The sequence below is a fragment of the uncultured Psychrobacillus sp. genome (assembly GCF_938022135.1).
Taxonomy (GTDB): domain Bacteria; phylum Bacillota; class Bacilli; order Bacillales_A; family Planococcaceae; genus Psychrobacillus.
The window spans coordinates 1-57,671 of sequence record NZ_CALIED010000054.1 but is presented as its reverse complement, the minus strand read 5'-3'; the positions used below and the strand labels follow the sequence as shown (position 1 = coordinate 57,671).

53 protein-coding genes, 1 riboswitch and 1 other annotated feature (1 of these 55 running past the window's edge) are annotated in these 57,671 nt (G+C 37.7%); of the genes, 26 read left to right on the top strand and 27 right to left on the bottom strand.

What is annotated here, in order from left to right; translation table 11 throughout:
- A protein-coding gene (locus Q0371_RS10760; RefSeq protein WP_298470994.1) for a zinc-dependent alcohol dehydrogenase crosses the window boundary here: on the top strand, positions 1-947 show its 3' portion. It extends 193 nt beyond the left edge of the window; the window shows 947 of its 1,140 coding nt (coding positions 194-1,140); the start codon falls outside the window, past its left edge; it ends in the stop codon at positions 945-947.
- 255 nt (positions 948-1,202) lie between these two features.
- On the opposite strand, the gene Q0371_RS10755 is transcribed toward Q0371_RS10760, so the two are convergent.
- Complete coding sequence (locus tag Q0371_RS10755; RefSeq protein WP_298470992.1) at positions 1,203-2,111, bottom strand: EamA family transporter; 909 nt, start codon at positions 2,109-2,111, stop codon at positions 1,203-1,205.
- A 165-nt stretch (positions 2,112-2,276) separates the two neighbouring features.
- Positions 2,277-3,452 carry an MFS transporter gene (locus Q0371_RS10750; protein WP_169360780.1) on the bottom strand — a complete coding sequence of 392 codons (1,176 nt, stop codon included), beginning with the start codon at positions 3,450-3,452 and terminating at the stop codon, positions 2,277-2,279.
- 374 nt (positions 3,453-3,826) lie between these two features.
- Here Q0371_RS10750 and Q0371_RS10745 point away from each other — a divergent pair, with 374 nt between their 5' ends.
- From Q0371_RS10745 to Q0371_RS10735, 3 genes are all read left to right on the top strand, one after another.
- Entirely contained in the window at positions 3,827-4,012 is a 186-nt protein-coding gene (locus tag Q0371_RS10745) for an SE1561 family protein (RefSeq protein ID WP_169360745.1), read from the top strand.
- Between the two features lie 117 nt (positions 4,013-4,129).
- Complete coding sequence (locus Q0371_RS10740; protein WP_298470990.1) at positions 4,130-5,659, top strand: fumarate hydratase; 1,530 nt, start codon at positions 4,130-4,132, stop codon at positions 5,657-5,659.
- Positions 5,660-5,810: 151 nt separating this feature from the next.
- Complete coding sequence (locus tag Q0371_RS10735; protein ID WP_298470989.1) at positions 5,811-7,712, top strand: heavy metal translocating P-type ATPase; 1,902 nt, start codon at positions 5,811-5,813, stop codon at positions 7,710-7,712.
- A gap of 492 nt (positions 7,713-8,204) precedes the next feature.
- On the opposite strand, the gene Q0371_RS10730 is transcribed toward Q0371_RS10735, so the two are convergent.
- Both Q0371_RS10730 and Q0371_RS10725 read right to left on the bottom strand, forming a co-directional pair.
- Positions 8,205-9,170, bottom strand: coding sequence for a YihY/virulence factor BrkB family protein (locus Q0371_RS10730; protein ID WP_298470986.1), 966 nt, complete (start codon positions 9,168-9,170; stop codon positions 8,205-8,207).
- 21 nt (positions 9,171-9,191) lie between these two features.
- Complete coding sequence (locus tag Q0371_RS10725; RefSeq protein WP_298470984.1) at positions 9,192-9,581, bottom strand: YtxH domain-containing protein; 390 nt, start codon at positions 9,579-9,581, stop codon at positions 9,192-9,194.
- Between the two features lie 205 nt (positions 9,582-9,786).
- On the opposite strand from Q0371_RS10725, the gene Q0371_RS10720 reads away from it, so the two are divergent.
- Together Q0371_RS10720 and Q0371_RS10715 are read left to right on the top strand one after the other, a co-directional pair.
- Complete coding sequence (locus tag Q0371_RS10720) at positions 9,787-11,142, top strand: sodium:alanine symporter family protein (protein ID WP_298470982.1); 1,356 nt, start codon at positions 9,787-9,789, stop codon at positions 11,140-11,142.
- A 68-nt stretch (positions 11,143-11,210) separates the two neighbouring features.
- On the top strand, positions 11,211-11,432 hold the full coding sequence (locus Q0371_RS10715; protein ID WP_169361471.1) for a DUF1128 domain-containing protein: 222 nt from the start codon (positions 11,211-11,213) through the stop codon (positions 11,430-11,432).
- 71 nt (positions 11,433-11,503) lie between these two features.
- Here Q0371_RS10715 and Q0371_RS10710 read toward each other — a convergent pair whose 3' ends face one another.
- The 5 genes from Q0371_RS10710 to motA all read right to left on the bottom strand — a co-directional run bounded on the left by Q0371_RS10710 (position 11,504) and on the right by motA (position 15,981).
- A complete protein-coding gene (locus Q0371_RS10710; RefSeq protein WP_298470980.1) occupies positions 11,504-12,127 on the bottom strand; it encodes an FMN-binding negative transcriptional regulator in 624 nt (207 codons plus the stop codon).
- Positions 12,128-12,311: 184 nt separating this feature from the next.
- Positions 12,312-13,229, bottom strand: coding sequence for a pseudouridine-5'-phosphate glycosidase (locus tag Q0371_RS10705; protein WP_298470978.1), 918 nt, complete (start codon positions 13,227-13,229; stop codon positions 12,312-12,314).
- Positions 13,226-14,326, bottom strand: a complete 1,101-nt coding sequence (locus tag Q0371_RS10700) for a carbohydrate kinase (RefSeq protein ID WP_169361474.1) — start codon at positions 14,324-14,326, stop codon at positions 13,226-13,228. The genes Q0371_RS10705 and Q0371_RS10700 overlap by 4 nt, the downstream gene beginning before the upstream one ends.
- Before the next feature lie 103 nt (positions 14,327-14,429).
- On the bottom strand, positions 14,430-15,194 hold the full coding sequence (gene motB / locus Q0371_RS10695) for a flagellar motor protein MotB (protein ID WP_251557032.1): 765 nt from the start codon (positions 15,192-15,194) through the stop codon (positions 14,430-14,432).
- On the bottom strand, positions 15,178-15,981 hold the full coding sequence (gene motA, locus Q0371_RS10690) for a flagellar motor stator protein MotA (RefSeq protein WP_169361476.1): 804 nt from the start codon (positions 15,979-15,981) through the stop codon (positions 15,178-15,180). Before motA ends, motB begins: the two co-directional genes overlap by 17 nt.
- Before the next feature lie 190 nt (positions 15,982-16,171).
- Here motA and Q0371_RS10685 point away from each other — a divergent pair, with 190 nt between their 5' ends.
- From Q0371_RS10685 to Q0371_RS10670, 4 genes are all read left to right on the top strand, one after another.
- A complete protein-coding gene (locus Q0371_RS10685; protein WP_169361477.1) occupies positions 16,172-17,404 on the top strand; it encodes an aminopeptidase in 1,233 nt (410 codons plus the stop codon).
- 92 nt (positions 17,405-17,496) lie between these two features.
- Positions 17,497-17,637: a hypothetical protein gene (locus Q0371_RS10680; protein WP_169361478.1), complete on the top strand. Its 141-nt coding sequence runs from the start codon at positions 17,497-17,499 to the stop codon at positions 17,635-17,637.
- Positions 17,638-18,423: 786 nt separating this feature from the next.
- Positions 18,424-19,431, top strand: a complete 1,008-nt coding sequence (mreBH, locus tag Q0371_RS10675; RefSeq protein WP_169360739.1) for a rod-share determining protein MreBH — start codon at positions 18,424-18,426, stop codon at positions 19,429-19,431.
- A 69-nt stretch (positions 19,432-19,500) separates the two neighbouring features.
- Complete coding sequence (locus Q0371_RS10670; RefSeq protein WP_169360738.1) at positions 19,501-20,070, top strand: carbonic anhydrase; 570 nt, start codon at positions 19,501-19,503, stop codon at positions 20,068-20,070.
- Positions 20,071-20,244: 174 nt separating this feature from the next.
- On the opposite strand, the gene Q0371_RS10665 is transcribed toward Q0371_RS10670, so the two are convergent.
- Positions 20,245-20,787: a GNAT family protein gene (locus tag Q0371_RS10665; protein ID WP_251557027.1), complete on the bottom strand. Its 543-nt coding sequence runs from the start codon at positions 20,785-20,787 to the stop codon at positions 20,245-20,247.
- Between the two features lie 6 nt (positions 20,788-20,793).
- Complete coding sequence (locus Q0371_RS10660) at positions 20,794-22,596, bottom strand: M3 family oligoendopeptidase (RefSeq protein ID WP_298470972.1); 1,803 nt, start codon at positions 22,594-22,596, stop codon at positions 20,794-20,796.
- A 158-nt stretch (positions 22,597-22,754) separates the two neighbouring features.
- Here Q0371_RS10660 and Q0371_RS10655 point away from each other — a divergent pair, with 158 nt between their 5' ends.
- Complete coding sequence (locus tag Q0371_RS10655; protein WP_169360735.1) at positions 22,755-23,483, top strand: tryptophan-rich sensory protein; 729 nt, start codon at positions 22,755-22,757, stop codon at positions 23,481-23,483.
- A gap of 20 nt (positions 23,484-23,503) precedes the next feature.
- Here the strand turns inward: Q0371_RS10655 and map are convergent, their stop codons facing one another.
- Both map and thiT read right to left on the bottom strand, forming a co-directional pair.
- Positions 23,504-24,253, bottom strand: a complete 750-nt coding sequence (gene map, locus Q0371_RS10650; protein ID WP_169360734.1) for a type I methionyl aminopeptidase — start codon at positions 24,251-24,253, stop codon at positions 23,504-23,506.
- Positions 24,254-24,304: 51 nt separating this feature from the next.
- On the bottom strand, positions 24,305-24,883 hold the full coding sequence (gene thiT, locus Q0371_RS10645; protein ID WP_251557023.1) for an energy-coupled thiamine transporter ThiT: 579 nt from the start codon (positions 24,881-24,883) through the stop codon (positions 24,305-24,307).
- Between the two features lie 62 nt (positions 24,884-24,945).
- A riboswitch (TPP riboswitch) is annotated at positions 24,946-25,039 on the bottom strand.
- Positions 25,040-25,139: 100 nt separating this feature from the next.
- Between thiT and Q0371_RS10640 the strand changes: the two genes are divergently transcribed.
- Both Q0371_RS10640 and Q0371_RS10635 read left to right on the top strand, forming a co-directional pair.
- Positions 25,140-26,204, top strand: a complete 1,065-nt coding sequence (locus tag Q0371_RS10640; protein WP_298470968.1) for an ArgE/DapE family deacylase — start codon at positions 25,140-25,142, stop codon at positions 26,202-26,204.
- 36 nt (positions 26,205-26,240) lie between these two features.
- A complete protein-coding gene (locus Q0371_RS10635) occupies positions 26,241-26,582 on the top strand; it encodes a DUF4870 domain-containing protein (protein ID WP_298470967.1) in 342 nt (113 codons plus the stop codon).
- A 585-nt stretch (positions 26,583-27,167) separates the two neighbouring features.
- Here Q0371_RS10635 and Q0371_RS10625 read toward each other — a convergent pair.
- The 6 genes from Q0371_RS10625 to Q0371_RS10600 form a co-directional block, all read right to left on the bottom strand.
- Positions 27,168-28,064 carry an SGNH/GDSL hydrolase family protein gene (locus Q0371_RS10625; RefSeq protein WP_298470964.1) on the bottom strand — a complete coding sequence of 299 codons (897 nt, stop codon included), beginning with the start codon at positions 28,062-28,064 and terminating at the stop codon, positions 27,168-27,170.
- A gap of 14 nt (positions 28,065-28,078) precedes the next feature.
- Positions 28,079-29,308: an aminopeptidase gene (locus Q0371_RS10620; RefSeq protein ID WP_298470962.1), complete on the bottom strand. Its 1,230-nt coding sequence runs from the start codon at positions 29,306-29,308 to the stop codon at positions 28,079-28,081.
- Positions 29,309-29,311: 3 nt separating this feature from the next.
- Positions 29,312-30,463 carry a DEAD/DEAH box helicase gene (locus Q0371_RS10615; protein ID WP_298470960.1) on the bottom strand — a complete coding sequence of 384 codons (1,152 nt, stop codon included), beginning with the start codon at positions 30,461-30,463 and terminating at the stop codon, positions 29,312-29,314.
- Positions 30,464-30,573: 110 nt separating this feature from the next.
- Positions 30,574-30,735, bottom strand: a complete 162-nt coding sequence (locus Q0371_RS10610) for a Fur-regulated basic protein FbpA (protein ID WP_169360728.1) — start codon at positions 30,733-30,735, stop codon at positions 30,574-30,576.
- Between the two features lie 57 nt (positions 30,736-30,792).
- Positions 30,793-31,374 carry a VanZ family protein gene (locus Q0371_RS10605; protein WP_298470958.1) on the bottom strand — a complete coding sequence of 194 codons (582 nt, stop codon included), beginning with the start codon at positions 31,372-31,374 and terminating at the stop codon, positions 30,793-30,795.
- Entirely contained in the window at positions 31,375-32,091 is a 717-nt protein-coding gene (locus tag Q0371_RS10600) for an AAA family ATPase (RefSeq protein WP_298470956.1), read from the bottom strand.
- 53 nt (positions 32,092-32,144) lie between these two features.
- Here Q0371_RS10600 and Q0371_RS10595 point away from each other — a divergent pair, with 53 nt between their 5' ends.
- The 4 genes from Q0371_RS10595 (at position 32,145) to Q0371_RS10580 (ending at position 34,658) form a co-directional block, all read left to right on the top strand.
- Positions 32,145-32,753, top strand: a complete 609-nt coding sequence (locus Q0371_RS10595) for a DUF3298 and DUF4163 domain-containing protein (protein ID WP_298470954.1) — start codon at positions 32,145-32,147, stop codon at positions 32,751-32,753.
- Positions 32,754-32,822: 69 nt separating this feature from the next.
- Positions 32,823-33,608, top strand: a complete 786-nt coding sequence (locus Q0371_RS10590) for an HAD family hydrolase (RefSeq protein WP_298470952.1) — start codon at positions 32,823-32,825, stop codon at positions 33,606-33,608.
- A gap of 206 nt (positions 33,609-33,814) precedes the next feature.
- Complete coding sequence (locus tag Q0371_RS10585; protein WP_298470951.1) at positions 33,815-34,312, top strand: hypothetical protein; 498 nt, start codon at positions 33,815-33,817, stop codon at positions 34,310-34,312.
- 73 nt (positions 34,313-34,385) lie between these two features.
- Positions 34,386-34,658: a YesK family protein gene (locus Q0371_RS10580; protein WP_298470949.1), complete on the top strand. Its 273-nt coding sequence runs from the start codon at positions 34,386-34,388 to the stop codon at positions 34,656-34,658.
- Between the two features lie 135 nt (positions 34,659-34,793).
- Here the strand turns inward: Q0371_RS10580 and Q0371_RS10575 are convergent, their stop codons facing one another.
- The 3 genes from Q0371_RS10575 to Q0371_RS10565 form a co-directional block, all read right to left on the bottom strand.
- Positions 34,794-35,894 (bottom strand): metallophosphoesterase, encoded by a 1,101-nt coding sequence (locus Q0371_RS10575; RefSeq protein WP_298470947.1) that lies wholly within the window; start codon positions 35,892-35,894, stop codon positions 34,794-34,796.
- A 230-nt stretch (positions 35,895-36,124) separates the two neighbouring features.
- Positions 36,125-37,711, bottom strand: coding sequence for a phosphoglycerate dehydrogenase (serA, locus tag Q0371_RS10570; protein WP_251557036.1), 1,587 nt, complete (start codon positions 37,709-37,711; stop codon positions 36,125-36,127).
- Positions 37,712-37,742: 31 nt separating this feature from the next.
- Complete coding sequence (locus Q0371_RS10565) at positions 37,743-38,888, bottom strand: alanine--glyoxylate aminotransferase family protein (protein ID WP_298470945.1); 1,146 nt, start codon at positions 38,886-38,888, stop codon at positions 37,743-37,745.
- Between the two features lie 56 nt (positions 38,889-38,944).
- Positions 38,945-39,171, bottom strand: a binding site (T-box leader).
- A 368-nt stretch (positions 39,172-39,539) separates the two neighbouring features.
- On the opposite strand from Q0371_RS10565, the gene Q0371_RS10560 reads away from it, so the two are divergent.
- The 5 genes from Q0371_RS10560 (at position 39,540) to Q0371_RS10540 (ending at position 45,409) form a co-directional block, all read left to right on the top strand.
- On the top strand, positions 39,540-40,904 hold the full coding sequence (locus tag Q0371_RS10560; protein ID WP_298470943.1) for an aspartate kinase: 1,365 nt from the start codon (positions 39,540-39,542) through the stop codon (positions 40,902-40,904).
- Between the two features lie 222 nt (positions 40,905-41,126).
- A complete protein-coding gene (locus Q0371_RS10555; protein WP_298470941.1) occupies positions 41,127-41,615 on the top strand; it encodes a DinB family protein in 489 nt (162 codons plus the stop codon).
- A gap of 803 nt (positions 41,616-42,418) precedes the next feature.
- A complete protein-coding gene (locus tag Q0371_RS10550; protein ID WP_298470939.1) occupies positions 42,419-43,267 on the top strand; it encodes a general stress protein in 849 nt (282 codons plus the stop codon).
- A gap of 93 nt (positions 43,268-43,360) precedes the next feature.
- A complete protein-coding gene (locus tag Q0371_RS10545) occupies positions 43,361-44,275 on the top strand; it encodes an exonuclease domain-containing protein (RefSeq protein WP_169359072.1) in 915 nt (304 codons plus the stop codon).
- Between the two features lie 282 nt (positions 44,276-44,557).
- Positions 44,558-45,409, top strand: a complete 852-nt coding sequence (locus tag Q0371_RS10540; RefSeq protein ID WP_298470935.1) for an MBL fold metallo-hydrolase — start codon at positions 44,558-44,560, stop codon at positions 45,407-45,409.
- 56 nt (positions 45,410-45,465) lie between these two features.
- Here Q0371_RS10540 and Q0371_RS10535 read toward each other — a convergent pair whose 3' ends face one another.
- The 3 genes from Q0371_RS10535 to Q0371_RS10525 all read right to left on the bottom strand — a co-directional run bounded on the left by Q0371_RS10535 (position 45,466) and on the right by Q0371_RS10525 (position 50,223).
- Entirely contained in the window at positions 45,466-48,762 is a 3,297-nt protein-coding gene (locus Q0371_RS10535; protein ID WP_298470933.1) for a DUF6359 domain-containing protein, read from the bottom strand.
- A gap of 424 nt (positions 48,763-49,186) precedes the next feature.
- A complete protein-coding gene (locus Q0371_RS10530; protein WP_298470931.1) occupies positions 49,187-49,627 on the bottom strand; it encodes a hypothetical protein in 441 nt (146 codons plus the stop codon).
- A 98-nt stretch (positions 49,628-49,725) separates the two neighbouring features.
- Positions 49,726-50,223 (bottom strand): TspO/MBR family protein, encoded by a 498-nt coding sequence (locus Q0371_RS10525; RefSeq protein ID WP_251553554.1) that lies wholly within the window; start codon positions 50,221-50,223, stop codon positions 49,726-49,728.
- Positions 50,224-50,362: 139 nt separating this feature from the next.
- Here Q0371_RS10525 and Q0371_RS10520 point away from each other — a divergent pair, with 139 nt between their 5' ends.
- Both Q0371_RS10520 and Q0371_RS10515 read left to right on the top strand, forming a co-directional pair.
- Positions 50,363-51,754 carry a 5'-nucleotidase C-terminal domain-containing protein gene (locus Q0371_RS10520; RefSeq protein ID WP_298470928.1) on the top strand — a complete coding sequence of 464 codons (1,392 nt, stop codon included), beginning with the start codon at positions 50,363-50,365 and terminating at the stop codon, positions 51,752-51,754.
- 12 nt (positions 51,755-51,766) lie between these two features.
- A complete protein-coding gene (locus Q0371_RS10515) occupies positions 51,767-52,813 on the top strand; it encodes a P1 family peptidase (RefSeq protein ID WP_251553625.1) in 1,047 nt (348 codons plus the stop codon).
- A gap of 70 nt (positions 52,814-52,883) precedes the next feature.
- Here Q0371_RS10515 and Q0371_RS10510 read toward each other — a convergent pair whose 3' ends face one another.
- Positions 52,884-55,025: a type IA DNA topoisomerase gene (locus Q0371_RS10510; RefSeq protein WP_298470926.1), complete on the bottom strand. Its 2,142-nt coding sequence runs from the start codon at positions 55,023-55,025 to the stop codon at positions 52,884-52,886.
- 282 nt (positions 55,026-55,307) lie between these two features.
- On the opposite strand from Q0371_RS10510, the gene Q0371_RS10505 reads away from it, so the two are divergent.
- The gene (locus Q0371_RS10505) at positions 55,308-56,525 is read left to right on the top strand and encodes an MFS transporter (RefSeq protein WP_298470924.1); all 1,218 of its coding nucleotides are present in this window, start codon (positions 55,308-55,310) and stop codon (positions 56,523-56,525) included.
- A 20-nt stretch (positions 56,526-56,545) separates the two neighbouring features.
- On the opposite strand, the gene Q0371_RS10500 is transcribed toward Q0371_RS10505, so the two are convergent.
- Entirely contained in the window at positions 56,546-56,872 is a 327-nt protein-coding gene (locus Q0371_RS10500; RefSeq protein WP_169359058.1) for a general stress protein, read from the bottom strand.
- Positions 56,873-57,008: 136 nt separating this feature from the next.
- Between Q0371_RS10500 and Q0371_RS10495 the strand changes: the two genes are divergently transcribed.
- The gene (locus Q0371_RS10495; RefSeq protein ID WP_169359057.1) at positions 57,009-57,506 is read left to right on the top strand and encodes a flavin reductase family protein; all 498 of its coding nucleotides are present in this window, start codon (positions 57,009-57,011) and stop codon (positions 57,504-57,506) included.
- The last annotated feature ends 165 nt before the right edge of the window (positions 57,507-57,671 follow it).

Genomic DNA, 57,671 nt, shown 5'->3' with positions numbered 1-57,671 from the left:
TTGAAGAAGTTGGCCCCTCTGTTACAAAAGTTAAAAAGGGTGACCGCGTTGTGATTCCTTTTAACATTTCCTGTGGTGAATGTTTTTATTGCCAAAATGAAATGGAAAGTCAGTGTGACAATTCCAATGAAAATCCGGCAATAGATTCCGGAGCATACTTTGGATTTACAGAACGATACGGTGACTATCCTGGAGGTCAAGCAGAGTATTTACGTGTACCATACGGAAATTATTTACCATTTAAAATACCTGAGTCTTGTGAGCTAGAGGATGAATCATTATTATTTCTCTCAGATGTTCTACCTACAGCTTACTGGAGCGTAGAGCATTCAGGTATGAAAGAAGGCGATACGGTCGCTGTTTTAGGATCAGGACCTATCGGATTAATGGTACAGAAGTTTGCTTGGATGAAAGGTGCTAAGCGTGTTATAGCTGTCGATCATTTACCATATCGTTTGAATCATGCTGTAAAGATGAATAAAGTTGAAGCGTATAACTTTGAAGAGTATGATCACATGGGAAAATATATTCGAGAAATCACAAATGGTGGCGTAGATGTTGTAATCGACTGTGTAGGTATGGATGGTAAAATGTCTACATTAGAAAAAGTTGGGCAAAAACTAAAACTCCAAGGTGGTACTTTAAGTGCCCTTGACATTGGAATTGATGCTGTACGTAAATTTGGTACAATTCAATTAACCGGTGTGTATGGATCGAATTACAATATGTTCCCTCTTGGAAATATTTTCGAGCGAAATATTAATATTAAAACAGGACAAGCGCCTGTAGTACACTATATGCCAAAGATATATGAAATGATTACAAAAGGTGACGTTGACCCTACACAAATCATTACACATAGCGTTCCACTTGAGCAGGCTAGTGAAGCATATAAAATATTCCATGACCATGAAGAAGAAAGCATTAAATTTGTTTTGAAACCTTAATACAAACTAACGAGGCTGGGACATAAATGTAATTTTCAAAAACAAGTAGCTTTTATCCCTAGTAAGCATCTGATAATCTTTCAATTGATTGCAGTGAAGGGGCGACTCCTGGGGGAACAGCACGAGTGAGAGACTACAGGCTCGAGCCGTTCTCCCGGAAAGCGTACCCGAAACAGAAATCAATTTTCTTTATGCAAAAAACACTATTTTCTCGATGAGAAAAATAGTGTTTTTTTGGTCTTGTCCTAGCATCTTTTATAGTTCATCTGCAATTCCTAATAGTGCAATTCCAAGAATAACGATAATTATTACAGCATATTGCTTTTTCGTGAGCTTCTCTTTCAAAAAGATTCTGGAGAGTAGTACTGAAAAAATACTATATGAAGCAATGATTGGTGCTGCAATAATTGCATTTGAAGACATAGCAAATACATAAAAGAATTGACCTATTGTTTCTAAAATGGCAGCGCTTGTTTTATCTCGCTCTTTAAATATATTAAAAGGAACCTTCTTAATAGCTTTTAGGTAAACAAAAGCAACTACAGCACAAATAAAGAATGTAAACTCATAAGCAAGTAGAGCTGCATCCTCTCCTATTAGACTAAGCTCATCTAAATACACAGCATCCGCAAAAGTACCTAGCCCATCAATCAAGGCATATAAAATTGGGAAAATAATAGCCATAAAACCAATCTTGTATTTCGTATCTATCGTCTTAGGGTTTGCTTGAAGCACTTGTTTTTCCATTTGTTTTTCAAAGACGGCAAGTCCAATTACTCCTAGAGTAATGATAATAATTGAAATTATTTCTAATGCACTTAACGAATGCGTAAAGAAGATAAATAATAGAATGGTTGTAATAGCTCCTGATGAGTTTTGAACAGGCGATGCTATTGATAATTCTAAATATCTCAACCCTATATAACCAATAGCCATTGACAATATGTAAAGGGCCGACACAGGTAAGTATAACAACATATCCATTGGATCAAATTGAATACCCTTTAAGAGCATATAAAATGTTCCGTGGATTCCCATAACCAAGCCTACCATTACAACTATTTTAAGATGACTAAATTTATCCTTAGGGTCTGTTCCCTTTTTATAAAATAAGTCTGCTCCTCCCCATGCAAGGGCAGTTACTAGAGCAAATATAAACCACATAAATTGTTCTCCTTTTCTTTAAAAATCAAATGTAAATGAAGCTTTACAATTATAATAAATGAAACTTGAATGTCAATAGAATTGAGAGAAGTTAGAATAATAAATAAAATTAGACCACCATAGCTCCGTGAACTTTGGTGGTCTGAATCCATTTTTTAAAATTGGTTATACTGTATTGGAACGATTAGTTTTAGTAAAAAATATTATGATAGCCATTACGCCTAATAGTAGCGAAATAAGTAACAAAAAGCTGACTCCCTCAAATAATTGAATGAACAACCCACCAAAGAAAGGACCTGATAGACTTCCTAAGCTAAAAAATATACCACAAATTAAATTACCGGTTGGTAAAAGCTCTTTTGGTGTGAGGTCGGTCATATAAGCAATTCCAAGAGAAAATGTAGAACCTACAAAAGTTCCTGCTATGAAGAAAAATGTACCTACAATTATAGCAGAAGCCTCAAAAAAGCTAGCTAATCCGAATGTGATAGCACCCAATCCAAGCATACTATATAGCACCTGTCTTCTTCCTAGGCGGTCACTCAGCATACCAAGCGGTAATTGAGAGACTACACCACCAATAGAAAATGCAGCTAGAATATACGATAGATCACTAATTTCTATCGAATTTCGTAACGCATATACAGGATAGATCGCATTTAAAGATGATTCTAAAAAGCCATAGCTAAACGGAGGGATAAAAGCTATCCATGCTACTCCAAAGGCTGCACCAAATCGTTTCCAAGTTCCATTTGCGGAGTTTGAAGAGGAAAAGGCTTCGGGCTTCTCATTCTTTATAAAAAACACCAATACCCATGCACACAAACATAAAAGTCCAGAAACGATAAAAGGAAGTCCTTCAAAAATTTCTACCAATTGAACGAACAAAGGACCAACTGCAAAGCCAACTCCAAAAGATAATCCATAGATGGCTATATTTCTTCCCAAACGATGCTGAGGAGAAAAACTTGTTATCCATGTTTGAGTAGAAAAATGAAGAGCATGATCACCAATTCCTATTAACAGCCGAAGGACAAACCAAAATGCAACACTTTTCCATAAAGGAAAAAGTAGAAGTGAAACGATAACTATAAGACCACCGACTACAATCATCGGCTTATATCCGTATTTCCGTAAGGGAAGCTCAATGAAAGGTGATATTAATAAAGTACCTATGTATAAACCTGTAGCACTTAACCCATTTAATGTAGCGCTTACCCCATCCTGCTCAAAAATTACAGAGATTAGTGGTAAAAGCATTCCTTGAGAAAAACCTGAAATTGAAACAATAATAACTAAAATCTTAAATCGTCTGCTCTCTGTAGCTGTAAATTGTTGCATAAGATAACCTCTTCACTATTTAATTTTCATACAGGTTATCATAACAAAATTTAGCTTTTCTATAAACAACAAAAGGCCCAGTCAATATCGTTTAAGATTGACTGAGCCTTTATATATTACTTATATCCTTGTGAGTATTCATAACTGCATTTGCGGCTATTTTGCCGGTGAAATGTCTGAACCGCCTCCTTCAAATGGTTAATTGGTTTTCGACTCTTCACTACGGCCTCCTTTCGTATAACTTAATGTTACTTTATCATATAAACTGAATAGTGTAAATATTTTAAATACACTAATTTATAAAATAACTCTTTTTACCTATCTTTTAAGTTCATCTTGTTATATTCTTATCTTATAAAGTGAGGTGTTTTTCTGTGGGCAAACAAATATCAAATTCAGAACAACAAGTATCTTATTTAAAAGACCGACTTCAAATGTTTTTAGAAGTACTTGATTCTATTGAACCTGAGACGACTAATTTAGAAGATATAGACAGACTTATTCAAATGATGGATGACTTAGAACTAAAAATGGAACAATTTAAAGACTCTAAGGAGTAGTATTTAAAGGCATCGGAAAATTATATTCCTGATGCCTTTTATACTGCTCTTTTTTTCATTCTTGTAAAATAGTATACTTGTTAATGTTTGTAACTACATTTAAAGGGGCATAACTAAATGCAAATGAGACAATTAGAGAAAAGTATCTATGAACTGATTACCGAGACTTCTACCAACTTACCTAAGGATGTAAGAAGAGCCATTCAAAAAGCAAAGGCTGCTGAAAATGAAGGCACTCGCGCTGCAATGAGCTTAGATACCATTACAAATAATATTCAAATGGCAGATGAAAATATTTCTCCAATTTGCCAGGACACTGGACTACCTACCTTCAAGGTAAAAACTCCAGTTGGGGTGAACCAACTAGAAATTAAGGAAGCTATTAAACGAGCTATTGTTGCTGCTACAAAAGACGCTAAGCTACGTCCTAACTCTGTAGACTCTATAACTGGAAAAAACAGTGGAGATAACTTAGGAGAAGGTGTTCCAGTAGTTAAGTTTGAACAATGGGAAAAAGATTACATAGAAATGAAGCTGATCCTTAAGGGTGGCGGATGTGAAAACAAAAACATACAATATAGCCTACCTACTGAATTAGAGGGGCTTGGTCGTGCAGGGAGAGACTTGGATGGTATACGTAAATGTATTCTGCATTCAGTGTATCAAGCTCAAGGTCAAGGCTGCTCAGCAGGCTTTATAGGCGTCGGAATTGGTGGAGATCGTTCTTCAGGATACGATTTAGCAAAGGAGCAGTTATTCCGCTCTGTAGATGATATAAATCCAAATGAAGATTTAGCAAAACTAGAAGCTTATATCGTAGAAAAAGCGAACACGTTAGGAATTGGAACAATGGGCTTTGGTGGGGAGGCAACTCTACTAGGTTGTAAGATTGGTGTCATGCACCGTATTCCTGCAAGCTTCTATGTATCAGTAGCATACAATTGCTGGGCTTATCGCCGTATGGCCATAAATATTGATCCTTCTACTGGAGATATTACAGAATGGCATTACCAAGATGGTGAAAAAATTGAGTTTAAAGATGAAGCTCAAAATGAAACACCAAAAAGAGTTGTCGAGCTTTCTGCTCCTATTACAGAAGAACAAATTCGCTCACTTCAAGTAGGCGATGTTGTTTCTATCACTGGACGTATGTACACAGGGCGTGATGCTATCCACCATCATTTAATGAGCCACGATGCTCCAGTTGATTTAGATGGCCATATTATTTATCATTGTGGTCCAGTTATGCAGAAGGACGAGGCTGGAAAATGGCATGTCCGTGCTGCAGGCCCTACCACCTCTATTCGCGAGGAGCCATATCAAGGTGACATTATGAAAAAGTTTGGTATACGCGCAGTTATAGGTAAAGGTGGAATGGGACCAAAAACACTAGCAGCCCTTCATGAGCATGGTGGTGTTTATTTAAACGCAATCGGCGGTGCGGCTCAATACTACGCAGACTGTATTAAAGACGTAGAAGGTGTTGATCTGATGGAATTTGGAATTCCTGAAGCAATGTGGCATTTACGTGTAGAAAACTTCACAGCTGTTGTTACAATGGACTCTCACGGCAATAGTCTTCACGCAGATGTAGATAAATCCTCATTAGAGAAATTAGCCTTGTACAAGGAGCCAGTATTCGCTTAAATCAAATGGTTGACAGTTAAATTTCTCTAGATTATAATGATTATAAAGTGATACTTAATTTAATTAACTGGGTTTTCCTTAGTGAAAATCCAGTTTTCCTTTATTTTAGAGAGAAATAATAATGAAAATCAATATCAAGAGGAGGATTTAAATGTCAACTATAGAAGAAAAAAACACATTTTTATCTAAAGTAATGCCCCATATAGAACTAGTTGCAGCACTATTTTCTGGTCTTTTAATATTAATCGCTTGGCTTATAGGCAATTCAGGTTTTGAAACAGCCTCCATCATCTTCTACCTGTTAGCTTTTGTAATTGGTGGATTTGCTAAGGCTAAAGAAGGTATTGAAGCAACGATAAAAGAAAAAGAATTAAATGTAGAAATGCTAATGATTCTTGCAGCCATTGGTTCATCCATAATTGGTTACTGGACTGAAGGTGCGATTCTCATTTTTATATTCGCAGTAAGTGGTGCCTTAGAAACGTATACAATGAATAAAAGCAAAAAAGAAATCTCTTCGTTAATGGAACTCCAACCTGAGGAAGCATGGAAGCTTCAAGCAGATGGAAGTACTACACGCGTATCTATAAAGGATTTAATACTCGGTGACAAGCTTGTTGTGAAACCAGGAGAAAGAATTCCTGCTGACGGTATCGTCATTAATGGCTTAACATCAGTTGATGAAGCAGCTATAAGTGGTGAGTCTCTCCCCCTTTCCAAGAAGCCGAACGATACACTTTTTGCTGGTACAGTAAATTTAAGTGGTGCGATTACGATGGAAATGACTAAAACCAATGAAAATTCCTTGTTTCAAAAAATAATCGATCTTGTCCAAACGGCTCAAGATGAAAAATCTCCAGCCCAACAATTTATCGAACGATTTGAAGGATCTTATGTAAAAGTAGTTTTAATTGCTGTTGCAGTGATGATGGTTCTCCCTCATTACTTACTTGACTGGGATTGGACCACTACTTTTTATCGAGCAATGGTTTTATTAGTAGTTGCTTCCCCTTGTGCCCTTGTAGCATCCATCATGCCAGCTACGCTAGCAGCAATTTCAAACGGTGCAAAAAGCGGCATTTTGTTTAAGGGTGGAATGCACTTAGAAAATATAAGTGAAATGAAAGCTATAGCTCTAGATAAAACAGGTACCTTAACTCAAGGTAAGCCAGTAGTGACAGACTTCTTTGTACGAGATGACTTAGACCGACTATCAGCACTTAAATTGCTTGCTACCATCGAATCACAATCGAATCACCCGTTAGCTCAAGCAATTTCTACATTCGCATTTGCGGAAGGAATCAGCCAGCTACCAATTATTCCTATTGAAGACAAACCAGGATTTGGGCTAAAGGCTACTATAAATTACGAAGAAATCTTAATCGGTAAACCTGAGTTTGTAAACAAAGACGAGGCTTTTGCATTCCAAGGAGGAGTTGCGGCTGCTCTAGCGGAGGAAGGAAAGACTGTAATATTTATGCGTGATAGTAAAGGAATAGCTGCCGCAGCTGCTTTGAAGGATACAGTTCGAGAGGAAGCTAAAGAAGCTATTAAGCTGTTACAATCACTAGGTATTAAAACAGTCATGCTAACTGGGGACAATGAAAAAACGGCAAATGTAATTGCTAAAGAAGCAGGAATTGACCAGTACATTGCGGAGTGTCTCCCAGAAACTAAAGTACAACACATGAAGGAGCTTTTAGCAGAGCACAAATTTGTTGGAATGGTAGGCGATGGGATTAACGATGCGCCTGCCTTGGCAACAGCAACAACTGGATTTGCAATGGGTGAAGGAACAGACGTAGCATTAGAAACTGCCGATGTCATTCTAATGAAAAATGATTTAAGCAAAATAGCATACGCTGTGAAAATGTCTCGAAAAATGCAACGAATCGTCAAACAGAACATTTTCTTTTCTATCACAGTAATCGCTCTTCTGATCATCTCCAACTTTTTGCAAGTAGTAGACTTGCCTATGGGTGTCATTGGACATGAAGGAAGCACCATTCTAGTTATTTTAAATGGACTAAGAATGTTAAATCGTAACATTTAAAGTTGTTCATAAAGTATCCGACCTTTCTAGGTTGGATACTTTTTTTTATAGTTTGTTGTTTGAAACGCTTAGAGCTGTTATGAGTTGTAGGGGTCCACAACATACACATCTCCTTTGGCGAGAGATTTGGCTTTATGGGCGGCTTATAGCTTTTTATGGGACAGTTCCTGATGGTTTATGGGCCACCTTCTACGCTTTATGGGACACTTAGACTCTTCTTATGGGCGCAAACCCTCTTTATGGTCGACTTATCACCTTTTATGGGACACTTTCCGCTAGTTTATGGGCCACCTTCTACACTTTATGGGACAGTTATGCGCCGCTTATGGGCGACTTATCACCTTTTATGGGACACTTTCCGCTAACCCTCTACTATTTATAGGACACTCCCTCCAGTTTAAGCCGGGTCGCCATCTCTGCTTTTATTACCTCAACCAAAAACACCCATAGATGGGAGTCAAATAGTCTCCAACCGATGGGTGTTTTTTTGTTTTATTTACGTCGCTTTTTATTATCCATCTGTAACTTTCGTTCTTGCATAACAGAATTTATCTGCCCACCGACCAACAGGATGATCCCTGAAATGTAGAGCCATAGCATGAGGATAATAATACCCCCGATACTTCCGTAAGTAGCAGAGTAGTTCCCAAAATTACTAACATAATATGAGAATCCTAGAGATACGACAATCCACCCTAAGGTTGCAAATGCTGCACCCGGGAAAACGCTCTTTAGGCCTAACTTTATGTTTGGTACTATCCAATATAATGCAGCAAGTACGATAAACATAATAATAGGGCTAAGCGTCCATCTAATATTATTCCACAAATTAATAAAGTCATCTTGGAAACCAAAATAAGAAAATAAAATTGTACCAATTTGTTCTCCGAAAACTGGTAATACTAGTGCTACAGCAAAAAGTAAAATCATTAATAGGGTAAATACCACTGATAATGCTCTAACTATAAAAAAGGGTCTCGTTTCCTCTATATCATAAGATCTATTTAAGGATTTGACGATTGCGTTCATCCCATTAGAAGCAGACCAAATGGTACCAAGAATCCCTATTGATAATAAGCCTCCGTTCCGACTTACTAAGACATCAGAAATCGTCCCCTCAATTAATGTATATACTTCACCCGGTGCATAGTTTTCTAAAAAGCGGAAGATTTGAGCCTCATCTAGATTTAGATATGGCAATAATGTAACTAAGAAAATTAATAAAGGAAAAAGTGATAGAAGGAAAAAATAAGCTAATTGAGCTGCAAGCCCTGTAATATCCGTTTTCTGTATATGCGTTATTAAATGCTTGAAGTAGCCTGACCATGTAGTTAAATCATGATTTTCCGTTTTCTTTTTCTCCTTCTTTTTAAAATTTAAAAACTTTAGCTTCGTATACCAAGTTGGAGAGGAACTTTTTTTATTGTTCTTATCATCTCTATTCATGTGTGAAACCATCTATTCCTCTCCCTTCCTTGTTTAATGTAATTTTGGCTCGTAAATACTTTTAGTCTCATCTTCCTCTGGAACAACTATGGATTTATACTCTTCCTTGGATTGGGAGAATGTATCCTTCGTCTCGGAAACAAGTGTCTTCACTTGAGGAGTAATTTCTTTTACTTCGTTCACCTTTTGTGAAATATATTTGGCATCTGAGGAGAATTGATTATAAACCGATTGCCATTTAGTTACTTGTTGATCAAGGACTTTCTTTAACTCGTCTCTGTTTCGGTTGTAATATTTAATTTCATTTCTAATCATTCTAGATCGGTTCATTACGGAATCTCTTGTCTTACGATCTAACATAGTTAATGCACCGCCAAGTACTGCGCCACACAATACACCTTTTACAAATTTACTTTCACTCATACTAATTACCTCCATATATATCGTTTTATATTAATTTTATTATACCCTGGCTTCTCTGAATCAAACTATTAATAATAATATTTTACAAAAATAAGCTTGACTATTTAAGAGAATTTTTTTTTTTGTTAAAAGGACAAATTTATTGAAAGGATATGAAAGCTATAGCATTTTTCCTAGACTGAATTACAACCAAGGAGGTTATCAATTGGATAAGTTACTAGAAATTTTAAAAAGTGTTTCGGATGTTTTATGGGGCATCCCTTTACTGATTCTCATTGTAGGAACCGGAATATTTTTGACGGTTAGAGTTGCCTTTCTACAAATACGATTACTGCCGGTAGCTTTAAGACTTACTTTTTCTAGAAAGCATGATAAAACCGCTGAAGGGGATATCTCACAATTTCAAGCACTGACGACTGCGCTGGCAGCAACAGTCGGAACCGGTAATATTGTCGGGGTGGCAACTGCCGTATTACTTGGAGGTCCTGGTGCAGTTTTCTGGATGTGGTTTTCTGCATTTTTTGGAATGGCGACTAAATATAGTGAAGCAATCCTTGCAGTTAAGTATCGGATAAAGGATGCAAATGGCCAAATGGCAGGTGGCCCAATGTACTACATAGAACACGGTTTAAAGCAAAAGTGGTTAGCTGTATTATTCGCTATTTTTGGCGCATTAGCTGCTTTTGGTATTGGAAACGGAACACAAGCTAATTCTGTATCTTCTGCAGTAGAATCTACTTTTGGAGTAGAAACTTGGATTACCGGTCTAGTTCTGGCCATTTTCACTGCTCTTGTTATTTTGGGTGGTATTAAATCTATTGGTAATGTAACAGCCGTTTTTGTACCGGTGATGGCTTTGTTCTATATACTAGCTGGACTTTTCATCATGGTTACCAATATTAGCGCTGTCCCTGAAGCGTTCGGAATTATTTTCAAATCAGCATTTACTGGAGAAGCAGCTGCTGGTGGTGCTATTGGTGCGGCTATTCGTTATGGTGTTGCTCGTGGTGTATTCTCCAATGAAGCCGGCCTTGGTTCCGCTCCAATTGCTGCTGCTGCCGCAAAAACGGATTTACCAGGACGTCAAGCACTCGTTTCCATGACACAGGTATTTATAGATACTTTTATTATCTGTTCCATTACAGGTGTTACAATCGTAATGTCCGGTATGTATAAGGATACTAGTATCGGCGGTGGAGATTTAACCTCCGCAGCCTTCGGTCATTTCCTTGGAGATTGGGGACCAATTATCATTGCTATTGGATTAATCTTTTTTGCCTCTTCCACGATTTTCGGATGGGCATATTATGGAGAAAAGTGTTTCCAATATTTATTCAAGAATCCAACGCTGTTAATTGTTTATCGTATTGCATTCGTTGCTATGGTATTCATAGGGTCAGTCGTTTCCCTCGATTTGATTTGGACATTCTCTGATATTACCAATGCATTAATGGCAATTCCTAACTTAATAGGTTTGCTTGGACTATCGGGTGTTGTCGTGTATGAGACAAAACGTATTCAGAAGAAGTTGAAGGAAGAAAAACTTGCCAGCAAGGCTTAATTTGTATTTGACATTCTAGGCTATGCGTGAAATGATATTTCTAATGTATGAAAGGCAGGTACAAAAGAATGGATTTAAATCAACCTTCCGTTGAGAATATTAGCTTTATGCTTGAAACAATCAAGGAAAAATTACGTATGGTCAATGTGGATGCCATGAAATCTGAGGACTTTAAAGCTACAGCCTATGAGGATCTTGTATATTTATATGAAATGGTCAACAAACGCGATTCTTTTAGTCCAAGTGAAATGCAAGCAATCGTCGCAGAACTTGGTAGTTTAAGAAAGTAAACACTTTATAATTTTTTATAAAGAAAGAGAGGTAACCTGTTTATACAAAGGCTACCTCTCTTTTTTATATATTAATTATCCTTCTGGAGTTTCCTTTCCATTACTTTTGCGACTTGGTGAGAGTTCATAGTCTTTTCCTCATACAGTTTATGAATGATGTTCTGGTAATCCGCTTCGTTACGGTTTTGACTTAGTTTATCAACAGCCTGAACTTCTTGTATCTTAATCTTAAATCCAACAATACCCTTCAGTTCTTTTTCTAACAATTGTGGAGAAAGATTTTCCCATAAAACAGGATTTTTTCGATGTTTCTCATATTTTTGCAGCAACCATGTCAGGTCTTGTTTTAACTCGTCCTCGGTCAATATTACGGCCTTCCCATATACATGGACAGCCTGATAGTTCCATGTTGGGACATTTTCATGTTCATACCACGAAGAAGATATGTAAGAGTGAGGTCCTTGGAAAATAACCAATACATCTTCAGCTGTTTCAAATGTTCTCCATTGAGGATTCCCATACGCCATATGCCCTGTGACGTAATAATCTTCCCCTTCATTATGGATCTGCAATGGTAGGTGAGTTGCAATCGGTTTTTCTTTTTTCGTCGTAATAAGAACTCCAAATGAATTTGTATGAATGAATTCCTTAATCTCTTCCCAATTTGTCACCTTATAATATTTCGGAATATACATAATGAGCAACCTTTCCAATCAAATGATGTTTTTATCCGTTATTTACTTCGGTACTACAGACAGAAATTCCTTCCTAAGCCCTAACTAACTATTGCTCATACCATGGAAAGCGGTCGATAGCGGAAACCAATTGCACGTAAAATAAAAAAAATCCTCCCCTACTTTTATAGGGAAGGACCAATTCTTATTTAGATAGCTTATTTAACTCTACTGCAATTTTAGCTCCAACTCTTGCATTATTGTATACAAGCTCTATGTTAGATTCTAATGACTTACCTTCTGTTAACTCTTTTACTTTACCAAGAAGGAATGGTGTTACATCCTTACCTTTAATGCCATTATCTTCAGCTTCTTGTAATGCTGTTTGAATGATTCTATTCATGTATTCCTCGTCCAATGAATATTCTGCTGGGATAGGATTAGCAATGATCGCTCCGCCATTTAGACCTAGCTCCCATTTAACGTTTAGCATTTCAGCAACTTCTTTTTCTTCGTCCATACGGAAGTCTGATTTAAAAGGGCTAGTGGAAGTATAGAATGCTGGGAAAGCTTCCGTTTGGAATCCTACTACTGGTACACCTTTTGTCTCTAAGTATTCTAACGTTAATCCGATATCTAAAATTGACTTAGCACCTGCGCAAACAACTGCAACATTTGTAGAAGCTAACTCTTCAAGGTCAGCTGAAATGTCCATTGTTGTCTCAGCACCTCTATGCACTCCGCCGATACCACCAGTTACAAACATTTGAATTCCTGCAAGATCCGCACAAATCATGGTTGTTGCCACAGTAGTAGCACCGATTTCCTTGGAAGCGACTACATATGGTAAATCTCTTCTAGAAGTTTTGCGAGCATTGCTGCTAGTTGCTAAAGTTTCTAATTCTTCATTGGATAAACCAATTTTAATCTTCCCGTCCATAATTGCAATTGTTGCAGGAACTGCTCCGTTATCACGGATAATTTGTTCTACTTTTCTTGCCATTTCAATGTTTTGTGGATAAGGCATCCCATGAGAAATGATAGTAGATTCTAATGCTACGATCGCTTTTCCTTCTGCCATTCCTTGTTCAACCTCTTGTGAGTACGTTAGGTATTTTTTCATTTTAAATATTCCTCCAGTTCATTAGTTAACTTCAATTTTGTTAGTTCAGTTCGTACTGTGTCTACAGATTGGAGTGTTTTAGTAGCGTTAATCATTCCAGTCAGCACAGCCTGCTTTACTTCTACTCCATCCAACGAAGCATGAAGAACCCCAGAAACAAAGGCATCTCCTGCACCAGTCACGTCTACTACCTGCTCTGTTTGGATAGCAGGCATAAACAATGTCTCGATCTCTTTCCCAGCACATACTACTCCCTTGCTGCCATTCGTTATAATGACATGGCGTATGCCTTTTTGGACAAAGGCCTCGGCTGTACGTTTCCAAGATTCCTCATCCACAATCTGCGTTTGAAAGTATGTTTCGGCTTCATCCTTATTTGTTATAAGCCACTCTATTCCTTCCAGATTCTCCGGCATTCGATTCATCTTCGGTGAAGACACTGGGATAATTGCAAGAGGAATCTTATTGCCGACCGCCAATGCGTGAATGTATTCCATTACATCTTTTGGACAGTTCATATCTATTATGAGCATTTGCGCATTAGTAAGATAAGCCTCTTGTTTTTTCATGTAGTCCACTGTTAGCTGATCATAAATATCCATATTAGCCAGTGCAAAAAGCATTTCCCCCTGTTGGTCTAGTACGGCTGAGTACGTTCCAGTAGAGTAGTTAACAAGCTTTTCTACAGAAAACAAGTTCATCCAGTGACTAGATGCCTTTTCGATAGAAGCGTATTCCATATCGTTACCGACAACTGTAAGTAGCCTGACGGTATTGCCAAGCCTTCCTAAGTTTTCAGCAATATTCCTTGCAACTCCGCCTATACTTTGCAGGCTTGTAGTTGGATTAGAAGTACCCATTTGTAATTGATCTTTTACTATATACTTTCTATCTACATTAGCTCCGCCTATACAAATAATCTCTTTATTCTCCGGTAAAATGTATGCTCTGCCAATAATCTTCCCACTTTTAATGAGCTGAGAGATGATATTAGCAACTGCTGGCCTGGACATCTTTAAGGCATCTGCCATTTCTTGTTGTGATGCATAAGGATTGTTACGCAAATAGGTCAGAACTTTTAATTCCTTGGATTCCATTCGGACAACCTCCTCTCTTTAAACATTTGTTTTAATTATAAACTTTTGTTTTAAAAAGTCAAAGAAAAACTGACAACTATTTTAAATAATTGTCAGTTTCATTTTATTGGGGTTGGTCGTTTAAGCTGCCATCCTCTAATACTCGAGGCTGTATCAGCACTTCGACACGTCTATTTTTTGCTCTGCCTTCTTCCGTATCATTAGCAGCAACCGGCTTGAATTCTCCGTAGCCCTTCGCACTAAAGTACAGAGGATCAATCGTGTTATTGTTTACTAATATTTTCAAAAAGTTCACCGAGCGCATAACACTTAACTCCCAGTTAGAGGCATAAACACTACTAGATATCGGAATATTATCCGTGTGTCCTGTAATCACAACATTACGAGGCGGATCAAACACCAGTAAATCTGATATATCTTCTGCAATTTGTCGATACTCTTGTTTTACCTCTGCCTGTCCCAAGTCAAATAAAATGCTATCTCTAATTGTCACTAAAAGACCTTCGCTTGTTAACTCAGTTGCAAATTGTTTCTCTAGCGCATTAACCGCTATGTATTCATCAACACTGTCTTGAATCTCAGATAAAGCTTGCTGATCCTCGATGTAAGCCATGCTTTGATTGGAATCACCGCTATTATTGTTTCTAGGTACGTCCATTGGCGAAGGCTGTTCCATTAGTCCGGTACCTCCATCAAACACTTGATTGAATACCGCGGACATTTGGTTTAGCTTTTCTTGATCAACAGTACTAGAAGCAAATAACACAATAAACAGTGCAAGTAGTAAAGTTAAAATATCTGCGTAAGGAAGAAGCCAAGATTCACTCATTTCCTCTTCATGCTGATGTTTTTTATGCTTCTTTGCCAAGGCCTGCCTCCCCGCTTTCATTTAAAACTTTTTTACGTTCAGACATAGATAGATAAGAAGCCAATTTCTGCTCTATCACACGTGGTGCATCTCCTTCTAAGACAGAAAGGATTCCCTCTAACATCATAGTTTTTTGTCTAACCTCTTGCTTTGACTTTCGTTTTAACTTGTTGGCAAATGGATGCCAAAGCACATAACCTGTGAATATCCCTAATAATGTAGCGATGAATGCAGCGGAAATTGCATGTCCTAATTTTTCTATATCATTCATATCACCTAGCGCTGCTACTAAACCAACTACTGCACCTAGCACTCCAAGAGTAGGTGCATATGTACCTGCCTGCGTGAAAATCTGAGCACCAGTGGAATGTCTTTCTTCCAAGGCATTAATTTCTTCTGTTAACACATCTCTAATATAATCTGCATTCTGTCCATCGATAGCTAAAGTAAGTCCATTTTTCAAAAATGGATCTTCCACATCGGTTGTTTTACTCTCTAATGCAAGTAACCCTTCTCTACGAGCTAAATCAGCCCAGTTAGAAAACAATTTAATAACTTCATGATCTGGCACTAACTTCTGTTCTTTAAAAATTACTCCGAAAAGCTTAGGTATTCTTTTTAGCTCATCCATCGGGAAACCAATTACGATAGTCGCAATTGTTCCAACGATAATAATTAAAATAGCTGCTGGATTCAACAGGGCAGCTAATCCTACTCCCTTCAGAACCATTCCTACACCTAACGCAACAATTCCTAAGACGAGACCAATTACTGTAGACTTATCCAATTCATAAACCCCCACATTCTATTTCTGTTCTTTATTTCGGTTAATATATCAGGATTTTAATATTAGTTTCTAACTATAAATTTTATTTCAATTAATTTGAACTCTTTTTTGTCTTAATTGGCAGAGAGTCATTGATAAATCCCTCTATAAACTGATACTATAATCTTAAGAAAAGAAAGGATGTATGGATATGTCAACCTTTGAAAACAATTTAGAAAAGTATGCTGCTTTAGCTGTTGAAGTAGGAGTAAATATACAAAAAGGGCAAGATTTATATATTGCGGCCTCTACAGAAACAGTAGAATTTGTCCGACTTGTAACTAAAAAAGCTTATGAAGCTGGAGCTAAGACTGTTTACGTAGATTTTTCTGATGATGAGTTAACACGCATCCGTTATGAGCTAGCCTCAAAAGACTCTTTCGACTTCTATCCACCATGGAAAGTTCAAGAAAGAGAGCAGCTTGCTGAATCAGGCGCTGCTTTTATGAGTATCGTAAGTCAAAGTCCCGATTTACTGAAGGGTATAGATTCTAGTAAAATCTCAACTTTCCAAAAAGCTGCAGGTCAAGCTATGTCCAAATACCGCCAGTATGTTCAGTCAGATAAAATTAGCTGGTCTGTAGTTGCGGCACCTTCTAAAAAATGGGCTGCAAAAGTATTTCCAGAGCTTCCTCAGGAAGAGCAAGTTCCAGCATTATGGGAATCTATCTTTAGTGCAGTAAGAGCTGACCTGGAAGATCCAGTATCTGCTTGGAAAGAGCACGATCGTTTGTTGCACACAAAAGTAGACTACTTAAACGATAAAAATTATAAAAAACTTCATTACACAGCTCCAGGCACTGACCTAACAATTGAACTTCCGAACGGCCATCTCTGGTGCGGAGCTAGTAGCACGAACGAAAAAGGCGAAGATTTTATGGCTAACATGCCTACAGAAGAAGTATTTACAGTTCCTTTAAAAACAGGCGTTGACGGGTATGTAGCAAGCACGAAGCCTTTAAGCTATGGTGGAAATATTATTGATAATTTCACTATCACTTTTGAAAATGGTCGCATTGTAAAAGTAGAGGCAAAAGAAGGTCAAGAAGTACTAGAGCAATTAGTTGATACGGATGAAGGCTCCCATTACCTTGGGGAAGTTGCACTTGTACCACATGATTCACCAATCTCTAACTCTAACCTGTTATTCTATAATACATTGTTTGATGAAAATGCTTCGAACCATTTAGCAATCGGTAGTGCATATGCGTTCTGTATCGAAGGCGGCAAAAAAATGAGTCGTGAAGAGCTTGCAGAAAACGGATTGAATGAAAGTATCACTCATGTAGACTTCATGATTGGTTCTGAAAATATGAATATTGATGGAATTAAAGAGGATGGCACTAAAGAACCTGTGTTTAGAAACGGAAACTGGGCATTTTAATCACAATCTATTCATAAATTTAATGTTTTAGTGTTACAAATTTAGTGTAAATAAGTTATAATGATATTAATATGAATAGTGAGGTGTTAAAAATGGGCTTATTCATAGCTACAATTCTTGGGTTCTCTGGCGGTATTTTAGCCATTGGAGCGGTAATCATGTTTTACTTCTCTAAACCAATGAACAACCAAGATGCAATTATCGTCGATCCGAAACCAACTAATAAGTTTTAATATGTCAACTGCGACTTAACAGTCGCGGTTGTTTTTTTATACAAAAGGTACAATAGTTCCTTACTGGGGTGCACCTGTTTAGGTGCGCTTTCGTGTTGATTAGGTGTCATTTCTATAGCTTTTAGGTGCACTTTTGCTCCGATTAGGTGACATTTCTTTTCTTTTAGGTGCGTTTCCCCGGTTTAGGTGACATTTCATACGTATTAGGTGTCATCTCTATAGGATTTAGGTGCACTTTTACTCTAATTAGGTGTCGCTTCTTTTCATTTAGACACCTTGCCCATCGGGGTCAAATGGGGAAATGCTGCTCCTGCGCGAGCTCGTCGCAAACAAAATCGTTTGCGGTGGCTGAGGACTGCCTCCTCACTTTTCCCCATTTGCCTGTCGGGGCAGACCAGGCGCCTCCGCTTTTCTTATTGTCTAGCTCCACCGCCTTGCCCCTCGGGGTCAAATGGGAAAATACTGCTCCTGCGCGAGCTCGTCGCAAACAAAATCGTTTGCGGTGGCTGAGGTGCTGCCTCCTCGTATTTTCCCATTTGCATGTCGGGGCAGATCAGGCGCCTCCGCTTTTCTTGATGTTATTTCTTATTTTTTTCATTTCATTTTAGATAAGTTTGTATTACAAAACGAATACAAAATAGGTTTTTGTCATTATTTTTTTCCCTATAAATGCCCCTTACTACCCACAAAGTATTGAAACATACGTAAAATTCCATTATGTTACAAATGGCAATTGTGCTATTTTCCATTATAATAACGTAGAGCAAGTGAAATGGAGGAAGACATATGTTGTCAAATTCACATATCGGTATTGATTTAGGAACTGCTAATACTTTAGTTTATACAAAAAATAAGGGATTACTTATAGATGAGCCAACTGTGGTGGCAGTAAACACAAAAACAAAAGAAATAATTGCCTTTGGATCAGAGGCCAAAAAGATGATAGGTAAAACACCAACATCTATTGAAGTAGTTAGACCTCTAAAAGATGGCGTGATCGCAGACTTTGATGTTACTACCCAGTTGTTAAAACTTATTATGCAAAAAGCTAGCAAAAAACTTGGTACTTCTTTACGTAAGCCTACTGTGATTGTGTGCACACCTTCAGGAGCAACTTCTGTAGAACGCCGTGCCATCCAAGATGCGGTACGTCAAAGTGGCGCTAAAGAAGTGCAGCTAATGGAAGAACCTGTTGCCGCTGCAATTGGTGCTGGGTTGCCAGTCAATGAGCCAGTAGCAAGCATGATTGTTGATATCGGTGGAGGTACTACAGAGGTAGGGATTATCTCATACGGAGGTGTAGTCGCGTCTAGTACTGTGAAAGCTGCAGGAGATCGAATGGACGAGGCAATTATCCACTATGTACGTAAAGAGTTTAATGTGATAATTGGTGAGCCTACAGCAGAATTGATAAAAACGACTATAGGGTATGCCCTTGTTCCTCATACAGAAGAAGTAATGGAAGTGCGAGGAAGAGATGTAGTGACGGGGTTACCAAAAATAGTGAAACTATCTTCTACTCAAATACAGGGAGTTTTAAAAGAATCATTAGAGACAATTCTAGAAGCAATTCGTGCGACACTAGAAATTTGTCCTCCTGAGCTTTCAGGAGATATCGTAGACCATGGTGTTATATTGACTGGTGGCGGAGCGTTGCTAAAAGGATTAAAGGAATGGCTTAGCGGTGTAATTGAAGTACCTGTCCACCTTGCACCAGAACCATTACAGTCAGTTGTAATCGGTACAGGGAAGTCTTTCTTTATCCATGATCGCAAAAGAAACATTGCAAGATAATTTCTTTAAACAAATATTAAGTAAATTTCTTCTTTTTCGTATAAAATATATTAAGAAGGAGGAATTACTATGCCAAGTTTAAACGACATACTAACCTATAACAAATCATTTGTAGAAAACAAGCTGTATGAACCTTATGTAACTACTAAGTTTCCTGATAAGCGAATAGTTATTCTTACTTGTATGGATACACGTTTAGTAGAAATGCTTCCTAAATCAATGAATCTTAAAAACGGAGATGTAAAAATTGTTAAAAGTGCAGGGGCTGTTATTAACCATCCATTTGGTGGTATTATGCGCAGCTTGATCGTTGCAGTTTACGAGCTTCAAGCAGATGAGATTTATGTAATTGGTCACCACGATTGTGGAATGAGCTCCATTCAAACAGATAAAATTCTTGAAAAAATGACAGCTCGTGGAGTAAATCCTTCCACTTTTGATGTACTGAAAAACTCAGGTATTGAAGTGGAAGAATGGCTTGAAGGGTTTTCAGACGTGAAAGAAAGTGTCTTACATAGTGTGGAAATGATACGTAACCATCCGTTGATGATTTCTGAAATTCCAGTTCATGGACTAATTATCGATCCTCACACGGGACGACTTGATTTGGTAACAGACGGTAAAATCGACAAAAAATAATGTATTTCCCGGGAAATCGCCAATTTTTTTGAGCTTGCTTATGGTTAACGCCATGGCAAGCTCTTTTTTTGCTATTTGGTGTTAAGAGCAACCTACCTAACCTTCTGTCCACCACATAATACAAAAAACCTGTTGATAAACTAAGTTTACCAACAGACTCATTTATAGCCCCTATTATTCTCCTCTTAAAGCGGAATACATATAGTGATCTTCCCATTTCCCATTAATGAATAATAGCTTACGCAGCAATCCCTCACGAACAAACTTGTTATTCTCTAGCACTTTGATAGAGCCAAAATTTCTAGGGGATACATAAGCTTCTATTCGATTTAATTGAACGTCATTAAAGCCAAATTGCTTTACTAGTCGAACAGCCTCAGACGCAATTCCTTTACCAATTTGCTTCTGGTCAACCGAATAGCCAATTAAACCACTAGAAAACGGCATTCTTTTCAGGCTATAAAGTGAAATGCTGCCTATCAAAACATCTCGTTCATGAGAAAAAATACCAAAGCTATATTCCCTTTTTTCCTGCATGAGCATGATTGATTCACGAATCTTCTCTCTTTGGACGCTAGCAGTATAATATTCTTCTTGGTGTAATGGTTCGAAAACAGACCAGTACAACTTGTTGTCATAGACTAAATTTGCAAGAGCAGGTGCATCCTTTACATTTAAAGTCCTTAAGTAACAACTTGCTCCTTCTAGATAAATCAAGTACCGTCACCCTTTAGTGTTAGTTAATTGCAAAAACTCCTCAACATCTTGAATGCAAAGGTCAATTCCCTTCTTCCAAAACGCTTCTTTCGTTATATCCTCTTGTAAATGTTTCATCGCTAAATCCTCTACAGACATTACTGCTGTGTCCTGTAATAAAGCAATATACTTCTCCTCAAAACCAGATCCTTCTTCTTTTGCCTTTGAATATATACTTAAAGAAAATAAGTAGCCAAAGGTATAAGGGAAATTATAAAAAGGAACTCCTGTAATATAGAAGTGGAGCTTAGATGCCCAAAAATGCGGATGTACCGTGTCTAAAGCATCCCCATAGGCTTCTCTCTGTGCTTCTTCCATTAGCTCGTTTAACCGGTTTGCAGAAACAATGCCGTCTTTTCGTTCCTCATAAAATCTAGTTTCAAACAAGAAGCGGGCGTGAATGTTCATAAAGAAAGCAACACTGCGTTGAATTTTATCCTCCAACAAAGCAATTTTCTCTTCTTTGGACTTTGCTTCGCGAACAGAGGCATCCGCCACTATCATTTCTGCAAAGGTAGATGCAGTTTCTGCTACTCCCATTGCATATCTCCGGTTCATCCAATGCACTGGTCTTAAAGCATATGAGTGGAATGCATGACCTAATTCATGAGCAAGTGTAGAAACATTTGACATGGAACCACTATAAGTCATAAATATACGGGATTCCTCTGATACAGGCATTCCTGTACAAAAGCCACCCGGTCTCTTATTAGGACGATCCTCTGCTTCAATCCATCCATTTTCAAAAGCATTTCTTGAAAAGGCTTCTAGCTTCGGTCCAAACTCTTTAAAATGCTTTAGGATAAATTCCGCTCCTTGTTGGAACTCCATTTTTTCGGTAGACGTACTGATAGGTGCATCTAAATTATACCAATGCATCGCTTTTTCGCCTAGCATCTCCGATTTCCTATTTAAATATTCCACAAATGGTGCTTTATTTTTAGAGATTGCTCCCCACATTGCATCCAATGTATCTTGTTTCATACGATTGATGGCAAGAGGTTCTTCTAAGACAGATTCCCAGCCTCTTTTTTTATACGTAGCCAGACGGAAGCCAGCTAAATGATTAAGCGTTTTCGCAAAAACTTCTTCTTTTTCAGTCCATACACTTTCTAACGCTTCAAAGGAATTTTTACGAATTTCAGCATTATCACTCGAGCTTAAGTTATCAGCTTGTCCTACCGAAAGTATTCTTTCTTCCCCATCGATAGTCATTTTTATATGGATGTCCCCTACAAGCATGTTATATAGTTGGCCCCATGCATCATAACCGTCTACTTCTAAGGTAGTTATTAAATCCTCTTCTTTTTCGGAAAGCATTTTACTCGCTTGCTCTCTCCATTCATTTAATATAAATTTAAATGGGGTTAATTCGTCCGTATTTAAAAGCTCTTCCCATACGGTAGATTCTGTCTTGCTAAGCGCTTGTTGTATTGTAATCATTAACGAAGATAACCTTGCATACAATGAACCAACCTCGCCTTGTAAAAGCGTCGCTTTTTTATCTGTTGTATCTTGAGCTAGATAGCAGCCAATAACTGCCCCTGCTTCTGCTAAATGGACAGCTACATCTTTTAGTTCCTCGATTATTTGCCTAATTTGGTTAGACTCTTGAGCTGAGGCTGGGACAACTATTTCCTTAACATTTATTTCAAATTTTCCTAGTTTTTCCTTAACTTTATCTAGATGCTCCCGTAATTCAGAGGAGCTGCTACCACCACGGAAAAATCGATCTAAATCCCAGACGATTGGATAATTTTGTTTTAACATCTGAATATTCCCCCTATTTTAAAAACTTTTACATTTTTCATTATATCATGAATTACTTTCCTAATTATTCATTTTTTTGTCACATAATTTCTATAATTGAATTTGTGTGCTCTTAGATTGAAAGGTATACTTATTAAATATAGAAGGAGGCGAATCTTTTGGTCAAAATAATCCTTTTGATTTGCGGTTATCTCGCAACAATCCTTGTAAATATACTTGCTAATACGTTACCTATTAATGGTCAAACGACTGGGGAAATCTCTGCTAGAATTCCAGCCCTCTTTACACCTGCTGGTTATGTATTTTCCATCTGGATTGTTATTTATATACTATTAGCATTTTGGATATGGAATATTATAAGAGAATATAGAATTGAACATAAGATTCCCTTACAAAGAGTAGTATTATTTCTAGCAACGTGCCTATTTAATATTTCTTGGATTCTACTATGGCATTATGAGCATTTTAGCTACGCTTTAATTACAATACTAGCGCTGCTTTGGTCCTTATTCCTTTTATATTTAACTTACTCAAGTAGTGAATCCAATTGGAAAAGAAGAATACCTATTTCCATTTACCTAGGATGGATTTTTGTAGCCACTATAGCAAATCTTGATTATGTTTTAACATATTATGAGTTTAGCGGCTTTGGAATAACTACTTCTTTATGGGTCGTTATATTCCTAACGTTAGCTACTGCAATTGCCTTACACTTTAGATATCATTATGATGACCGAGCAATCGTTCTAGTCTTTATATGGGCTTTCATTGGAATCGCTGTACGTCATAATGTAAACGAATTATTAATATCTGCAGCCTCCCTCTTCCTAAGCACAGTCTTAGTGGTTGGAATACTATTTATAAAAAAAACGCCAACGAAAAATTAAATTTCGTTAGCGTTTTTTATTTAATCTATTTTAGTTAAAATAATTGGTTGGTCTTTTGTAACGATTACCGTATGCTCGATTTGAGCAACTAAGGATTTATCTGGAGTAACAAATGTCCAGCCATCACCTGATTCAACGATATGTTCTGCCTTTTCGGAAATGAAAGGCTCCACTGCTAGAACCATTCCTTCTTTTAAGATTGTTGACTCCCATGCATCATAATAATTCAACACATGCTGAGGTGCTTCATGCAAGGACTTCCCAATACCGTGACCAGTAAGATTCATGATGACATGTAAACCGTTTTCTTTTGCTTCTCTTTCCACTGCCTTACCTATTTGGTTAAGACGAGAACCTGCTTTTACTTTAGTCATAGCACGATTAAATGCACTTTCTGCTACCCGACAAAGTTTTTCCTTATCCTCGTAGCCATCTCCTACTACAAACGAGATACCAGTATCTGCGAAGAAACCTTCATATGAACCGGAAACATCAATATTAACAAGGTCTCCCTCTTTAATCACTCGAGAGCCTGGAATTCCATGTGCAACCTCTTCATTTACACTTATACAAGTATACCCCGGGAAATCGTACTCTCCCATTGGGCCGGAAACAGCGCCTTTATCTTTAAATAATTTACCGCCAATTTCATCAAGTTCTTTAGTAGTCACGCCTGGTTTTGTTGCTGCCTTCATTGCATCTCTTACCTCAGCTACAATGTGACCAATTTTTTTTAACATTTCTAATTCTTCATTTGTCTTTACTATCATCTTTACAAGATCCCTTCTTCACTTAGATGTATGAATATCATATCATATATCTTATGACTTCGGGAGTAATAGGCGCGGGGCTTTTACGAATAGGATCGAACAGATAAAAGCTGCAAATAGAAATACAGGTATCATATAAGTAGAATTATAAACTAATGAATATACGATAACATTTTGGCCCTCAGCAAATTCCCCAAAGAATAATATCCCCGATAATACGTGGGCTAAATAACGTAAAAATGAAGCAATTAAAGCACCTAGCACAACCGCTATTGTCATTTTCATCTTATTTTGATGTTCATATGCTTTAATATATGCTGGTCTTAATAATCCTGCAAGCCCTGCAACCATAAATGCTATAAAATAATCAATACCTACTTGCATAATTACTATTTCAAATGATAAGGGTGCTGGATAAAAGCGTCCTGTCACAACCTGCAACAGCCCTATTAAAAAGCCGGTCACTACGCCTGCCACTATACCTCGACGAAAGGCAATTAATATGATTGGAACGAGAACAAATGTAACACTGCCTCCCTGTGGCATACCAAAACCAATTAAATCTAATACATAGCCTAATGCTGCAAAAATAGCAATCTCCACGAGTAACACAACACGTTGATTTCTCATTGTAATCCCCTTTTTTGACCACAAAAAAACGCCGAAGGGACAGAGCCAGACATCGCGCGATTGCCAGTTTCCATCCACATCCCTACGCAAGTATGAACTTACAGGTTCTAAGGGTACTATCTCAGCCGCTTTGTAGCGACGCCCCTTGTGGTTTCGAATTTATTTTATTTGAGTTCATTGTATCCGATAGGTGTTTAGAATGCAACCCCGATTGGTATTATATAATAATACAAATTTATTATTAGGGGTGTAATAATTGATTAATTTACTAACAGATCTAATTAAAATAAAGAGTGATAATTTGGAAGGTGCAAATGAAGCACTGCAATACTGTAAAAATTGGCTAGAAAAAAGAGGCGTTAAAACAAAAACGTATGAGCTAAACAACAAACAAATGCTTGTAGCTGAAATTGGAACAGGTGAGGAAACTATAATCTGGAACGGTCATATTGACGTAGTTCCAGGAAACCCAGAGCAATTTGAACCGAAAATTGTAGAAGACCGACTATATGGGCGTGGCTCAGCTGATATGAAGGCTGGTGTTGCTGCAATGATGGAAGCTTTTGCGGTTCTATCAGAAAAACAAGAGTTACTTACCAAAAAAGTACAGCTACACATAGCTACCGATGAAGAAACAGGAGGAAAAACATCCAAGCACTTGGTTGAACAAGGTTATCATGGTGATTTTGTTATTTGCGGTGAGCCAACTCATGTTAACATCGGACTCCAAGCAAAGGGTATTTTACAATGGGATGTTCACCTAAAAGGTAAATCTGCTCATGGCAGCCGTCCGTGGGAAGGAGTAAATGCAATTGAAAAAGCCATGTTATTTGACCAAGACTTAAGAAAATGCTCGTTCATGCAGGCTAGTAATGAATATTATGAATATCCTTCTCTAAATTTGGCAAAAATAGAAGGAGGAGACCGATATAATATGGTACCAGACGAATGTATCATAAGTTATTCTTTAAGGTTTGTTCCTGGACAAGACGTCGAGGAAATCTCCAAAGAGTTAAGAAGCCTTTTAGAGAAATACCCTGGCAGTGAAATACATTTCCAAGGTCATACTCCAGCTATCACTAATAAAGAAGATGATAAGTATATCCAGAAGCTTTTAGCTACTTGTAACGCTATCAGACAAACCCCAACTACCCTATTCGGACAGCATGGTGCTGCAGATACTCGTTATTATGCAGCGAAGGGTGCGGTAGCCATAGAGTTCGGGCCAAGCGGCTCTGATTGGCACGGGGATCAGGAATCGGTTTCTATTTCATCCGTTGAGGAATATAAAGACATACTTGTTAAGTTTGTCTTAGACTAATTAAAAAAGTAGCGAGAATATGTGAGGAGACCATGTATGGATACCAATAAAATTTTAAGTGCATCAACCTATTTTTCTATTTTATTTGCTCCCTTTATTCTTCCAATAATTGTTTACTTCCTTACGACAGATAAAGGGGTAAAATACCATGCAAAAAGGTCTTTAATTTCACATATTATTCCTACTATTTTCTTTGTGTTTCTTATGTTAGCAGTATTTGCAAATTTTTCCCCACTTAGTTATTCAGGCGACACAACAAACATGTGGTCTAGCATGACTACAGCATTAATTTTTATGGGCTTATATACGTTGATTAATATAGTTCTGTTCATTTGGAACATTATCCAGGGAATCAAGGTATTACGTCAAGATGTTTAATTGCTTCTAAAATGGGAATAAGATAAATATAGAAAAGCAAGGAGCGGATTGATTATGAAAGTAGGCAGATTAGTAAAGTCAGCTATTAAATGGGCACCAGTAGTATATCCAATTGTTCGTAAAGTATTGAAATCAAAAAAAACAGTAAAGCGCTGAACTTTTTACGCTAAAGCTATATAGATGAAATTAAAGAGGCTGGGGACAAAACCCACCTTAGAAGTTCAAAAGCCCTGAAAGTTTTACTGTTTGTAAATTTTCAGGGCTTTTTTTGCTACTTCATCATCGTTGTTCTCCGCTTCAGCGGACGCTTTCCTGGGGGCACGTTGCCTTAGCCTGTAGTCTCTCCCACGCGCTTGTCCCCTAGGAGTCGCCGCTTTCGCTATGAACAACTAGTGTTTCCCTCTATATTTAGTAAATATCAAAACTATTCCAAGCACCCAAAAGTGAGGCTAATTATGTCCCAATCTCTTTTACTATTCATCCCAAAAAGAGCCCCCAATTTTATGAACCATAAAATTGGGGGCTCTTGAAGTTCTCAGCTAATTTGATTGCTTCTTTTAAGTATATTAAATTTGAGCAAGTTATTTATGATAAAATACGTTGCAAGACCACAGCTATATAATTACCGTTTGTAAACGATAGATAGCGATTAATTGGCAGTGCATTTGCTTGCGTTGAACCATTATTACTTTGGTTTCTATTTTCTATAAGCTCTTCAAAGGTTAACGGATTAGGCTTAGGCAATTCGTGCTCATACACAAGCATACGGGAGTTGTACTTACTAAAGAATGAGTTAGCCATTTGACGGTAGCCTTCTAGTGTAGGATGAACATCACCAACACTTGGTACTAATTCTTTTTCTTTCCCATCGAAAGACTCTTCCACTGAGATATAAGTTGCTCCATTTTGCTCTGCTACAGTTTGTAGAATCGTATGTAGCTTATCTAACTCTTTGCCGACACCTTCTTTTTGAGACTCATGCACATGAGGATATGCAAAATAGTATCCCATCACGTATATTTTAGCCTTGGGTGCAGTAGCTTGAACTTCTTTTATGATTTCTTGCATATTTTTTCTAACATTATTTAGTGCAAAATTGGCGGAAACTTGCGAGTAAGCGACCATCCCACTTGCAGGCTTAACCTGAACTAGCCTTAACAAATCGTTAGCCCCTGCAGAGATGGTAACAAGTGTGGCATTTGCCAGAAGTTCCTTCGCTTCAGTTGACTGAACGGTTTTCAAGACATCACTAGTTGTATATCCTGGAAATGCTAGTCCTTTAGAGTAGAATCCAAGCAGATTGGCTCTCTTCAACTCTTGTGAAATTAAGTCGGTATATCCTGCATCAATTGCCATATTTGGTGTTTGACCCGCGGCAAGTGAATCACCTAAAGGAATATAAACCTCTGGCGACTTTGCCTCTACTGAATACACAGGAGATAAAATTAAAAGAATCATAAGTAAACTTATCCATCTTTTCACTGAAGTTCAGCTCCTTAAAATGCCCATGCACCTTTAATAAAGATTGGTTCCTTCGTTCCATCTGCTAATTCGCCTGTTATATCCATACCTGCGCTTCCGATCATAAAGTCTTCATGGACGATAGAAGTGTTAATACCCATTTTTTCTAATTCCTCTGCGGTTAAACCTCTAGCTCCCTCTACACATGTCGGGTATGCTTCTCCGATGGCAAAGTGATTCGAGGCATTTTCATCAAACAAAGTGTTGAAAAACAATACATTAGATGCTGAAATAGGCGATTCATGTGGTACCAATGCGATTTCACCTAAATATTTTGCGCCCTCATCCGTTTGAATCAGCTCTTGCAGAAGCTTCTCACCAGAAGCTGCCTGAACCTTAACAATCTCACCATCTTTAAATGTCAATTTGAAGCCATCAATCACGTTCCCTTGGTAGACAAAAGGCTTAGTATTGCTTACAAAACCGTTCACACCAGTTTTGAGTGGCGCAGTGTAAACCTCCTCAGTAGGCATATTAGCGATAAATGGCACTGCTTGAGCGTTTTTACTAGCTCCAGATTGCCAGATGTGTTCTTTTGGCAATTCCACTTCAATATCTGTACCTTCTGCCTTGTAATGCAGTTTTTTATATCTTTTCTCATTCAATAATGCTGCACGTGACTCTAAATTGTTAATATGCTCCTGCCATTGCTGAACCGCAGTTCCTTTTCCAATGCGCACTACTTTGAAAATAAGCTCCCATAATGCATCCATTTGTTCTGTTTCGTCTAGGTTAGGAAATACCTTTGCTGCCCATTTTTTAGAAGGCATTGCTACAATCGACCAAGTGATCACATCATTCATTACGGCCTTGCGATAATTTTCTAATGCCTTACCTGAAGCCTTTTGATAGTTCGAAATACGATCTATCGCCACTCCCTCTAGCAAATCTGGATTATCTGCATCAATCCATAACAAGGCACCTTTATTTTCAATCAATTCATCTCTTTGTGCAACCACCCATTTTGGGACTTCATGAAATGCTTCATCAGGTGCCATATCATAAAACAATCTAGCATTTACTTCATCTGTATAATTGACCTCAACCCTTTTTGCTCCTGCTTCATATGCCTTTTTAACAATAAGTCTGGTAAAATCAATCGTATCTGTAGTGGTATTAATTAAAAGCGGTTGTCCCTTTTGAATGTTCAAGCCAACCTTAACTACTAACTCAGCATATTCCTCAAGATTTTGTTGGAAACCCATCACTTACTTCCCCTTTTTATCGATCGTTTTAGATGAACCTTCTATTAATTCACCACGATACCATATTTTTTGAACAGCTTTACCCGGTATATCTTTTGTCCATTTTTTATAGGTTTTTTCATCGTTATAAGATAAAAGAGTTAAAACTTCTCCATTTTTGCCTGCTCGTCCTGTTCGTCCTGAACGATGTAGGTATTGTTCGATAGAGTGTGGAACATCTACGTGAATAACGTGTGTTAGCCCAGAAATGTCTAATCCTCTAGCAGCTACATCTGTTGCTATTAAGATATTCACTTTTCCGTTTTTAAAGTCATCTAATGCTTTTTTACGTTCCTCTTTTTTCATCTCTGAATGTAAGGAAACGATAGGTGCATCTCGGTAGGAGAGCTTATAGTCCTTCATAAGCAACTGATCTAAGCTATTCACAAATGCTAATCCTCTCATACCTGGTAAGTGAGATAGCTTTCGTAAAAGCTCTGTTTTGTCTCTAGTCTCTGTTTTAACAAAGCTATGAATAACTTCTCCCTTGGCTGGTACTTCCTCTGCAGTCACATGAATTCGAACTGGCTCCTTCATCATACGCTCTGCAACTAGCTCTATTTCTTCCGTAATAGTGGCAGATGTTACAACAAGCTGTCTTTCAACAGTAGCATCTATTAATCCCTTTACAGTTGTACGATGCTCTCTGCTTAGTAGCTGATCTCCTTCGTCTAATACGATTGTATTAATTTCGTGCATTTTCAGCTTTTTCACTTTCACAAGCTCTTGCAGTCTACCCGGTGTCCCAACTACTATATTGGGTTTTTTCTTTAATCCTTCAATTTGTCGGTTAATATTCGCACCGCCAATTAATTGAGCCACAGAGACGCCTGTACCTGAAGCCCATTCTCTAAATACTTCTACAATTTGCATCCCTAATTCTTGTGAAGGGACTACAACTAATGCTTGTATCTGTTTCTTAGAAGGATCTACCTTTTGTAGTAAGGGAAGAACGTAAGCTAGTGTCTTCCCTGTACCCGTCGGGGATTCTGCTACTATATCTGAACCGTTAAGCATATGTGGGATTAGTTGGGTTTGGATAGGCATTTCAAATGCAAATTCGGCCTCTGCCCATTTTTTTTGTAATGTTTCATTTAATTGTTCTATAACTGTCAAGTTTTTCTCCACCTCATCTGTGTTTGAATCAAGTGTACCACATTTTTATTATCGACCATTAGCCATATAAGTAGATAAAAGCAATTAAAAAAAGTGCCTTTTAATAGGCACTAATTTGTTTGTTTCTCATCATTTATATATTGCTTCATTAATTGATAAAAATTCAGTTCATATAATTGTTTTCCATCAATTTTAAAAACACCTTTATTTACTAAATCTTCTATAATATTATCTCTTCTTTTTTCTGTTTGTGTATCCTTCTGTATCATCATTCTTGGATGTCTCCTTGTTTTATACTGTCCGATTCATATTTACCCATGTCGGAACTTTTATAAACTCGTAGGTTGATTTTTTTTGAACACCCTACAAAAAGCAGGAAACTTCCTTCTAATAATTATATAAAGAATATACCCTATTAATGCTCCTAAGCTATTTAACCAAAGGTCATCTACGTCGCTGCTCCTGTGTTGGGGAATCTGAACGATTTCTATAAAAAGCGAGATAAGAAATCCGATTAGGACTGGGAAGGGGAAAATTTCCATACGTCTAAATAGAAGTGGAAATAGAAAACCAATTGGTATAAACAGAGCTATATTCCCAAGGAAGTTAATATAAAAGGGCTCCCAATATCCCAAGTAAATAATAGCGTTCCAAGTTTCCTCTATTACTCGAAACAATTCTAAGTTAATACTATGCACATATGCTTGCTCCTCTTCAGGCTTAGGAACAATTGTCTGCGAAAACAATCCCACTAATACTGCAATAAGAAATAGCACGCCAAGCTCGTATAACCCTTCCCTTAAATGAAAACCGCGTCTCTTCCATCGAATGAGTCGCCAAATAAGCAGGACCGGCAAAAAAATCATAATAGCATAAAGCATCTCATCTAAATAATCTATAATCACTGGCATCTAATCACCTTCCAATAACTCTTTTAAAAATTTTTCCCGGTGATCTAGAAAATATTTAGTTGTTTGATAATGTGCTGTTTGTTCATATTCCACTTCTTTAATATGTCCGTCATCAAAGCTAAGAATTGTTGCTTCTGGAAAGCCTAAAATTATCGGTGAATGCGTAGCAATGATAAATTGGCAATCCTCTTCTTGTATTAAGTCATGCATTATCTTTAAAAAGGCAAGCTGTCTTTGGGGAGAAAGTGCTGCTTCAGGTTCGTCCAATAAATAAATAGCTCTCCCATTAAAACGGTGCAAAAATAAGGATAAAAAAGATTCACCATGTGATTGCTCATGAAGTGACTTCCCACCATAGGATCCAATACTTTCACTTTCCGTTACGTGGGATGCAAATTGATAGAATGTCTCGGCTCGTAAAAAGAAGCCATTGGTCACCTTTGGCATCCAAGAGAGCTTTAGATACTTCCCTAACGCACTCTCGGCAGCATCCACTTCATAGTAATTATTTCTGCCTCCACCAGCTGTATTAAATTCACATTGATCTGCAATTGCTTCTAATAGAGTCGATTTTCCTGTGCCATTTTCACCTACAAAGAAGGTGACGTTATTGATCAATTCAAGTTCCCTAAAATTTTGGATTGTAGGTATAGTAAAAGGATATTCATCCCTTAGTATGTTTTCATCAGTTCTCATCATTACTTTTTTTAAAAACATACGAAACTCCTTTCATTCATATAATTACTATTATGTTTGAAAGGTTGTGAACAGTGGATTTTCCAGTTTCCGTTACAAACAAAAACATTACCCATTCAAAACCTAACATTTCTGTTAATTTTCCTCATATTACTAACTTACCTCATTCTTTAACAGAAAAAAAGATTAATGGAGATATTGTTTCGCTTTTAAATAATATGCTTATTGAGCAAGGCTTTTATAATGAATTCTTAGAAGAGATGATCGGGACTTATGAAATTAAAACGAATGAGCGTAATATTTTAAGCTTAAGTCTTACTGTTTATTCCTTTACAGGCGGTGCTCATGGTTTAACTATTACTAAGTCCCTAACCTTCGATGTTATGACTGGAAAGCAATATTCATTAAAGGACTTGTTTAACCCAAATAGTAATTATGTAGAGAAGCTATCTCAAATTATTTCGATGAAAATAGAAGCTTGGGAGGTTCCTCTTTTGGAGGATTTTACTACTATCAGACCAGACCAGGATTACTATCTGGCCGATCATACTATCGTCATTTATTTTCAACTCTACGAGATTACCCCTTATGTATATGGATTTCCTTACTTTCCGATTCCTATTAAATCAATAGAAGATATTATTCGTACAGAAGGCCCGCTCAATACATTATTAACATTTTAGCTAACGCTAGTGACATATCTCCCTTTACTGAGGTAAAGTAATAAGTAAGTTAGTGGAGGGGGTACATAGATGAAGAAAAAAGCTGTATTTTTTGATTTGGACGACACCTTACTATGGGACAAGAAAAGCGTAGAAACGGCTTTTCAGAAAACCTGTGATTATGCTGCTGCAAAGGCTAGCGTAAATTCCAAAGAGCTCGAAAAATCCGTTCGTGACTCGGCAAGCCAGTTATATGATTCATATGAAACACGTCCATTCACCCAAATGATTGGTATTAATCCTTTTGAGGGACTATGGGGCACATTTGATGATCCAGGGGAAGATTTTCAAAAGATGAAGCTACTAATCGCTGACTATCAACAACATGCATGGACACAAGGCTTACAAAAGCTTGGCGTCGAGGACGAGACCCTTGGAAAGGAACTAGCAAGTTATTTTCCACGTATGCGCAAGGAAAATCCTTTTGTATATGAAGAAACATTTGAAGTACTAGACAAATTAAAGAATAACTATACGCTACTACTAATGACAAATGGCTCGCCAAGCCTGCAAAACACAAAGCTTGAAATTACTCCAGAAATTTCACCATACTTTGATCATATTATAATCTCTGGGGCATTCGGAAAAGGAAAACCAGATCCATCTATTTTTGAGCATGCCCTTGAGCTTGTTTCAGTTAGCAAGGAAGAAGTATTAATGGTTGGAGACAATTTAATGACCGATATCCTTGGAGCATCTCGTGCGGGTATTCAATCCGTATGGATCAATCGAGAAGCTAAGCCGGTATCGGAGGAAGTTCAGCCTACGTATACTATTAAAAGTTTACATGATCTACTTAATATATTAGAACAATAATTATATAATTTTAAATTAGGCAAGAATGCTGTTAAATCAGCACTCTTGCCTTTTAATAGTTTGCTTATATAATGCTACTATAGAAAATTATTTCAGAATACTCCACTCGTTTATTTTCAGGTAAACCTTTGAATTGGATATTTATGTTAAAATAAGAATTATGGTCATAAAAAGAGTATATCCTCTAAAGGGAGAAGGATATTATTTTGAAGAAGATAGTTGGAGCTGTAGTACTTACTTTTACATTGCCAATCGTTGCATTTGTAATATTTATTTATTATGTTTTATACACTTGGGAAATGGAAAACCAAGGAGAGTTTAGAGATTATGATAAAGGAGTTACTATAGAGGTTAATAATTTGAGTAATCAAGATCTCTCTAATTTAATTTTTTCATATAGTGCCACTTTGGGAGTCTTTGAAGAAGTCGGGACGATAAAAAGTCTTAAAGCTGGAGAGTCAGCCCAAATTACTGGAAGCAGCAAAGAGATTAAATCAAGTGATACAAGCTTGTATTTGCATTACTACTTTGATAACGGTGGAAAAGCGGAAGAGAGTTTAGCTTATTATAATACAAGGGAACCATCAAAAGCAGTAGTTGTTTTAACGATACATGAAGTAGAACCCATTGGATTTTTAAAGTTCGAATTTAGCGGATACAATGGCTGGTCGCGATATGGTCCCATTAAAGTTAACTATGAATAAATCAAGTTAAGATGAAATTTTTCAAGTAAAAATCTTAGGTATTTTGCGGAAAAACTTCACAGGAGGTAATTAAATGGATGCTTTGATGTTAGAAGGATGGACTCCTATATTGCTTTGCGGCATTGTGTTTGCAATTGGTATGTTCATAATATCTCGTAAAGTTTCAAGAAAATCTTTATTTTCTACTTCTACTGTATTAAGTATGATGTGCATTGGGGTAATTATTTTTAGCGTAATTGGAGTTGGTGGTTGGGAAGGTATGGGAATCGGCTTATTTACAATCAGTATATTAATAGGAATATGGGTAGGTACTGGCATTGGATTTATTTCAAGGAGTTCAAATTAATAAAGTAGAATTTATTCGCCTCCCTCTCTCGTGTGGTGAGCAATAAGCCTTAACCCATCGTTTACGTCGATGGCCTCTCTAGACTTATTGCCCCTTCTATTTGGAATGTCACTTTGCAGCTTGGAACAGCACCATTTATTCAAACTCGATTTGTATCATCACTATCTCTGAGCGTGTACCAATCCGAATCGGCGGACCCCAAAAGCCAAAACCGGATGTCACAACAGAATGCATCGTTTCCTTTTGCAGATGTCCCCAATCATTTTCATAAATAGCACTAGTAATTAAATTGCCTGGGAAGACTTGTTCCCCATGCGTATGACCTGACACCATCAAGTCAATGCCTTGCTGCTGTGCAATATCAAGCTCATATGGCTGGTGATCCAATAAAATAGTTGGATTTGAAAGGTTCACATCATCCATCAGTGAATCTAAAGGTAACCTGTCCTTGTCGATGCGGTCTTTTCGACCAATGAGCGTAAATTTCCCTTGAACCTCTACTATATCATCGTAAAGTATATTGATTCCGCTGTTCTCCAATGCATCTATTAGTTCCTGCATGGTACCGTCATGCCTATCATGATTGCCAAGCGATGCATAAACTCCGTAAGGTGCATCAAGCTTAGATAATATCTGATCTATTCTCTGATCAAAAAATGGTTGAATATCATCATCAAAGAGATCACCAGGTAGTAAGATTATATCTGGATTGAGTGCATTGATTTCCTTAACTAACCGCTCAGCGTGACTTTTACCAGACAGCAAACCAAAGTGTGTATCTGCTGCCAATGCAATATGAAGACCATCCAGATTTGAGGAGCCTTTAGCTATCTTAATATCATAGCTACGAACAATGGGACTGTATGCGTTATATGTGCCGTATGCAAGAAAAAAAACAACTAGACCCAAAGTGACGAAACCTGCCCACTTTTGTGTACTGTGTCTCGGTAGCCTGGTATAACGTAATAGGATAACTGTTATATGAGCAAGAGGAACTAATAGCAACAGTAAATAAAAGCAGGCCATCCAGTAAGCACCCACAATATTTATAAAGGTGATTCCCGATGTAAAACCGACAATTAAAGAGCTGGCTGCCAGTACTACGATGAAGCTGTAAAGTAATTTGAAGCGGCGACTTGACGATTCCGGACGGAGCCAGCGATATCCCCGCCAGCCAATATAATAGACTAGACCGCCATAAAGCAGCAATGTGATGATGATAATTAGGATGACCATATGTATGAGCTAGACTCCTTTTTATTATGTCAGATTTAGAACTTATCTCCTCTATGAAATAGAGTATATACCCAAGAAGGCAAGTTTAATATTCCTTGTGAGAAAGTTAGTTTGAGGCAGACCTTCAACACGTATAATAATTTTAACATAAATATCCAATAAAAAATCACCTCTCTAGAAGACCTCGAGAGATGATTTTTCAATTTTAAACTAAGCTTTTAAATTTTCACTTATAAATCTATAGGTGTTGCATCGAATATATCTGCTAGTCCTTTTAGTTTCTCAATGCCTTTACCCTCTATATGCTTGTCGATTGTAAGCATCATGATTGCATCACCGCCTACTTCAGAGCGTCCCACCTGCATCGTTGCAATATTCACGCCTTCCTCTGCAAGCAGCATACCTACACGCCCAATTGCACCTGGTTGGTCTTTATGACGAATAAATAGTAAATATCCGTTAGGGACCACATCTACGATAAAGTCATCCACTCGAACGATTCGTCCGCCCAGTCCATTCAATAATGTACCAGACACTTTTCGTGATTCAGTAGCAGTTTTTACTTCCACTGTAATTAGACTTGTAAATCCTTTAGAGTTTGTCGTTTTTAATTCATTAATAGAAATGCCAAGACGATCAGCAAGGAATTTTGCGTTCACATCGTTTACAGACTCGCCTAACTTGCTTTTTAGGAAGCCCTTAACTGCGTTTCGAGATAATGGGCGTGTATCAAAATTAGAAAGCTCGCCAGCGTAGGTAATATTTATTTCTTCTGGAGGTCCCTCCACTAAATCGCTCAAGAAGGATCCAAGCTGTTCGACCAGGTTGAAATATGGTTCAATTTTTGCCAATATGTCCTTCGGTACTGAAGAAAGGTTAACTGGATTTTTTACGACTCCTTCTGTTAAAAAGCTCACTACATCGTATGACACGTCAATCGCTACTATTTCTTGTGCTTCTACTGTGCTAGCCCCTAAATGTGGGGTAGCAATAACCTGTGGCAATGTTAACAGCTTATGCTCTACGAATGGCTCTTCTTCAAACACATCTAGTGCCGCCCCAGCCACCTTACCAGAAAGAATCGCATCATATAAAGCATCCTCATCGATAATTCCGCCGCGGGCACAGTTAATGATTTGTACACCGTCCTTCATTTTTTCAAATGCGTCCTTATTAATTAAGTGGCGTGTTTCTTTAAGTAAAGGAGTATGTATAGTGATGAAATCTGCTGCTTTAATAACATCCTCCACTGTACCAAATTGTACGCCAAGCTTTTCTGCTTTTTCAGGGGTTAAGAAAGGATCGTAGGCAATTACGTTCATTCGTTGACCCTTTGCACGAACTGCAACCTCTTGACCGATTCGACCAAATCCAACGACACCCAATGTTTTATTCTTTACCTCTACTCCAATATACGTTTTGCGATCCCATTTTTTATTTTTTAAGGAATGGAATGCTTGGGGAATTTTTCGAGCAAGCGACATTAACATTGCAATAGTATGCTCAGCAGCAGAGTTGGTGTTGCCATCCGGTGCATTAACAACAATGATTCCACGCTCTGTTGCTGCAGGAAGATCAATATTATCTACTCCAACTCCAGCTCTGCCTATGATTTTTAGGTTCGTTGCCTTTTCAATAATTTCTCGAGTGACCTGAGTTTGACTTCGCACAAGCAAAGCATCGAATTCTCCAATTTTTTCTGCAAGTTGATCAGGGGTTAAATCTGTATCTACTACTATATTAAATCCCTCTGCCTCCCTTAAAGGGAAAATACCATCCTCGCTAAGTGGGTCGCTAATTAGTATATTGTAAGTCATCATTCATCTGCTCCTTCTCATTAAGTTTTACTTATGCTAAATAAACTCGTTGCGCCGCTGCTGTTCCTTTTCCAAGCTCAATATCTTTACCTATTTTTTTTAGAGCTATCTCTATCGCACTAATGATCTGCAGCTGATCTGCTGGAGAGCAATAGCCCATATGCCCAATTCGGAAGATTTTGCCCGTTAAATGCTGTTGGCCGCCTGCTATGGATATCGCGAATTCATTCTTCAGAATTTTACGGAACTCTTCTGCATCAAAATCCTCTGGCTGAACAGCTGTAACAGTTGGGGAAGCATCCTTATCTGTTGTCAGTAATGGAATGTCTAGTGCTTTAAACGCTGCACGAGTCATATTTTTCATTAGCTCATGGCGAGCATATACGTTTTCAAGACCTTCTGTCTCCAATAAGTTCAGCACCTGCTCAAGTCCAAATAATAATGACAAGGCGGGAGTAAACGGTGTAGTATCTTTTAGTAAATTATCTCTATATTTTTTTAGGTTCAAATAAAATCTAGGCTGATCGTTTTCTTCGATCACTTTCCAAGCTTTTGCACTAGCAGCGACGAACGTTAAACCTGCAGGAAGCATGAATGCCTTCTGAGAACCAGTGACCATTACATCGATTCCCCACTCATCCATTTTCGTTTCTACTCCTGCCACACATGAAACTCCATCTACTACGATTAAAGCCTCTGACACCTCTTGTACGGCTAAAGCTAGCTGATCAATTGGATTTAAAACTCCAGTGGATGTCTCACAATAAGTAGAAAATACTGCTTTTACTTGTGGATGCTTTACTAGAAATGCCTTAACTTCTTGTGGATCTAATGCCTTGCCCCATTCAGTACTTAATACGTGTGTTTTAATATGATAGGCCTCACAAATCTTAGTGAAACGATCTCCAAACGCACCTGTTACTACAACAAGCACTTCTTCCCCTGGCTTTACGACATTCACAACTGCCGTTTCTAAACCTGCAGTCCCACTCCCAGCAATAATGGCAACCTCTTGGTCTGTACCAAACACTTTCTTCAACCCAGGGGTAATACGCTTAAGCATATCTGAGGTTTCTTTTCCTCTATGACCAATCATTGATTGATTCATCGCTCGTTGCACACTCGGTGGAATTGGACTTGGTCCTGGAATACGTAAAATGGTTTGATCTTGAAGCATACAAATCTCCTCCTTATTTTGGAAAAACAAAAAAGCCCTTCGTCCCCTACATTAATGTAAGGGGCGAAGAGCTAAAATAACTCACGCGGTACCACCCAAATTTACTGCAAACATACTGCAGCCTCTTAAGTCACATGCTTAACGCGCATTCACGGATGAGCCTACTGACTTCAGCCCACCGATTCAAGAGTGCTACCTCACATACGAAACCACTGATTTGCACCAACCATCAGCTCTCTGTAGATTTACAAAATGTAAAGCTTATCTCTGTCAAAATCGTTTATCACTTATTGAATTATCCCTATCATACGCAGGATATTTTTAGTTGTCAATATAGTTTGAAAACTTGAAAACGCTATCATTTTATTACATCGTATATAAACGTTGATATTATGCTATTTTAAAAAATTAAAAATATTTATTATTCGTATATAAAATGATTAAAGATGGACAATCCGTTGTTTTATTTAATTAATTAACCTAATTACGAACAATAATATAATTAATCACAGAATCATACACTTATATGAAATATTTTTTATTAAATATTGACTAACGTATTGACGAATATGATTAATATTTGTACACTGTATAAAATCATTTGTTTTTCCCATAAATACAATTAATCGAAAATAGTAAGGATTTGATGAGATGATCGTAAGTAAATTTGGAGGAACATCGGTAGCGAGCGCAGAACAAATTAAAAAGGTTGCTGAAATCGTAAAGGCTAATTCTAAAAGAAAATACGTAGTCGTTTCAGCACCAGGCAAACGTTTTGAACAAGATAAAAAAGTGACCGATTTATTAATAAACCTAGGCAACGCTGCCTTACATGGTGAAAATGTAGAGCCTTGCCTTGATGCTGTGTTAGATCGCTACAAGGAAATTGCTCTGGGCTTAGACTTAGATTTACTCATTTGTGATGTAATTGAAGAGGATTTACGTTCAAGGCTATCTATGAAACAAGAAAATCATAGTTTATTTATGGATTCCTTAAAAGCGAGCGGAGAGGATAATAATGCGAAGCTTATTTCTACTTATTTCACAAGCATCGGAATTCCAGCTAGATACATGTGTCCAAAGTCAGCAGGTCTGTTAATAAATGACTTACCCGAGCGGGCAATGGCACTCCCGGAGGCTTATAAAAACCTCCATACGAGTCTAAAAAATACTAGTGAAGTGATTGTTTTCCCTGGATTTTTTGGTTATACAAAAAAGGGCTTACTACGGACTTTTGATAGAGGTGGATCAGATATAACCGGATCCATATTAGCAGCCTCTATTCAAGCTGAGCTTTACGAAAACTTTACCGACGTGGATTCTGTTTTTTGTGCAAATCCGAAGGTAGTTAACTGTCCTGTGGAAATCGAGGAAATCACATACCGAGAAATGCGCGAGCTTTCGTATGCCGGTTTCTCTGTATTCCACGACGAAGCATTAATGCCGGTATACAAGGCTAAAATTCCGGTATGCATTAAAAACACGAATAACCCCTCTGCACCTGGCACCAAGATTGTCTCATCCAGAAAAGTGAATCGAAGACCTATAACTGGGATTTCAGCTGATAGTGGATTCTCTATACTATACGTCAGTAAGTATTTGATGAACCGAGAGATCGGTTTTGGTCGCAAGCTACTTCAAATTCTAGAGGAAGAGCATATTTCCTATGAGCATACTCCTTCAGGTTTAGATGATATATCTGTGATTTTTCGAAGCCACCAGCTAACACCCGAAAAAGAGGACAGAATAGTAAAGAGGGTCAAGGAGGAATTACACGCAGAAGATGCCCATTTCCGACATGAGTTCTCCATGATTGTAGTCGTTGGAGAGGGCATGAACAATAGCACCGGCCTAGCAGCTAGAGCTGCCACAGCCATTGCTCGCACTGGAGCTAACATTGAAATGATTAACCAAGGATCGTCAGAAGTCAGCCTTTCCTTTGGTGTTCATCAAAGCAATGAAAACAAAATTCTCCGAGAACTCTATCAGGAGTTTTTTGCTCCTGTGATAGTATGATGCAACTTCCTTAGGAATTCCATAAGCCTCAGAAATTTTACCATTCGTAAAATTTTCTGAGACTTTTTTTATTATGACTATGTTAAAGATATGGTTAGATTTTTGTAGGGCAGAATTGTGTTAAATGTTACATTTAAACTCACGTGAGAAGGTAGTTTAAGAAGGAATCTAGTTAGAAATAGAGAATATAAAGGTATGTGACATCTATAAGGGGTGGGTATAGTGACTCAAAACGAATATGAGTGGGTTAGACAGACTCGAATGACACTTCTTGACTTTTGTAGTGAACTAGATCCAAGTGACTTTACTCAAGAAAATAACTTTGGTTGGCAAAGTGTAAGAGACACGCTGGTTCACATAGCAGACTGTTATCATGCTTGGCTTGGCTCATTTGTTTTATTGAAAACAAAGAAACCTCTCACTTCAAAGGAAAAACTGTTGGAACTCGGTTGGAATGAAATAAAAGTACACTTTGAACAAGTAGATTCTTATGTAAATGAGGTATTTGAAGTATTCGCACAACAAATGGATAAGCCGATAAAGAGGCAGATTCCTTGGAGAGAAGAAGGAGAACCGATATCAATGACACCTCGTAAATTGCTCATGCATACAATCACTCATGAATTCCATCACAAAGGACAGATTATGGCTATGGCACGCCAGATGGGTTATGAACCTCCTAATACAGATGTGTTAGGAACAGTAGATTAAGGTGATTATACGTAGTACTTTCTAAAGTATGCTTTAGAAAACATGACCCACATTACGGTTGTCTGTTGTTATATTCAAAACATTAACTTTGCTCCATTAAGAATCGTATCCAATATACAAATATAGATTTAGAGAAAAAACAAGTTACAGGGGTAATAAAATATGGCTATGTTAAAGGGGAGAGTTGATTTATAATGCAAAGAAATCTTAAATCAGAGAGTAGAATTGATTTCCGCCCCAGCCGGACGCTTTCCTCGGGGTGAGCGATAAGCCATCACCCATCGCTTACGCGCGTGGTTGTGATGTCTTATCTGTCTCACTCATCCCGTAGGAGTCGCCGTCTGGCGCTCCAATCAATAAACGGCGACAGCTTATCGATTGCTAAAATATTTACTCGCATAAACAAAGCTGAAAAACTGTCACCAACCCCAATTTCATCATCTATTTATGTTCTTAATAGCCATTTGAAAGTTCCTTTGTTTATGTTTACAGTCACTATAAAAAAAGAATTGTTAGTCAAAATCAACCAATAACTTTAACAAAGCTTTTTTATTTTAAAACAATGAATTAATTTTACCAGTGGAATGAGGCTACTCTTCAGAAGGTATCTGTAAAAGCGGAAATCAATATTATCTTGTTCTTTCTTGATTGAGCGTGTAGAGAATTAGAAATAACGTGATTAATATAATATGTAAAATATTAAATTAATGTTAAAAAATAGAGGAGGAGGTTAGAAAGTTTGTAACGTGGGTATTCAAGCAATAACACATTAAATAAAAACTAAAAAAACAGGAGGAATACACATGAACTTAAATTCAAACAGAAAGATTGAAATTGCTCGGACTGAGGAAGATATGTACGAAAAATTAGAACATCTGCAAAAACAGGGATATGAAGAGAGTGATATTCATGTAATTTCATCAGAGAGTACTCACTTGAATGCGTTAAATCGCTATTCGGATGTAACCACGCACGAAGCTGGCACATTCATAGACAAATTTAAATCGTGGTTTACAGGAGAATCTGCAATTGTAGAGGGACTAAAAAAGCTAGACTTAACTGAAGAGGAAGCAGAACAATATGCAAAAGAGGTAGCTTCAGGAAGTATTGTATTATATACAGACGCTGTGCCTGAAGGGGATTCCCTAGTAGCTAGCGCGAATGCTGAGGCAGCTGCAACCACTGACTATACAGATACAGTAGGAACAGATGTAGTGCAAAACCGATTTACGGAAGGAGAAGCACCAATCTCAGATTATGCTAAGGAAAATGGCTTTACTCCCTCTACAAATAATATGGTGAACGAAACGGATGGCCGTTTAGATGAGCAACAGGATAAATTTGTTAGAGGAGAAACCTTTGCTACAGACCCATTGCTTGTAAGAGATGAGAATCATGTAGGACATACCATGCAAGAGGACAAGTTAGTTCAGAACAAGCGACCGACCATTGAGGAGAGTATAACTGTAGAAGAAAAATCTTATGGGTCACAGTCTCCAGGATCAGATCCAAATTTAGGTCCAGCAGCTTTTGGAGACGATCAGACGGAATTGGACGAGGAAGAACGAAGAGTTAATCAACAGCAACAGGAAGAAAAACTAGAGCGTCAAAAAAAACTAGACGAGCATTCACCAGTCAATAGATTATATTAAACATAGAAACCCCCTCTATTTAGAGGGTTTTTCTATGTCTGAAGCTACTAGTATGAGATAATGGTAGCATACGAAAAATTAGAGGTGGTAAACATGGATTTTGTTGCAATAGATTTTGAAACTGCCAATAGTTTACGAACTAGTGCTTGTTCAGTTGGAATTGTAGTAGTAAGAAATGGTGAAATAATAGAAGAAGTTCAAACGCTTATTAATCCACTTAGTGAGTTTAATTATTACAATACAAAAATTCATGGAATTACAGATTACATGGTTCAGGATGCACCGACATTTCAAGAGTTTTGGCCGCAGCTAAAACCTTATATAGATCAACAAACGATTATAGCCCATAATGCAAGTTTCGATATTGGCGTACTAAAAGAATCGGTTAATAGATGCTACGAAGAACAACCTCAATTCCAATATGCTTGTTCTTATAGAATTGCTAAAAAAATATGGCCGGATTTGTACAACCATAAACTATCCACAGTAGCCAACTATTTAAGTATCCAATTCAAACATCATGATGCATTGGAGGATGCAAGAGCTGCAGCATTAATTACAATCGAAGCAATGAAAAAAACAAGAACGAGCTCATTAAAAGAAATGTCTCTTTTACACAAGATCAAAGTTAATAGTTCCCTTGATACTAAGAAAGCCCCTTCAAGAGTAAAAAAGAGCAAGGAAGACATGGCCCTTCCTTTTATAGTTCCAGACAATATTGAGAAAAATACTCGTCATCCATTTTATGGTGCAAATATTGTTTTTACAGGGAAAATGGATTCTATGACAAGATCGAATGCAGCTAAATATGCTGCTGACCGTGGAGCTACCTGTAAAGGGGCCGTAGACATAGATACAAACTTTTTAGTAGTTGGAGATCAAGCGCTTATGAAGTATGTAGAGGGTGTAAAAAGCTCCAAAATGCAAAAAGCTGAGGACTTAATCCAAAAGGGGATTCCTTTAGAAATAGTTGGAGAGCAGGATTTTTTAAGGTTAGTTAAACATTAAATATTATGATAAAAACAAAGGATGATTATAAAAGCCATCCTTTGTTTTTTTTATACATACACTAATTATTCTTTAATCATTTGGAGAGAGGTTGGATTTAGGGAAATATTAATGTAAGAAGAGAAGCTATATATATCGAGACTATTGCAGAGACTTTATGGTATTTATATAAAATCAAGAGATAGAAGGTTTAAAATGGTCGGTAAAAGTGTAAACGATAATAAAGTATAAATTTGGGGAGGGAAGAGAAACTAAGATAATAATGGAAGGGGATTAAATATTATGGACAATTCGATATCTTACGGAGACGATTATAAGTATATTCCAACGACATCTGTTGGTAGTGGTGTAGGTTTAGAGATTCTACCAGATGTCTTTTGTTACACCATTCAAATTGTAAACGTTTGTTTAGTAGGGAAGCCAGGTACAGATGATTTCGTTTTAGTAGACGCTGGAATGCCTCGATCTGCTGATAAGATTATAGAGATAGTGGAGGAACGTTTTGGTGAGAATAAAAAACCAAGGGCAATCATCTTAACACATGGACATTTTGATCATGTAGGAGCTATTAAAGAGCTAGTTGAAAAGTGGAATGTCCCTGTGTATGCTCATCCACTGGAACTTCCTTTTTTAACGGGAGCGCAGGATTACCCAGATCCGGATACTTCCGTAGAAGGAGGAATGGTTTCCAAAATGTCTGGGATGTTTCCTGTTAAAGCAATAGACCTGGGAGATCATGTACACTTCTTGCCAGAGGATGGCTCTGTTCCTTTTATGCCAGGTTTTAAGTGGTTTCATACTCCAGGTCATTCCCCAGGGCATGTTTCGCTATTTAGAAAAGAAGATGGACTATTGATTGCCGGTGATGCATTTGTTACGGTCAAACAAGAGTATTTATACAAGGTGTTTACACAAGAACAAGAAATAAGTGGACCCCCTCGTTATTTGACAACAAATTGGGAGGATGCAGAATACTCCGTAAAACTTCTAGATTCCTTGAAGCCTGATATAGCGGTAACTGGTCACGGACTTCCAATGCGCGATGAAATACTTAAAAGCAATCTTCATTTATTAGTTAGTGAATTTAAACGAATTGCCAAACCAAGCCACGGGAAATTTGTAGACAATGAATAAACATAAAAGAATCCTATCACCTTTGAAAAGGGATAGGATTCTTTTGGGAATGGGTATCATTTATACTTTTTTGCTGCTTGTACAGTTACTTTGATAGTAACAGATTTGTTACTATAAGTAGCTTTAATGGTAGTGCTTCCAGCAGATTTAGCCGTAATTACTCCTTCATTTACAGAAATGATATTTTTATCATAGCCACTATATTCTGCATCTGCAGTTACATCAATAGTAGAATTTTTCTTCCCTTTGTTATTTAACATAGCGGTAAGCTTAAATGTTGATGATTTATTAACATCTATTTTAATATGCTTTTTATCCACTTTTAGATTAAGGATTTTAGGCAGAGATGGTGGTGACTCTTGTTCCTTCAAGTCAACTTGAATAATAATTGGGTCGTGGTCAGAAGCACGTCCATGAATATCCATATAGTTAGCGTTGATATGAATCATATCCACTGCTGTTTTTTCTGCTAAATTATTTGTTATTAAAAGATGGTCTAAGACTTGGTTGTTCCCTTGATAGTAATAGGAGAATCGTTCACCTGCAGGAACCTTTTCTACCATATTAGTTAATATTCCACCCTTTAAAGCTGCTAATGCAGGAGTGAATTCAAAGTCATTCATATCTCCGGCCACTATCACCTTCAAGTTAGGGTCTTTTGCTTGTCCTGCTTTTACGAAATTGTTAATCATAGTCGCAATCTCGATTCGCTCAGCCTCTGAACCTAACAAAGGTGGCTGGTTTTTCCCGAATAAAGGTTGATCTCCACCCTTAGAATTTAAGTGAGTACCGATTACAACTACTTTTTCACCTTGGAACTCAAATTGTGCAGCAAGGGGCTTACGGGTATTTTCCAAAGGTAAGTCTAAAATACGTCCAGGATTTAAAGTGAGATTTCCTCCCTCATCCCAAGCAACCGAATCAGTTGAACTTCCTTTCGTACCCTCAGAAAGTGTTACCCTTTCCGGGTTGTATAGGTAGCCAACTCGAATATTTCCCCCAGGTTGTCCACCATCACGATTATATTCAGGCGCAATATCCGTCCATGCATACGCAGGTCCGCCTTCCTCCACAATGGCAGCAATTAACCGCTCATAGCTTGCAGAAGCATCGGAATTCCCAGAGTCAGTAGGACCGTCATTATCTTGAACTTCTACTAATGTAATAATATCTGGGGATTTCATATTTTCAACAAATGATCGTGCAATTTTTACAACCTTCTCGTTTGGTGTGCTTTCGATGTTAGCGGAGAAGTTCTCTATATTATAAGCAGCGACCGTCAGCTTCTCTTCGCTTGGAACGATCTCCGTTATCGTAATAGGCTTTTCAACACGAGTGATAGGAGGGAGCGATTCCTCATCAGTCCATAGCTTAAAGTTTCCAAAACCAAAGCCCATGACTCCGACAATCTCCTCTGTAAAATAATCACCAGATTTTGCATCATAGTTCTCATTATCGATTAATACTGTAATTCTTTCAGGGTTATAATCATCAGCAGAAATATTAATACCACCTAGAGCATTAAATGTAGTATTAACCGAGTTGCCAGCCACGACCACAATTTCACCATAATCTTGAGGTCCAACGACTTTTGCATTTGGTACAGCTAGGCGCATTAACTCCACGGATTCCCAAAAGTCTATTCCGTCCTCAAGAGGATCGAAGGAAGTCAGACCATCGTTATCAATAAGCTCTGTCGGAGGATGAATATCCTCTCCGATTACTAATGGTTCTGGTAGCTCTGCAGTTCCTGTTTTAAGTGTTTCAGTAGCTCTGATTCTAGTGATTGGTAGGTCATTTGCTTTCATGTCAGAATAGCCATCGTAATACCATTCCTCTACTGTCCCGGCAACTGTCACTAAGTCGCCAACCTTTAAACCATTAGAGCTTTTATTAACAATAATTGCTTCAGATGTATGGTGGTTATCATCTGAGTTGATATCCTGAATAACAAAATTAGCTGAATTATACAAGTGTGTTACTACACCAGTAATATTTTGTACAGTCGCACCTTCATAATCAGAAAAGTGACCTTGTCCTTGGATATCACGAATAGAAAGGTTCTGTGTTTTTAAAACGTTATACTTAAATGTAAAAATTTCAGAGGTAGTGTCCCCAATTGCGATTACTTTAATCGTTGTATCTTTTGTTAATGTAATTGGTTCGGTATATTTTGTACTTAATACCGTTGGGGCAGAGCCATCTAGTGTGTAATAAATGCTTGCTGTATCCCAAGGAGTCGTTAATGTAATTTCTGTTCCTTCTGATACGGTTCCAGGATAGATATTTGGATACACGGCAGGCTTGTTTACTTGCTCAAAGCTTTCTAAACCAAGTGTTTTAACTTGGTAAGTAGTGTTAAAAATGGATCCAATACCTGATACATTAATTAAATCACCATTTTTATATTGCTTAGTAAAGGTTTCATAATCAAGACCGTTGCGATTATCATTTCGAATAATGATGGATTCACCGTTTTCGTGTGTGGCAGTAAATTCAAAAGTTCCAAAATCATTAACCGCTGTTAAATTAGAAATCGTTACATTATTTAATAGTATTCTTTCGCCTTGTGTCTGTTCATTGACTCCAGCAGGTGTTATTTCTTGAACAGACGGTAAAGGGTTACCAGAAGAGAGCTTTTTTATAGTAGTAGGCTGAATTTGCAGCTCTCCACTATATGGGCTAACCTTACCTTCTAATTCAACGATATCCCCTGGATCTACATCAGCAGAGCTAGTATATGCATAGAGACCACCAGTTTCATCTTGAATATAGAAAGCTTTACCTCCCCAATAGCCAAGACCAGTTGTCACGGTTCCAGTCACACGTATCACTTTATTTTGGTCTGTAATAGCTCGTGCTTCTGCAATATTGTCTACTATTTCAACGTCAGTCGGCGGGGTCTCTCCTTCAGAAATTATAGTATAGGCACTTGCGCTTCTCATGCCAGGAACTGAGAAATAGGCAGCCAAAGTTCCGGTTACCGTAACTTCACTTTGGAACAAGCTTGGATTGTCTACTAAATTTAGTCCAGAACGTACAGTACCGGTCGGAAGCTGTACTGGGAGAATATTAGCTGGATCAGTCTCTTCCGGAGAATCAGCTAAGCCAATATTGGTTGCTACAGTAAAGGGTGCATCTTGGTCGTAAGATGTGCCAGACGATGCGGTACCTACTATATATCCTTGTACGGTTGCTGTTCCGGTATTGTTGCTAATTGCGTCTGCCACTGAAATAGGTTCAGCTGCTTCGACTTTGGATACAGAGAGAAAAGGAATAACCATGGAAACAATTAACAGTAGCGAAAGGAATATCTTGCTAACTGCACTTTTATCGCTCACTCTTTTTATCATACATTCACTCCTAGGAAAATATTTTAAGTTCAAAAGGAGTATAGCAGAGGATTATTGCAAAATTATTTAATTTCCATAAATTTTTAGTTTTTTTATTAAAAACAGTATAGAGGTAGGGGGAAGTGAGGAGAAAACTAGGATAATTGATTTACTTAAATGTAGTAGTAAATATCGGAGAGGTAGAAAGGATGCTGAATAATAAGTATTAGGAATATAAGCTTTTTAATAATATAGTAGAATCGATATCAGCTTAACAACTTCTTTTGGAGAGACAGGAGGAGAATCCAGGGAGAAAGGTGAGGCAGGTAAACAACATTAACTGCTCTAGTATGGACCGTTGGTTGCTTATTGCTCACCTCCTAAGAAGAGTTAGCCAATTTAGCAGGACCTGAAAAGGATCCTGCTACTTTAGCTAAACGATGGATTATTCAGACACCACAACAGGCTTTAATTTAACCAGAATCGAGTCAGTGTCTAAACCTTCTCGTTCGTGCTCCTCTACTGTCCAGTTGATAGAAAGAAGCTGCCTTAGAGTACTTAATTGTTGTGGGTTAAGCTCTAATAATTCAAACGTATTATCGACAATTTTATAATCCTGTTCCTCTAGTTTGTTGAATTTCATTTTAAGTAAGTTCTTTAACCCATTAAAAGTGATAAATTTGACGGAGTAGCCATTTTCCAAGAGCTCAATAAATTGTTGTTTATCTTGGCTATAAATATTAAGTAGTGCTTCATATTCGGTAGAAAAAGTCTCCTCCCAGGAACGACCATCCAAATTATTAAGTAGCTCCTGATTGGACACGCCATTACTTCGTAAGGATTCTAGTAAAACTGCTTCCATCATTGATAGTTTTATATATTTCATATTGTCACTCCCTAATGTGTTTATCTATTGCATTAAGTATATCAAAACAAATGAACAAACAAACCCCAGATTGATTTATACAATTTGGGGTTTATTAGTTATTTATTTAACTTCCATACTGCAAAGTTTAATCCTAAGGCAAAGGTTACCCATCCGATGTACGGTACCATTAATGCGCCGGCAGTAGTATCTTTCTTTTGGAATTCATATGCTGTCATGGCTATGGCACCTAATAAAATGGTCATTTCAATAAGTGCTGTTCCTCTAAGACCCCAACGGAAAAACAAGAAAGACCATAAGAAATTTAAACCTAGCTGTAAGTCATAGAGAGGAATTGCAGGTGATTCCTTATCCCCTTGTTGAACTTTTTGATCAGCTCGATATTTGGCTAGTCCCATCATTGCGTATAAGGACGTCCATACTATAGGGAAGACAGGAGCAGGGGGAGCGAAGGAAGGCTGTTTAAGCTTTTTGTATTTTTTTTGTGCATTACGATTGGCTAACCAGCCTGTAATAGAACCTCCTATAACAGGTACTAGAATGCTAATAGCTAGTTTTTTCTTATCTAACTCACCGTTTACTTTTAATACTTCCATTTGATTACCTCCTAAATAGTCTTATGTAAAAATTATTCCCTAATTACATTAGAATACGCTTAAATTTTGAAAATATTAGAGTTAATGGAATTATTAGAATATGATATGATAGGAGAATAATTAGGGGGAGACATAGCTCATGACAAGATTAAAAATCTTACATACGAATGATATACATAGTCAATTTGATAATTATAAAAAGATCGTTTCTTTAATTCGAAAGCATCGAGATGAAAATACGATTGTATTAGATGGAGGAGATTTTGCAGATTTTAAAAGCATCGAGCTACAGGGGACTAGGGGGATAGCGGCCCTCGAGCTACTAGAGGCTGGTGGTTATGATGCAATTACAATCGGTAACAACGAAATGTTCAACGGAGTCGATACGCTAGAACATATGGCTAGTAATAGCTCAATTCCTTTTATAAGTAACAATTTAGTGAAAAAAGATTTAACAGCTATAAAGGGAGTATGTAAGAGTACGATTCTAGAAAAGAACGGTTTGCGTCTCCTCATTACAGGCTCTTCCCCTGATATGGGAGTGTTTAACGAGGGTCTTGGCCTCTACATGAGTGATTATACGGTTGCTATCAAGGAAGAGATTCAAAGAAACAAAGGGAAATATGACGTATGTATTCTGTTAAGCCACGTGGGCACATTTGCAGATGAACCGTTAGCCAATGAAATAGAGGAAATTGATATTATCATATCAGCTCATGACCATAAACTATTCACTGAAGCGAAGTTAATTAATAATACGATTATGAATAGTGCTGGTAACTATGGGGAGTACCTAGGAATAGTTGAAATAGAAGTGACAAGAGGAAAGGTCGACCTAATCCACTCACAGACTATATCAACGAAAGAAATACAAGAGGACCCTCAGGTTATTTCAGTTTTAAAAGTGAATAAAACAAAGGCAGTTAACGTATTAAGTCGACCGCTATATACCTTAGAGAATCCTCTTTGGCACGATGTAGTGGAGGAGAATCCTATTAGTAATCTGATTGCTGATGGATTGAAGGATATGCTAAAGGCAGACATTGGACTTATTAACAGTGGTATTTGTAATGCAGGTATCTTCCATGAGATGTCTAGAAAAAAACTAATAGAAATTTGTCCTTCTCCCTTGAATCCTACTCTTTTTGAGATTCAAGGAAAACATATTCAGGAAGCACTGCAATCATCCTTAGATGCCCAGGTTTGCTTGGCCGAGGGTAGAGGTCCAGGTTTTAGGGGGAGATTTGTGGGCAGATTACACGTGTCTGGACTAAAAATTGAGCACGATGGTAAACATATTAAAACTATCTATTTAAAAGAGATTCCAATGGAAGATGAAAAATGGTATTTAGTTGCAAGCTCCGACTATTTACAAAGGGGATCAGGTTATCCTAGTCTGGCCATTAATCAAAACGAAACCTATTGGGCAGAAGAGATTAAGGATATCATTCAAATATATGGAGAAAAACCTGAGTTCATAAAATCTGCTTATCAAAATAGGTGGATGGAAGTAGCTAAAATAAGGGGATAAAATATGAAGCAAATGAAAATACGACAACGTGGTGTGACAATCGGAAAGCTACCAGTGGGCCCAAAAAATTGTATTACAGATGTAGAGGGTGTCCAAGTGGGTCATGTAACGCTTGATCATCAACTTCAAGAGGGTGAGCATGCTTGTACAGGAGTCACTGCTATACTTCCACATGGCGAAAACCTATTTCATCAAAAAGTTATCGGAGCTAGCTATATATTAAATGGCTTTGGTAAAACAACTGGTCTAGTGCAGGTGGATGAGTTAGGGGTGATTGAGGCTCCTATTATGCTCACCAATACATTTGGCGTCCCAGCGGTCACTCAAGGTACTTTGGCGTATATGCTAAAAGAAAATCCCGATATCGGGGTCTCTACTGGGACAATTAATATTGTGGTCGGAGAGTGTAACGATGGTAGGCTAAATTCTATACGTGAACTTCCAGTGGAACCTAAACATGCAATAGATGCAATCCAAAATGCTACTTCAGAGGCTTCTATAGAAGGAGCAGTTGGAGCTGGTAAAGGAATGATTTGTTTCGGTCACAAAGGAGGGATAGGATCATCCTCCAGGATAGTGTATGATACATCAAGCGATACCGCCTATACCATTGGGTGCATGGTGCTAAGTAACTTTGGAAAGAAAGAAGAGTTCCAGGCAGAACGGTATAAAGCAAAGGAAGATAGTTCCGTACCGTCGTATCCTACACCTGCAGATGGCTCCATAATAATTGTTTTAGCAACAGATGTACCTCTAGGAAATAGTCAGCTCAAGCGAGTGGCCAAGCGTTGTGGTATTGGCTTAGGAAGGACAGGGAGTCACTTTAGCAATGGAAGTGGCGATATTGTTATTGCATTTTCAACTGCTCATAAAATACCACATGTCTCCGAAAACAGCGTGGAACCAAGGAGTGTCCTAAGGGATGATCATGCTGTCATGAATGATCTGTTCCAAGCTGCAGCAGAAGTGACAGAGGAGGCGATTGTAAACTCCTTATCTCAAGCCGTTACTACAAAAGGACGTCTTGGTGAGACAGCGTACGCCTATCCATTTGAATAAAAGAAAAAGCGAAAGGAATCGAGGTAAATGGCTCGGTTCCTTTCACTCTTTAACATATAAACAGTCTGGGTTATTTAAACTCTAGTTTTACTTTGCCTTCTTCTAGAGCAAGCTTTGCATCAAACTTTTGACCATTTTCAGCTTCAAACCCCTTGATAGTGTTTGTTATTCCTTTTGTACAAAGCAGCTTGATTTGACTGGGAGTAATTTTTTTCTTTAAGAAAAATCCATTAAATGTTTGAGTACACCCATTTTTATAATTGGTACAGCCGTAAAAATTTTTACGTGCTACAATGGATCCTTGTCCACATTTAGGGCATGGAGCAATCGGTTCCTGCTTAAACTTTGCATATTTCGAACTTGGTTCTCTTGGAGGAAGCTTGATCGTAATGTTTTTGGTTTTAAGTTGGGTAGGTGTTTCATTAATCAGGCTATAGATAAACTTAGCTATGCTACCAAGAAAACGATCTTGAGAGCCTTCACCATTTCCTATTTTCCGTAGATAGTTTTCCCATTTAGCAGTCATAGAAGGGCTGGAGAGAAGGTTTCCTTCAATAGCCTGACAAAGAACACGCCCTTTATCAGTAATATAAACAATATTTTTGGTTACCTTTATATAGTTATGTCTTTTTAAGGTTTCAATAATCCCACTTCTCGTGGCCTCGGTTCCTAGACCTTCTACTTCCTTTAAAATCTCCGTTTCATCTTTATCTTCTATTAGCTTACCGCAGGTTTTCATCATTGCGATTAATTGACCCTCTGTATATGGTTTTGGAGGAGTTGTCTTGCCTTCTTTAATTTCAATCTTACTTGCTACTGATTCCTGCTCGGTTAAAGGAGGAAGCGTTGGTTCTTCTTTTTCCTTTTCATTAGATGACTGAATAAAAAGAGCCTTCCAGCCTTTGTCGACCTCTGTTTTGCCGGTTGTAAAGAATAGCAATCCGTTTACCTCAGTGGTAACCTTTGTTTCTGTATAAAGATAGTCCGTATGAAACATCCCGAGCGTCGTACGAATAATTTCCTCGTAAAGATTTCTCTCTATCGGTGACAGTCTGGCAAGTACAGATTGAGATGGAATCTTTTTAGTTGGGATAATAGCATAATGCTCCTGTACCTTTGAGCTATCCACATAACGTTTTTTTGGAGAGCGAGAGGCTATTGGGAACGGTTTATTGATTAGTTTTTGGTACTCATCCACTTGTCCGACGATATAGGCAAACTCATTTGGAGTAATGTGACGAGAATCAGTTCTAGGATAAGTGACTAACTTTTTTTCATATAGTCCCTGCATCGTTTTTAACACATCTGCTGGACTGATTTTCCACAATCTATTAGCTGTAGCCTGTAATGTCGATAATGAATGTAGCTGTGGCGGTGGAATTCTCTTGTCCTGTTTTACTACAGAGGTAATCACACCTGGCGAATTAGGCTGAATATCATGCTTAGCTAAAAGCGCTCGAATAATTTCCCTTTTAGGCTCTTTTGCTTTTGCTTTTCCCTTATAGCTTCCATGCTCTGCAGTAAATAATGCTTCTATTTCATAAAAGGGCTCTGAAACAAAGTTCTCGATTTCCATATGACGCTGATAAATCAAATATAGTGTAGGGGATTGAACGCGTCCTATGGGAAATACGTCTTGTATGCCTTGTTCCTTTAATAAAAGGGAGTATAGGCGAGAAGCATTCATACCAACAAGCCAATCACTGATTTGTCTAGCTTTTGCCTCTTCATACATGAGTAAGTCCTTTTGATTGTTCTGCAGGTTAGTAAAGCCTTTACGAACTTCATCTACTTCTAGTGAGTTAATCCATAAACGTTTAATCGTTTTCCCTCTAGCGCCTGTTTGGTTATAAATACTATAAAAGATATTAGAGCCTTCGCGGTCAACATCGCATGCATTAATGACTGTATCGGTAGATTTGATGAGTTTTTTCACGATCGTAAATTGCTTTGCTTTTCCTTTAGCTACTTGAAATTCATAGCGTTCAGGTAATATCGGAAGGCTAGCGAGTGACCATCTATTCCACTTAGGATCGTATGCTTTAGGTTCCTTCAATTCTACTAGATGCCCAATTCCCCAAGTAATAAAAGCTCCTTCGGGAAAGATAGGTGAGGGGAGAATTTCAATATAGCCTTCATGGCGTTTTACTGAAAAAGCGTCTGCATATGCCTTCGCTTGACTTGGCTTCTCAGCGAGTATGACTGGTTTCACATTTTCACCTCTTCAAGATTCATATATTTATTGTGCATTAAATTGGAGTAAAATACAAAGGGCTAACGTATCTTAAATTTTCAGTTGGGAGAAAGTTTAATTGACGTTGTTGATATTCTTTAACATTAACCTAATGAATTTTGCTATAATTATGACAATTAATATGGAGCTAGGATTGACTGCTCACTTGAGGGAATTGTAGTGAGGGGTTTTGATTAAGAAAAAGTTGGGGTTTTTGTTGCTTCAGCTATTTTTGAAGCTTCCTGAAAGAATGGGATAATATTGAGTGATTCAAGTAATTTTAAAGGATATTCTATTAGAGATTTTCAATTTTGGAGAATAGTAGGGAGCCTGGGCTTAGCGTCCATGTTTATATTCGGTTCTATGTATTCAGTTCAACCAATACTTCCGAGGTTTACGAAGGAGTTTGACGTTAAGGTTTCTTACTCTAGTATGATGATGTCCTTAACAACAGTTGGTCTTATAATTGGTTTAATCGTTTTAGGTTTTTTCTCTGATCGGATTGGCAGAACTAATTTCGTTAGATTTTCTATAATTGGCTCGGTGCTACCTTTTTTTCTTATGACTCTTTCGGATAATTTTGTGTGGATTATTATTTTACGATTTATCCAGGGCTTCCTACTTGCTGGAGTGCCAGCTGCAGCATTAGCCTATATAAGTGAGGAAATAGATAGGAAATTTTTGAGTGTAGCAACCGCCCTATATATATCCTGTAATGCTTTAGGAGGAATGATAGGGCGCGTCGTGACAGGTTATGCAACAGAGCATTTCTCTTGGGAGATAGCTTTTTATATTTTAGCGGTTAGTGGCATATTTGTTTTTATATTAGTGTTGGTTACTTTACCTAACTCAAGAAATTTCCAGCCTCAGGAAGCGAGCTTTAGAGATGATCTAGATGGCTTTGCTTATCATTTTAAAAATCCTTCCCTGCTGTTAATGTTCGGATTAGGAATTGTGCTTCAGCTTTCTTTTACTGGAATTTGGACATATATACCATTCCATCTGACTAATTCACCTTTTTCACTTTCAATTGATGCTGTTTCAAATATATTTTTCGCATATGGGCTTGGGGTAATTGGCTCCCCGTTAGCCAGCTGGATGGCAGGAAAAATAGGACAAAGAAAGGTCCTCATATCTGGAGTTTTTATGCTTAGTATGGGTATTTTACTTACAAACAGTAGTTCAGTTTGGATGATTGTAGTTGGCTTATGTGTAGTGTGCTTAGGGTTTTTTACAGCCCATTCCTTGGCTGCGTCCTCCGTTAGTAGAGAAGCGAGTCATCATAAAGGGAGTGCCTCCAGTCTATATCTCGTTTCCTACTATATAGGGGTAGGGGTGGGGAGTACCTTATTAGGACCGCTATGGGAGCGACTTGGATGGAGTGGACTTGTAACATTTACAGCCATAGTTCCTGTGATTTATGTAGTTTTTGTAATGCTCATACAATATTGGAACACTAAAAAACAGCCCCTTGTCTAACAAGGGGCTGTTTCTACTTCTTATTTAGGATCATGAGCAATAATTACTAATTTACCTTGATCTAATTCTTTTTCTGCAGCTTCTGCTTCTTGAGTGGTTAATCCTGCACCGCTCATTTTAGCTCGTAGTTCATCTCCACGTGAAGAGAACATATTCTTCATTGATTGAAGGAATCCCATCTCCTTCACTCCAACATCAGAAGTATCTAATGCGTCATTTACGTCGTCTGCACGATCTTTTGAATGTGCAAAAATATGAATATGGTCTTTATGGTACCCTTGAGTTTCTAATCGTTCGATTTCTTGCTTAGCCTGTACGGCATTTTCTACAGTTAATTTGACTGTCATATAAAATCCCTCCAGTATTTGTTCTCCTTCATACTTTACCCGTCCTAAATAAATTTAAACTAAATACAAAACGTATTATGTGAAACAATAAATGGTATTTGTTATGATGAAAGAAAAATAGAATGGAAGTTGCCGGATGGAAAACCAATCTAAACGAATAGAAAGTTTTAAGACTGCAATGGGAAATTACCCGACAGGAGTAACCGTGGTAACTGCTTTAGATCAACAAGGTAAGCCGATGGGAATGACTGTTAACTCCTTTGCCTCTGTCTCTTTGGATCCATTACTTGTTCTTTGGTCTATTGATAAAAAAGCGTTCTTATATGAAGAATTTTTAAAAGCGGACAAGTTTGTGGTGAACATATTAGCAGAGGATCAAAGTGACCTTTGTAATTTGTTCGCCAGCCGAGTGGAAGATCGTTTTTCTGGCTGTGAATGGCGAGCATCCGAATTAAATCAGCCGATATTAGCAAATAGTCTTTCTGTTTTAGAATGTACATTATTTAAACAAGTAGACGCTGGAGACCATACTATATTAATAGGAGAAGTTAAGGATATAAAGAATGAGGAAAAAAATCCTTTACTATACCACCGTCGCTTTGTCGGGGCTATTCCTAAAGAATTTTATAAATAAGTATTCGATGGCTAAGGAAGAAATAAATACGATATGTTAAAGGTAAGTTGGTTTTATAATACACATAAAAATGAGTTAGGATATTTTTTTCCTGACTCATTTTTTTATTAAGCTTTGTTAAAGTTATTGGTTGATTTTGACTAACCATTCTTTTTTATAGTTACT

Bases quoted from the DNA above. Each gene is read 5' to 3' on its own strand.
- Q0371_RS10755 (WP_298470992.1), bottom strand. From the start codon at position 2,111: ATGTGGTTTATATTTGCTCTAGTAACTGCCCTTGCATGGGGAGGAGCA.
- Q0371_RS10750 (WP_169360780.1), bottom strand. From the start codon at position 3,452: ATGCAACAATTTACAGCTACAGAGAGCAGACGATTTAAGATTTTAGTT.
- Q0371_RS10740 (WP_298470990.1), top strand. From the start codon at position 4,130: ATGCAAATGAGACAATTAGAGAAAAGTATCTATGAACTGATTACCGAG.
- Q0371_RS10735 (WP_298470989.1), top strand. From the start codon at position 5,811: ATGTCAACTATAGAAGAAAAAAACACATTTTTATCTAAAGTAATGCCC.
- Q0371_RS10730 (WP_298470986.1), bottom strand. From the start codon at position 9,170: ATGGTTTCACACATGAATAGAGATGATAAGAACAATAAAAAAAGTTCC.
- Q0371_RS10725 (WP_298470984.1), bottom strand. From the start codon at position 9,581: ATGAGTGAAAGTAAATTTGTAAAAGGTGTATTGTGTGGCGCAGTACTT.
- Q0371_RS10715 (WP_169361471.1), top strand. From the start codon at position 11,211: ATGGATTTAAATCAACCTTCCGTTGAGAATATTAGCTTTATGCTTGAA.
- Q0371_RS10710 (WP_298470980.1), bottom strand. From the start codon at position 12,127: ATGTATATTCCGAAATATTATAAGGTGACAAATTGGGAAGAGATTAAG.
- Q0371_RS10705 (WP_298470978.1), bottom strand. From the start codon at position 13,229: ATGAAAAAATACCTAACGTACTCACAAGAGGTTGAACAAGGAATGGCA.
- Q0371_RS10700 (WP_169361474.1), bottom strand. From the start codon at position 14,326: ATGGAATCCAAGGAATTAAAAGTTCTGACCTATTTGCGTAACAATCCT.
- Q0371_RS10685 (WP_169361477.1), top strand. From the start codon at position 16,172: ATGTCAACCTTTGAAAACAATTTAGAAAAGTATGCTGCTTTAGCTGTT.
- Q0371_RS10680 (WP_169361478.1), top strand. From the start codon at position 17,497: ATGGGCTTATTCATAGCTACAATTCTTGGGTTCTCTGGCGGTATTTTA.
- mreBH (WP_169360739.1), top strand. From the start codon at position 18,424: ATGTTGTCAAATTCACATATCGGTATTGATTTAGGAACTGCTAATACT.
- Q0371_RS10670 (WP_169360738.1), top strand. From the start codon at position 19,501: ATGCCAAGTTTAAACGACATACTAACCTATAACAAATCATTTGTAGAA.
- Q0371_RS10660 (WP_298470972.1), bottom strand. From the start codon at position 22,596: ATGTTAAAACAAAATTATCCAATCGTCTGGGATTTAGATCGATTTTTC.
- map (WP_169360734.1), bottom strand. From the start codon at position 24,253: ATGATAGTAAAGACAAATGAAGAATTAGAAATGTTAAAAAAAATTGGT.
- thiT (WP_251557023.1), bottom strand. From the start codon at position 24,883: ATGAGAAATCAACGTGTTGTGTTACTCGTGGAGATTGCTATTTTTGCA.
- Q0371_RS10635 (WP_298470967.1), top strand. From the start codon at position 26,241: ATGGATACCAATAAAATTTTAAGTGCATCAACCTATTTTTCTATTTTA.
- Q0371_RS10620 (WP_298470962.1), bottom strand. From the start codon at position 29,308: ATGGGTTTCCAACAAAATCTTGAGGAATATGCTGAGTTAGTAGTTAAG.
- Q0371_RS10610 (WP_169360728.1), bottom strand. From the start codon at position 30,735: ATGATGATACAGAAGGATACACAAACAGAAAAAAGAAGAGATAATATT.
- Q0371_RS10605 (WP_298470958.1), bottom strand. From the start codon at position 31,374: ATGCCAGTGATTATAGATTATTTAGATGAGATGCTTTATGCTATTATG.
- Q0371_RS10600 (WP_298470956.1), bottom strand. From the start codon at position 32,091: ATGTTTTTAAAAAAAGTAATGATGAGAACTGATGAAAACATACTAAGG.
- Q0371_RS10590 (WP_298470952.1), top strand. From the start codon at position 32,823: ATGAAGAAAAAAGCTGTATTTTTTGATTTGGACGACACCTTACTATGG.
- Q0371_RS10580 (WP_298470949.1), top strand. From the start codon at position 34,386: ATGGATGCTTTGATGTTAGAAGGATGGACTCCTATATTGCTTTGCGGC.
- Q0371_RS10575 (WP_298470947.1), bottom strand. From the start codon at position 35,894: ATGGTCATCCTAATTATCATCATCACATTGCTGCTTTATGGCGGTCTA.
- serA (WP_251557036.1), bottom strand. From the start codon at position 37,711: ATGACTTACAATATACTAATTAGCGACCCACTTAGCGAGGATGGTATT.
- Q0371_RS10565 (WP_298470945.1), bottom strand. From the start codon at position 38,888: ATGCTTCAAGATCAAACCATTTTACGTATTCCAGGACCAAGTCCAATT.
- Q0371_RS10560 (WP_298470943.1), top strand. From the start codon at position 39,540: ATGATCGTAAGTAAATTTGGAGGAACATCGGTAGCGAGCGCAGAACAA.
- Q0371_RS10550 (WP_298470939.1), top strand. From the start codon at position 42,419: ATGAACTTAAATTCAAACAGAAAGATTGAAATTGCTCGGACTGAGGAA.
- Q0371_RS10545 (WP_169359072.1), top strand. From the start codon at position 43,361: ATGGATTTTGTTGCAATAGATTTTGAAACTGCCAATAGTTTACGAACT.
- Q0371_RS10540 (WP_298470935.1), top strand. From the start codon at position 44,558: ATGGACAATTCGATATCTTACGGAGACGATTATAAGTATATTCCAACG.
- Q0371_RS10535 (WP_298470933.1), bottom strand. From the start codon at position 48,762: ATGATAAAAAGAGTGAGCGATAAAAGTGCAGTTAGCAAGATATTCCTT.
- Q0371_RS10530 (WP_298470931.1), bottom strand. From the start codon at position 49,627: ATGAAATATATAAAACTATCAATGATGGAAGCAGTTTTACTAGAATCC.
- Q0371_RS10525 (WP_251553554.1), bottom strand. From the start codon at position 50,223: ATGGAAGTATTAAAAGTAAACGGTGAGTTAGATAAGAAAAAACTAGCT.
- Q0371_RS10520 (WP_298470928.1), top strand. From the start codon at position 50,363: ATGACAAGATTAAAAATCTTACATACGAATGATATACATAGTCAATTT.
- Q0371_RS10515 (WP_251553625.1), top strand. From the start codon at position 51,767: ATGAAAATACGACAACGTGGTGTGACAATCGGAAAGCTACCAGTGGGC.
- Q0371_RS10500 (WP_169359058.1), bottom strand. From the start codon at position 56,872: ATGACAGTCAAATTAACTGTAGAAAATGCCGTACAGGCTAAGCAAGAA.
- Q0371_RS10495 (WP_169359057.1), top strand. From the start codon at position 57,009: ATGGAAAACCAATCTAAACGAATAGAAAGTTTTAAGACTGCAATGGGA.